Genomic DNA, 55,749 nt, shown 5'->3' with positions numbered 1-55,749 from the left:
GGCGGGATTTAGGATTACCCAGTCAGGATCTTTAATGCCGTTCCTATTGTCCATATGTTATGTCCATATTACGAGTCACCCGCTGCCATAATGCTTTGTTCTACTTCGGCGTGGGCCAGCCAGGAAAATCCGCGCACACCGCCCAGCTGCCACCGTGCACAACTCCTGCGTCCACCGACGAATATGAGCGGGCCCGGAAGCTACCATGACGAGAAAGGAGCCCCAGTCAGCGTTCTGCTGCATGAGGCTCCGTCACGTATTCAAGTTGTCAGTGAATTTCTCGCGTGGCGTTGGTCTGGCCAACGGAAACGATGTTGCCGTCGGACGCTCGTCGTCCGTTGTGGCGAACGGGGGAAGGCAGCTTCCAGCTCTTGTGATGCGTCCACTTCAACGTCTCCCACCAGCAACCGGACCAGTCGTCGCTGGTGAATTGGTACAACGAGACGATTTCGGCGTTGAATGTTGCCGGCGCCGGGCACTCAAGTCCGTGGATGAAGGTCTCAACCTCTTCGCGAAGGTCCTCACGGTTCCTGAGCTCGTGGGAAGCAAGCGAGATATGCGCGTGGAACGTCCCGGCAGAGAACGGATCGACCTTGAGTTCTTCGTACTGAATGGCCAATGGCCTTAGAGCGGCGTTGATTAATATGGCTAGGCCAAGCATCTCCCCACTGGTTTGTCCGTTTTGGCTGTTGTTGACGTCGTAGGTGATGGCGATGTTCCGTCTCGTGATACCTGCGTTCACCACTTCGAATTGTTCCGCGGCCCTAATGGCTGGTTCAACAGCCTCGATGACGCTCTCAGTCGGTGCCAAGATCGGAGTGATGCCAGCTAGGGTCACGTGTGGGGGAAACGCGTTCGCCGACACCATTCCGAATTGCTGCCGGACTGCTGAGGTGATCGTGGTTACTGCCAGACAGGTTTTCGGATCGGGCCGCAGGAACACACCGTAGAACGATGGCAAAGGGTTATGGGGCATCACTTCTGAACCTGCTTGAGGTAGTCGGAGATCGCCTTATTGGCATCCCCTTCAGCCGCCGAGATTGCATCCGACAATGGCTTTTGTCCTGAGAACGCGGCCTGCATCTGCGGAACGACTGCGTTTCGAATCGACGGAAGTGCGCCACTGAGGCAGCCCGCGGTGGCGGTCGTGGCCGGAGTCGCTTTGAACTGCGCGGCGATCGCGGCTGCGTCCGGGTGAGCCTGCAGGAATGCCTTATTCGTTTCCGTCTCCCCCACCTTGATGTTGACTGGGGCGAAGCCGGTTGCCTGGGAGAACTTCTCCTGGCTTGCTGCTGAGGACAGGAATGAAATCAGCTTCCATGAGGCTACCTGCTCTGCATCCGTGTGGCCCTTAGCATTCACCCAAAGGGCTGATCCTCCGATGACTGCACCTGATGAGTCGTTCGGTCCCGACGTGGGGTAGGGAAGAACTTCGTAGTCGAAGGCTGCCGACTTGCGGATGGTCCCGGCGGCGGCCGAGCTGTTGAAAAGCATCGCGGTCTTACCGCTGATGAACGCGTTACTGGCGTCGCCGCCCTTCAGCCCGGTGTCTAGGCCGACGCCTGTGGTGTAGAGGTCACTGACGGTCTTGATGGATTCTTCGGCGGAAGCCGGAATGTCCAACTTCTCGACACTGCTTCCCTTGCGTCCGTTATCCGGCGAGCAGTAAGCCGCACCTGACGCCGCTGTCAGCTGTTCAAACCACCACCCGTCAAAGGGCTGAACGAGTCCGCCGACACCGGGAACCTTGCTCTTGACTTCCTTAGCTGCCGCGGCCACACCGCTCAATGTCTTCAGTGAGGAGGTGTCGGTGATTCCGGCTTTCTTCAGTGCTTCCTTGTTGACGTACAGAAGCGGCATGGAGACGGCAAAAGGAACTGCCAGTTGTTCGCCGTTGCTGCTGTAGTAGTTTGCGCCTGCCGGGCTGATGTCCTTGAGATCAAGATCGTCGGGGTTGGCCTTGGCCAGTGCAGTGGCGCTGATGGTCTGCTGTACGTCGTTGAGGTATCCGGTGCTTGCGTCGTAGGCGAGGATGACGCTGGGTGTGCTGCCTTCGCTCGCGGCCGCCCGGTACTTTGCCAGGGCGTCTGTGTTGGTGCCTTGGTAGCTGGCGTTGACCTTGATCTTGCCGCTGTTGGTTGTGTTAAATTCGTCGATCAGCTTCTGAAGCGTCTGGCCGGGGACGTCGCCAAGACTGTGCCAGAAGGAGATTTCGACTGTCTGTCCGGACGGCAATGCGGAAGGGCCGGGGGCCGAGGCTTGTTCCGCGGCCGAGGTGGTGGAACCGCCGGAGCAGCCGGCCACAGCAAGGACCGCGACAGTCGCGGCCGCTAGGCAGGGTGTGAGTTTCATAGCTGTTTCCTATCGTGTTAGCGAGAAGATCCAAGGCCGCGGAGCAGGAAACGGTTTCCTGCGATGACCAGAATCAGTGTGGGGATGAGGACCAGGACGGTGCCGGCGGCGATGACCGAGGGGGAAGTGCTTTCGCTCGATACGAGTTGGGCGATGCCGACTTGGATGGTGCGGTTGGCTGGTGTGTCAGTAATGAGGAGCGGCCAGAAGTAGCCGTTCCAGGCAGCGAGGGCGCTCCACATTGCCGCTGTGGTGACTTGGGGCCGTGTCATAGGCAGAACTACGCGGGCAAGCGTGCGCAAGTCTCCGCAGCCGTCGAGCTTGGCTGCTTCCCAGACCTCTCTGGGAACTGTAAGGAACGCTTGCCGGAGCAGAAATACGGGGTACCCGGCGGCAAGGAATGGCACGGCAATGCCTAGGATGGTGTCCCTCAAACCCAAGGAAGTCACCAGCTGGTAATTGGGAATGATGAGGCTCTCGCCGGGAACGGCCAAGGTCGCCACGATCAGGACGAAGGCGACGCCCTTGCCTCTCCACGATGGAAAGACGAGCGCATAAGCGGCAAGTGCCGATGTGACCAGCTGCATGCCGGCTTGGAGCACTGTAACCATCACGCTCACGACGTACTGGCTTTCAAAGGGAACGACACGAAGCGCTTGGGCGAAATTATCAAAAGTGAAGTGCCCCGGCCCCGGAATGATCCAGCCCCTGGCGATGTCAGAGGTTGGAAGAACGGAGGACGCGAGGGTGACGTAGACGGGGAAGGCGATCACGATTGCGACGACCGCCAGCCATAGGATCAAGCCCCAGCGGACGTTCTTTGCTGGACGACGGACCCGGACAGCGGTGCTGTTAATGAGGCCGGAACGCAGTTGGGTGGTGCTCATGAGGTGACTCTTCTATTGATGATGGCGTACTGAACGGCGCTAATCGCAGCAACCAGCACCAGAAGCAGTAGCGCGAACGTGGACGCCCGGCCTACATCCGCCACGCCGCCGGCGAAGGCAAGCTCGTAGAGCTGGTAGACAAGGGTTTGCGTCGACCCTGCCGGCCCGCCTCGTGTTAGGACCTGCACCTGGGTAAAAATCTGTAGGCCGCTGATGGTCTGCGTGATGGTCAGGAACAACAGGGTCGGGCTGATGAGCGGCAGGATCACCGACCATGCCAGGCGGAATTCACCTGCACCATCAAGGCGAGCAGCTTCGAGAACCTCGATGGGCATGTTGCGGGTCGCCGCGACCAGGACAAGCACCGTGAATCCAAACTCATACCAGGCTGTTGTAGCGATGATGCTGGCAATGGCCCATGGTCCGGACTGAAGCCAGCCCGGACCCTGGATTCCGAAGCCGGCCAAAATGCTGTTGAGCGTGCCCACGGACGGGGCCAAGAGACCCGCAAAGCATGCAGACGCGGCAGCTGCCGAAAAAGCGAACGGCAGTGAGAAGACAACGGAGAAGAACTTTCCGCCCTTTGGCAGGCGGCTCAGCGGCAGAACCGCGAGAAGCCCACCTCCGATGGCGAGGGCGGCGCTGCCGACGGTAATCAACACGGTGGTAGCGAGGACACGGAACATGTCGGGTTCGGTGAACATCTCCACGTAGTAGTCGAATCCCACGTAGCGCGTCGGGTTTCCGAGCAAGTCGGTTCCGAAGAGGCTCAACTGAATCGTTTTGAAGATCGGGCTGTAGGAGAAGACGAGCAAAAGCACGAGAGCCGGGAGCACCATCAGGGGCGCGACTCCAGATCGAGATAATCGATATTTTGATCCCTTATAGGGAACGTTCCCATTCATGTTTCCATAGTACAGCTCCCAGCTGAAATGGAAAGTAACAGTTAGATAACGTGCCGGTTACTACGAGGCGAAGATCAAACCCTGCGGACAGTCTCCCCTGCCAGCAACGTTCCCTTGAGCGCAACGTGGCGTGGGCTGATTTGGTCCGACGCCTCATCCACCAGCTGGTCGATCGCCAGGCTGCCGATCTCTGCGATTGGCTGTCGGATTGTGGTGAGTCCCAGAAGTGGCGAGGCCGCGACTCCGATCCCGTCGTATCCGGATACAGAGACGCTGTGCAATCGGTCAATGGATTTCAAATGCTCCAGGACGGAGATCGCCCACCCGTCATTGGGAGCCATGATTGCGCTCACCTTCATTCGCAGCAACGTCCGTACCGCGTGCGGCAAACCCAATTTGCTTTCGATGTTCACCACGTGCGCGTTCAAACCGCGGGCCTGTAGGGCGGCAATCATGAGGTTCGACCTCACGTGAAGGGTCGGCGCGACATTGGACGGGATTAGAATGACACCGATCTCCCGGTGTCCCAGCTGCGCCATGTGGGATCCCAGCTGCTCCGTACCGTCCTCCTCGTCACAGAAGACACTTCCCAGTCGGTCGTCGTATTCCGGACGCCCTACCACCACAGTCGGCGACCTCTGGGCGAACGGCAGCAGATCCCCCGCCGGCAGGACGCTGCTGCAAATAAGGAGACCGTCTACTCGGAGGGAAAGAAGGGACTGAAGCGCCTGCTGTTCGGCAGAAAGATTGGCCCCGCCCCGCCCCGCCGTGAAGACCAACCGGATAGATCGCTCGTGCGCGCGGCTCTGCAGGGCGCCTTGGAGAGCTCCGTAAAAAGGGCTGCCCGGATCCCTAACAAGCACCCCGAATGTATTGGTCCGGTCGGCCCTGATCCGTGCCATGGCATTTACTACGTACCCCAGGTCGGACGCAGCTTTGAGCACCCGATCACGACTCTTACTACTCACGCTTCCCTCGCCGGACAAAACCCGCCCGACGACCGATTTTGATAGGCCTGCCCGCTCGGCCACATCAATGATGGTAGGGAGTCGCTTGGGAACTTCAGTCACTGTTGTGCCTCGTCATCGTCGTCATTAATAGGTCAAATCTATTCTAAATTGGGAACGGTCCCTATACAATCGGGGGAATGTTTTCCGGGCGGGAGCCAAACCTCCTGCAACTATAGGAGGCCCCATGCTTGAAGTTGAATGGATATCCCACAGCACGCTAACCGAAGTCGTCCTCTTGGCGATGGCATTCGTCTTGTCGGCGGTGATCGGGGTCGAGCGTCAGAGGCGGCTCAAGAGCGCAGGATTGAGGACCCATACGCTCGTCGGATTGGGGGCTGCGGTCTTCACGTTGGTCTCCGCTTATGGATTCAAGGCGATGATCGGCAACGACGTCATCCTTGACCCGTCCCGAATCGCCGCGCAGATCGTCTCCGGGATTGGGTTCCTGGGCGCCGGAGTCATCTTTGTGCGGCAGAACGCCGTCGCCGGCCTAACGACCGCTGCCTCGATCTGGGTAACCGCGGCCATCGGGATGGCCTGCGGCGCCGGGATGCCCATACTCGCAGCCGCCGCAACCGGACTACATCTGTGCGCCGTCGGTGTACTAGGCCTCGTAGCCAAGTATGTTCGACCGACACAGCAGGAGAAGGCGGTCGTCCTTCAATACACGGAAGGGTATGGCGCACTGAGGACAATTCTGGCCGCTTCAACCGACATGGGCTTCGAGGCACTGGTAACCGACACAAGGAAGGTAGAACGGCCAGGCTCCGAAACAAGGGTCCATGCCACACTGCGGTTTAGGAGCGCCAATGGCTCACCCGAAAGCCTGATGGAAAAGTTCGCGGATGTCCCAGGCGTCATATCCGCACGGGTCGAGGAGCGCTATGCTGACTGATCACCCACGAGAAAAAGATCCTCCGCGCAGCCAGGGGCTTTCCTTACCCGGACCGCAACCATCCGGACAGGCCAAGGGCTGGGTCCTGTTTGATGTCGGAGGTGTCCTCATCGAGAAACCCATGGATTTCGAAGAGATGGCCCGCATCGCCGGGACGCCCGGGGGCGAGGAGTTCCGGAACGTTTTTTCACGGCACAGGGATGTCTACGACGCCGGCGGACGGGCGCCCGAATTTTGGGCCTCCGTGGTGATCGACTTAGGGCAGTTCAGTCCAAGGCCCGAGACTATCGAGCGCCTCATTGCTACCGAATGCCGGCGGTGGGCTGCCCCTTCTGAGGACATAGTCACCTACATCAACCACCTGCAACACGCTGGCTACAAGTTAGCCATCTTGTCCAACGCTCCATTCGAGCTCGCCGGAGCGATGAGGACCTCCGAACTGGGTAAATCCTTCGATTCGATGACCTTCTCTTGTGAAATAGGAAGCTGCAAACCTCATCCGGAGGCACACAGGGCCGCGCTCAGCGCGCTGGGCGCCTGCCCGACAACAATCAAGTTCTTCGACGATCGCAAAGAAAATTGTTGAGGCAGCTGCCAAGCTTGCTCTGGACGCACACATTTGGCCAGGTACCGAGGGCTTGGTGTCGTTTCTACCCCACTAAGGTGTCGCACTCCCGCGCATGGTTGGTTCCTTTCAGGTGGGTGGGGCGCGGCCCGTGGTGAGTGGCCAGCTTCCTCTCCTCCGTTGTTTTGGCTGCTGGCGGAGCTAGGCTGGGTCCGGGCGCTCCGGGAGAAAAGACACCTCAGCTGGAGCTGAAGTGCGTAGGTGACGCGCTCCCAAGACATGACCGCCCACATGGACTTGAGCTTCTGCGGGGCCCGTCAACTGGAGACCCGGCCCCCCCTCTGCCGTGCTATGGGGGAACGGCAGCCTCCAGGAGTAGCGTGTCCTAAGCAATGCCGTTAATAAAGGCGGGCCGCCCAATGTGCTCAGGGGGAGTAACCATGGCGAAGAAAAAGAAGATGAAGAAAAGCTTGGCGTCATTGAAGGGATCAGCTCAGGAGAAGGTGGAGCGCTACACTTCCCGGACGCTCGGGTACGCCTTCAACACATATGACCACCAAGGTGATGTGGATGCCCCGCTTTCCCCTTCCGATGTGTTGATGGCAAACCTCCTGAGCCTGAAGCTCAGTGCCTCTGATGTCATCCCCCTATTCATGGACGGTAACGGTCCAGCGCAACAACTTCGGAAGGCCATCGACAAAGCGCTGGTTGACCTGCGCGACGCGGACTGTTTCGAGTCTTACGATGACGTATCTCGACTGGAACAGTCAGTGGAAAGCCTGGCAGCCGCCAACCTAGCCGCTTTGAAGGTCAAATGGTGGACTGCGATAACAGTTTCCAAAGTTCTCCATCGTCGCCGCCCGCACATCGTGCCTCTGATCGACTCCCGTGTTTATGACTTTTACGGCACCGAGTATCCAAGTGAGGTGCGTACAGCCCTCTGGGAAGACATCCGAGAGAACGCCGGCTGGCTGACGGATTTGGCCGCCACGAGGGTCACCCCGGATGGGCGGCCGCTCTCACTCCTCCGTCTGGCGGACATCCTGATTTGGACACCTGACCAACAGGAAGATTTAGGCGTCCTGCCTGCCCAGCTTTAGGCGGTACATGTTTTCAACTTCAGCTGCAGGGCAAGCAGCGCCGCTCGTGTCGGATGAGGATCACCATCGAAAGTTGAACAGCCGTTCTACCGGGCCCCAGAAGGGCTTGGTTATAGCAGCGAGTCACAAGCCGGGGCGTCGCTACGTTGTGCCGCCGGGAGTTGGAATACTCTGATTCGATGCTTCATCTTTTGGGAGAGCTAGCAAACTTGACCACAGCACTCGCTGATCTAGTCTCTCTGCCCGCGCCGACCCCACCGCCAACGGCGTCTACGCCGATCCCAACCTCCGTGCCTACGCCGATCCCAACCTACGTTCTGCCAGCTGGAGCGGCTACCGATGTTCCGTGGTGGGAGAAGTTTTTGACAGGTCCGCCAATGGCAGGTTTGTTTGCCCTGGGGGCTGCTGCCGTAGCTTATAGGGGCATTCTCAAGCAGGTTGCCAAGACAGCCGAGGCAAACCGACTGAGCAAAGACTCAAATGATCACACACGAACAGCCAATGCTGAGACCGCGCGAAAAAACTCCGAGGATCAATGGTGGTCGACCCTCAAATGGGCATATGAGGAGGCAAAATCATTTAAGACCTCTGCCGCTTCGACCGAGAACCTGGCTTTGGTTGGCATCCTGCAAAATCTGGGAGAGCTGGAAGACATCTCTGAATTTCAGCGTTCCAGCGCCGACAGAGTGATCGGGATATTCATAGATTCGCAGGATCGGCGTGTCCGCGAATCCGCGAGAGAGGCAAGTGCAAACGTCAGGGCCGCGATAAGTAACTCTGAAGCACGCGAGAGCTATGTGAAGGCTCTGGATGCCGTTCTAGTCAGCTTCGCGTCATCGGTTGGCGCACGGATTCAGGGCGGCGGATACCTCGCAGATATCGGCATGGACTGGCTACTCGAAACGTCATCAAGCGAGTTGATTGCCGTTGCTTGGAACTACCACCGCAACCCTTCGCCGCTCGCGGAAAGAGAGCTCATGTCCGAATACATGGAAATCCTCAAGTTGGGACACCGTGCGGGGGCGCAGCGGGCGGTAGCAAAATTGCTGGTGGTTACTAACCGTCCCCTGGACATTGACAAGTACGTCGTTCCCGATACGCTCCGACTCAGCTGCATCCAGTGGAACGAGGGAGACTCCTCTGATGTCGTCGTAAAGGCCTTACAGCAGCTAATGCACAGATAGCGGATACACAAACAGGTTGACCGAAAGCTAACGAGCAGCAAACGTTCTTCACTGGTGTCCTGCCTCCTTGGATGTGGGACAGCCTCGGGGGGACTCCTCGGCTGTTCGAGATCAATTTCGAAATCGCCTGCCCGAACTGTTCGACGTCTAGACCTGAGGTCCGGGCGTAAAGCCGAGCGATACGCGAGCTATCCCCCTTCCAACGGGCCTTCTTGAGGAGCTCGCCGAGGCGTGAGTCAGCTGGAAAACAATTCTTTCAGTCGACGCCTTGCTTCAAACGTCGCCTTCACCTGTCCGCTTCTTCCGGGACAACCATCAAGGCCTTAGTCCCACACGTCAGCCTGTCGTCCCGGCTGAAAAGAAGCCCTCCACGATGTCAGGTTTGCCGGCCGCAAAAGTCTTGGACGCTTCTATATTCGTCAAGTGACGGTCTGTACGGCGCGTCTGACGCAAACGGGAGTTATCGCTGATCGAAGACTAGTTTGTCAGTGATATGCCTAGACATTTCGGAAGAATCGATTTCGGGATGGTTGGCTGCCGCCCAGGCTGCAAGGGCGTGGCTATAGTTGAGGATCGGTCCACCCAGGTCGGGCACGCGCTCCGCTTCAGTGCGCAGTTTATTGATGGCAGCTCGCGCCTCCGGGTGGAGTTTCGGTTCGACGCGAGGGCTTGTCGGGACGGAAATGTACCGACGCCAAGCTTCGCTGTAGGCTCTCAGCACTTTGTTTAGTTCTTTGTCATCCATGGCCTCAATTATGGGATGGCACGAGGCAAGGGCGGGGCGCAAAATGCCGCACGGGAAAGAGAAACCGTTTCCGTTCAAACAGACCATGGGGAAAGTCCTGTCGGAAGCTCCTTGGGTTCTATTCGGCGCTCAGCCAGCGCTTCCACTTGTAGGGATATCCACCTGGCCGCCGGCCTATGGCGCGCATCGACTTTTTCCACCAGCGATGGGCGAAGTAGAAAACCGCGGTGATGAATGCGAGGAGTACGGCCAGAATGATCAGAGCTTGGTCCTTCACCGCCCGATATTCGTTGAACCCCGGTCCGGATGCTATTTTCCCCGAAACCAGGGGCCCTGTCACGTCCAGGAAGTATTGCAGCGTCGTCATGAATGGGGCCATCAGCAGAACGAGGGGCGGAAGCGCGATCGCGAAGTATTTGAGCCCTATTTTGTTGCACTGCTTGTCCCAAGCTTTCGCCTGTTCCTTCTGCCCTGCCGCAGCCGTCTCCGTCACTTGCTCCCCCAATTTGTGCCCTCTATTGTGCACAGCCTACTCCGGGTGACAATCGGACAAATGGGCCACCGGAAACCCTTGAGAACTTTGCTTAGCCGGCTGCGTAAGTCACAGCCCATGGGGTAGGTATTGTCAATTCATCCTGCCCTTCGATGCTGGCGTACCGCTTTGGGAATGCATCTGTCCGGAAGACCTGGTCGTGGTCGTAACTGAGAACGGCGTGGTACGAGTTGAGTACCCCGCGGACTACCGCGGTGGCCTCATGGCGTTCCCTGGCCCGGATACCAAGGGAGTGCGATGCGGCTTGCGGTGGCCACGCCCCCGAGAGCGCCCCCGAAAAGGCCAAAGACGGCGCTAATTATTACGCGGGCGTCCGAGGAGAACCAATCCACTGATATGCCCTTTCTGTGTCTCGATTCCAAGTTACGGCTCAAACACTAGCGGCTAGCTGTCCGTTCGGAGGACGATCAGTCTGTGCCTGTCAGGCACGAGGGACCGCAATGGCTCCGGGTGTCAGAAATCGATGTCCTACGGGCGCCAGAATTAGTTGACATACTCAGCGTTACTCAGACGCTGCTTTGAACCGTGTCTTCCCACGCCGCCATGCTGATGTCTACGCATGTTCCGGAGTATGACCAATAATGGGGGCCACAGGCCCGACAGACCGATTAACTACCTGGCTTGGGCGACGTTGGCAGCTTTCCTCGGCGCCTTCGCGGAACAGCTTGGCACGGCAGCAGCGGACCTGCTGCTTAGCCTCGCCGGTGTCGCAGTGACGGGACTTCCCTTGCCGCTCCTGTACTAAGCGGGTGTGTCAGGTGGTGCGGCGATCTCTGCGGGGTCGAGGTCTGGTCTCGGGCGCAGGAACCGCAAGGCATGGCGGAAGGACCGCCCGGACCCGGCTGTGTCGGCGGAGACTTCCACGACGATGGGTTCGACACGGGCGATGGGCCGAGAAGCAGTGAACCCGTCCGTGAGCAGATCCCGAAAGCGATCCGGTTAAAGTTTTACCCCGAAATGATCCGTTGACCAGCGAAAAGACTAGTTAGGCGACTCTTCCTCGGCTAGCGATTCCTCGGTCTCCCGGAGCTGATGGTCGAGGAACTCGGCGAGCTTGGATCCTTGGTTTCGGTGCCACTCTCGAACCATCAGCGTCCGGCATTGTGTCCTCGTCTCCTGGGGAATGTCGTCGTGGACAGGACAGTCGCGACTTGGGCTAGCGTCACGTAGAAAGATCGAGGCGCTTTGGGAATCCGACTGGCATCCTGCAATCGTGACCACCGTCCGCTACCACATACAGATTGCGGCGCGTGGAAAGCCTGCCATCCGGGACGAGCACAGAGCAGCCTTGCCACGTCCAGAGCGACGGACGCCCGAGGCGGGCCTGCGGAATCTGGCCGATATCATCGCCTTCCACGAAGCCGAGGGCAGACTTCCCGTCACCCACGGCAAATCAGCAAGGGAGCGGGCCCTGGGTGCCTGGTTGGTGCACCGACGGCTGCAAGCGGCACAAGGCACCCTCGCCTCCATCTACCGTGAGGCCCCTGGCGGTCATCCCCGGGTGGGATAAGCCCTCAACACGACAGGCCGACGACGAGGCACGCTGGCAGCAGCGGCTGGAGGAACTGCAAAACCTCCGGGCCGTCGGCGACGACTGGCCGAGACATCAGAAAACGGACGACAAGCACGAACGCACGCTGGGTGTGTGGCTGCACGGGCAGCGGATCGACTACCGTGCCGGCAGGGTGGACCCCGGTCAAGGAGAAGAAGGTGAATGTGGCCCTACCAGGGTGGCGGGACGGCCGCGGCAACAGGGGCGGTCGCCGCCAAGCCAGCTCAAAACCCTCGAACCCTAGTTCCGATCAGTTCTAAACCGGCAACCGGTTCTGCACGCTCGTACTGTCTACTCAACCCACGATCTGCCGATTGGCCATCGCCAAGTGCTCCTTCCGCGTGCCGACCGTTGGACCTCCAACGCCTTCTCATAGAAAGCAAGTCTCGTGGCAAAACGAGCGAGATTGTTCTGAGTCAGTGCAAAGTTCAATGCCAGAACGAGACCTATACCAGTCACTCCCCCGCCGATAGCTAGCGGATGGATAGGTAAAGCGACGATCTGATAGAAACCCGAAACGATCAGTGGATAGGCGACTAGGGCCGCACCAATATAGATGGCAACTAAAGCACCAAAGCTCCCTCCGCCAAGATGTGCGGCATCTCGGCGGAGCTGTCGCAGTTCTTCAAACTGGAGCTCGGGGTCAAGTTCGAGAAAGGCGGCCACTTCCGAGGGACAAACATGAGGATCGAGACGGAAAAATCGTCCCAGGCGATCGCTCCCCGTTGTTGGACCTTGTCTAGGTTTATATGAATGCATGGAGGAAGCCTATTGGCACGAAATTTCTAAAATGGACCAACACTGCAATAAGACAGTTAAAGTAGTCGTCGTTTTAGACAGACCCTCAGACCAAGTAGGTCCAACAGCCTGCCTAGAAATGTCGGTAGCAACTAGTACGTTACTGACATGAGTACATGGCCCAGAGATAACTACACCGGCCGCGGCGGCGGTCTTTCAACCAGCTCCGGAGGGGGGCTCTCCACGAGTTCCGGTGGGGGAGCGTCAACTAGCTCTGGCGGTGGCCTATCAACCAGCTCCGGAGGAGGCCTATCAACGAGCTCCGGAGGAGGGCTTTCCACAAGTTCCGGTGGGGGCATGTCAACAAGCTCCGGAGGAGGTCTGTCAACCAGCTCCGGAGGAGGTTTGTCTACGAGCCGAGAAGGAGGCTTATCAACGAGCCCTGGCGGCGGCCTTTATACAGGGCGTTGCGACGAGCCATATCGAAGCAATTGGCCGCCCGCGCCACAACTATTTGCCTTCCTGAGAAGTTCAGGCAGGGGACACATTGCCGACCTCCTCGAGAGATCAGGTTGGAAGTGAGATTTCCCTTCGTATGATCACCCCCAAGCAGTGCCGCGAACGAGAAGGGGCCTGATGGTGACAGCCAGACAGCGTCCTTGAGTAGCGGAACTGCGAGCCTCTGGAGATTGCATGCCGCGTATGTCCGTAAATGTCCGTGAGTTGAAACGGAAGTCGTTGTCGTCGCTTCGTACTGCCGTCGCAGCCTTTAACTCGCTAGACAATGACGGGCGTACTACGGCCGTTTTGCTCAACCTCCAGCACGCGTTTGAAATGCTGCTAAAGGCTTCGCTAGACTCCGCCAAAGTTACGGTATTCGACAAGCGCTCAGAAAAATCCATTTCATTTGAAGCGGCGATCAGGAAATGCCAAGAGACGCCAGGGATTAAAGTGTCCGACGGAGACGCCGGCACAATGCGGGTTATCGATGCTTGGCGGGACGCTGAACAGCATTGGTATGCAACGGTGGACGAGGGGCTGTTGTATCTGCACGTCCGCGCCTCCATCACCCTTTACGACGAACTGCTGTACAAGGTGTTCGGTGAACGGCTCGGCGACCATCTACCAGCCCGAGTGCTTCCCATTAGCGCGGAGCCTCCCCAAGACTTTCAGCTCCTGGTTGACCGTGAGTACGCTCGCATTGCTGAGCTGCTGCATCCGAATCGGCGGGGACGAGCGGAGGCACATTCTCGTATTAGAGCGCTACTGGCAATGGAGTCCCATACAGATCCGGATGCAGCCGAGATTCGGGAGGCTGACGTCCGCCGTGTTGAACGAGGGGTACGGTCAGGTAAGTCACGTTCTCAAGTTTTCCCGAAGCTCAGCACAGTAGGATCAAATGTCTCCGGGGAGGGCCTCACCGTTGAAGTAAAGCTCGTCAAGACCGGTGGTCTGCCTATGACCTATGTTGCCGCCGACAGTGATGTGGAACCCTCGGCTATCCGAACAGTTGATCTGGAGAAGAAGTTTTACATGGGGCCCTACGATCTGGCGGACAAATCCGGGATCGATCGGACGCGAGCCACAGCCGTTCGGCGCCACTTCAACTTGGACAGCAATGACGATGTGCATTCGCATCGCTTTGTTTTCGGTTCCACCAATCACATGCGCTATTCGGACAACGCCCTCAGGAAGATGAGGGAAGCCAAAGAATCTTTGGATCTAAGCGAGCTCTGGAATGCTCATCGCACTCCTCCCAAGAGTAAGAAGCCTCCACCCTGCACGCAGCCTGGCTGCTTGGCGCCCTGAAAGCGCCGCTGCCCTCATTCGAGGAAGCGTGCGTTTGCCGTGCGCTACGGAAGGAGAAGCAACCGGCTCACAATCCGAACGCGCTGCCGTTTGGCGCGGGCGTCTGTTCATATTGAAGGAAGTCTTTCGGTTTTAGCGTCGGGTTCAATGCAAACATCGTCTGCCTGCACAGGCTCTCGATCGCCGCCGTATCCGAGGGTTCGAAGAACGGAACCCTTTCTCCAAAATGCTGATGCATCTTATTTGGCAGCGGATAGCCCTCGCTGTCGTAAAGGCGTGAACCATCAGCCCAGGTGCTGTAGCCCGGATGGGCCCCAGTATCCGGCGTTTCAGCGGTAATGACGTCTGGCTCCAAAGACAGGACCATTGCACTTCTGCATCGATGAGAAACACCAGACGGATAGTCCGGATCGCGCTCAAGATGGCCCAAGGGCTTGACGCGGTACAGAGCGGCAGGACCATGGTTCATGAGCCGATGGCCGTGTTTGCCGGCCCATGCTGAGGGCTTCGGCGGCGTCTCCGCGGTTATCGACGGTCTTCCCGTCGATGCTGGCTTTGAAAGCATCTGCGCTGGTGTCCACGGTCCGGGCCGCGGCTGCCTGGATCAGGGGTAGGTCGGCGGTTGCTGCGTCGGCTGCTGATTGTTCGCCGCGTTTGGTATGGGCTACAGCGAACATGTTGCGGTTGTAGGCCCGGTCCAGGCGGCTGAGGCAGGCCAGTTCCTGGTCCGCGACGGCCTTTTCCAGTACCAGCGGGTTGCCGCTGGTGATGGCTTTGGCCTAGGCGAAGTTCAGGGTGTTGTCCCCGATGTCTTCGATTTCCCGGACGTCGAGGCGGCCGCGCATGATCTGGTTGATGAATCTGGACTTCTGTTCCGGTCCTTGCCACATGAAGGAATCGAAGGACTCCTTCGTGACGACCTGGGAGATGCGGACCTCAGAATTCTGGTTGCCCTGGCGCAGGATGCGGCCGGGGCGTTGCTCGACGTCCGAGGGCCGCCATGGGGCGTCCATGTCCGCCAGGTGCACGGCCCGCTTTTGGATGTTCGTGCCGACACCCAGCTTTGAGGTCGATCCCATCAGGACGGCGACCTGACCGGAACGGCCGGCGGCAAAGAGCCGTCCCTTCTCGTTTTCATTCTTAGCTTCGTGGAAGAACCGGACCATGTGCTCGGGTACGCCGCGGCGGCGGAGTTGGTCTTTGACTTCGCCGTAGACGTTCCACCGGTCAGACGGTGTGCCGAAGTCGCAGAAGACCAGCTGCAGGGCCCCGGGGACCGGGTCCGGGTACGCCGGTTTTCGGGTGGGTGTAGATGCGATCTTTGTGTACTTCGTAGACGCTGGCCAGTAGGTCTTTGGTGGCGCTGATCTTGGTGGACCCATGTTGGAACAGCGTGGGTCCACGAGCCGCGTGTCCAGGGCTGCCTTGCGGCCGTCTGAGGAGACTTCGAGCATGTTGTCTTCCTCGGAGTCCACGAGGCGTTGCTGGATGGCGACCACGCGCTTGCCGATGTCCTGGATGTATTCGCGCAGTTCGGGGCTAGGCTCCACAGCCCCGCATGTTCGGCTTGCGCACCCCTCCCCGTCCCGTAGTGCGAGGCCGGGACGGGCAGTTTCAGGTCCTCGGCGATTTTGACGTCCGCGACGGTGCGGAACGTCTTCAGCAGCTCGGGCACGTTCTGGAACTTGGCAACCGGCTCTTGAGTTGAACCGGTCCCGCCGACGGAGAGTTCCATTTTCTCAATGACCTTGGCCGAACGTGACGGCCCAGGTGTTGAAGCCCTGGATCCCGGTGCCCCGCAGCAGGCCCGGGCCCAGAAAGCGCTGCATGACGCACATCCATGATGGACTTGGCAATCGGCGTTGCCGCGGCTGAGGTGATCACGCGCTGGCTTTCGCGGTCGCCCAGGAACCGACCTTCATATGAAGGCTCGGAGCTCTGGGAGCTTTGGAGGTCGATTTGCGTCCGCGTCCGAAGGCCACTCCGACATCTGTTCATGCCAAGGGTCTGCACCAAAACCTGGCTGATCTAGGCTGATCTATGCAAAATTGCTAAGTTCATCAGACAACGAAAGAACCCCGCCCTTCCCTTGTAAAGACTGGGAGGCGGGGTTCTAGCTGGTGGCTCCGACCGGCGTCGATCCGGTGACCTTTCGATTTTCAGACGAAAGTTCTGCTTCGAGCCGCTGCTAGCAGCCCTACCAACGGGGAGCAGGAAGTCGAGCACCTAGGACCATCTTCTCCCAGTTGCCGCTCCAGGCGATCAAGGGGCCATCACCCGACCCGATCGAAGGATTAGGCTGCGGGAGGACGGTGAGGGCCGTACACGGCCGCTGAGGGCCTCACTATAGCCATACCAGCCCAGGTCCGTGCCAGGAGCAGCCATTTAACAGCCACTCCACAGAGAATATGGTGGTTTTCGGGAGAATCTAAGAGACGCTCCATGTAGATGAGTCGTCATCCAAAACAAAAAGGCCCCCGGAATCTCGGGGATTCCGGGGGCTTAGCCTGTAGCGGTGGGGAGGCTCGATCTCCCGACCTCACGATTATGAGTCGTGCGCTCTAACCAACTGAGCTACACCGCCACGAATGAGAAAAACCTGCACCAAGCCGGTCAAAACCGCCTTGACACAGGCCCTCATCCAGAGCCCCCCACCGGAATCGATCCGGTGACCTCGTTCTTACCAAGAACGCGCTCTACCACTGAGCTAGGGGGGCAACGAGTAAATACTCTACCGGAAGATTTCGCCACCAACAAATCGGCGGCCAGACGCCACCAGATGCACCAAAAAGCGCGTAAATCCGGGCCTGAAAGGCTCGCCAGGGAGCCAATGCCATGCCGCCGGGGCCTGCCCGCGAAACCGGTGTGACGAAGCGAACAGGCGGGGTCCGCCGTCGTGCGTTAAATGCCGATGGGCCGGCTCGAAAGCCGGCCCATCGTCGGTAAATGTCAGACTAGCTGACGCTTACCATTTGCCCTTGCGGTTGAAGTCGCGCTGTCCGCCTTCATTGCCGTGGCGGGGCTTGCGTGAGCCGTCGCCGTGGCCGCCGAAGCGGGAGTCGCTGGCCTGGCCGCGGGTGGAGCCGGTGTCGGCACCAACGGAACGCTCGCTGTAGGAACGGCCACCACGGTCAGCGGAGGACCGCTCGCCGTCGCTCTTGCGGAATTCCTTCTTGAACCCGCCGTTGCCCTTGAAGTTGCCTCCACGGTCGCCGCCACCGGAGTAACCGCCGCGGTCGCCGCCACGGTTGCCCTGGTAGCCGCCACGCTCGCCCCCGCCGGACGGCTTGCGGCCGTTGTCCAGCTCGAGGTGGATCAGCTCGCCGCCGATCCGGGTGCGGGACAGGGCGCGAAGCTGCTCGGGGCTGAGGTCGGCCGGGAGCTCCACGAGGGAGTGGTCAGAGCGGATGTCAATGCCGCCGATCTGGGCCGAGGAGATGCCGCCCTCGTTGGCAATGGCGCCCACGATCGAGCCCGGCATAACGCGCTGGCGGCGTCCGACGGCGATCCGGTAGGTGGCGTTGCCCTCGGTGAGCGTGCGGGTCGGGCCACGGGAGCCGAAGCCGTCCTTGGCACGTTCGCGCTTCTGGAACTCGGGAGCTGCAGGCAGTTCCTTGACCAGCAGCGGCTGCCCGCCCTGTGCCATGACGGCCAGTGCAGCAGCGATCTCCGACGCCGGAACGTTGTGCTCTTCCTCGTAGGAGGAGATGAGGTCGCGGAACGGGGCCACGTCCTCGGACGCGAGGGTCTCGGTGATGCGCTCGGCGAACTTGCCAAGGCGAAGGGTGTTCACGGTCTCCGCGGTGGGCAAGTGCATCTGCTCCACCGGCTGGCGCGTGGCCTTCTCGATGGAACGCAGCAGGTACTTCTCCCGCGGCGTCATGAACAGGATGGCATCGCCGGAACGGCCTGCACGACCGGTGCGGCCGATACGGTGGACGTAGGACTCGGTGTCGTGCGGGATGTCGTAGTTGACCACGTGGCTGATGCGCTCCACGTCAAGGCCACGGGCTGCGACGTCCGTTGCCACGAGGATGTCGATGCGGCCTTCCTTCAGGGCGTCGACGGTGCGTTCGCGCTGCTGCTGCGGGATGTCGCCGTTGATGGCGGCAGCCTGGAAGCCGCGGGACTTCAGCTTGTCAGCCAGGTCCTCGGTAGCCATCTTGGTGCGCACGAAGGCGATGACGCCGTCGAACTCTTCAACCTCAAGGATGCGGGTCAGGGCGTCGAGCTTGTGCGGGCCCATGACCTGCAGGTACCGCTGGCGGGTGTTGGCGCCGGTGGTGGTCTTGGACTTCACCGAGATCTCGGCCGGGTTGTTCAGGTACTGCTTGGACATGCGGCGGATCTGGCTCGGCATGGTGGCGGAGAACAGTGCAACCTGGCGGTCCGAAGGGGTCTGCTGGAAGATCTGCTCCACGTCTTCGGCGAAGCCCATGCGCAGCATTTCGTCGGCCTCGTCCAGCACAAGGTACTGGAGTTCGGACAGGTCCAGGGAACCCTTGGAGATGTGGTCGATCACGCGGCCGGGAGTACCGACAACCACCTGGGCACCGCGGCGCAGGCCGGCGAGCTGGGGGCCGTAGGCGGAGCCGCCGTAGACGGGGAGGACGGTGAAGTCGTCGATGTGCTTGGCGTACGAGGTGAAGGCCTCGGCAACCTGGAGCGCCAGCTCACGGGTGGGGGCCAGGACCAGGGCCTGGGTCTTGCGGGAGGGGCCATTGAGGTCGTGGAGTTCGGCCAGGCGGGACAGTGCCGGTACTGCGAATGCTGCAGTCTTACCGGTGCCCGTCTGGGCCAGGCCCACGACGTCGCGGCCTTCAAGCAGCAGCGGGATGGTGGCTGCCTGAATGGGGGAAGGCTTTTCGTAGCCGACATCCTGCAGGGCGGCCAGGACGCGGCCGTCGATGCCGAGATCGGCGAACTTGATGCCCTCTTCTTCCTCGTCCTCAGCCTTGGCGGCGGGCGCGGCGGGCGCTTCCTCGACCTGGGCTGCGGCGGGTGCTTCGACAGGCGCTTCGGCGGCGGGCGCCTCTGCGGCAGGCTCAGCGGCGGTTTCGACGGCGGGCTCGGCTGCGGGAACAGCGGGCTCGGTGAATTCGATGGTGGCGGTTTCGGCGGTCACGGCTTCTGCAGTGACGTCGTTCTGATTTTCGGGCATAGGGAAATTTCCTCATCCATAGGGGGCCAGGCGGCACTACCCGAGGTGAGCGGAGCCGCAGTACATGTGCCGTGGATGCCGGGCATTCGTTGACCGGCCGGTCACGTAGAAGTCCGGCGCTTTCGCAATCCCGTGGCAGGACTTCCCGCTGCATCTCTTGGCTGCTATCCCAGCAGTCTGTACAGCGTTTTCTTTAGCCGGCTCTCCCTATGAAAATGCCCGCTTCACATTCGCGGGCCCCAACACTTGCCAGTCCTGCCTCAAAAATTGGGCAGGAATAAGGGATTTCCGGAGTGGGGGATGTTTCAAGTGTAAGGCACAGATCCGCCCAGGACTAAATTAATGCCCGACGGCGGCGGTGAGCTTGCGCACATTGCCGCCGGTTTGGGCTGGGCTACCGGCCCAGCCGCCGCAGCAGCAGCTCGAATTTGTCGTGGTATTCGGGCTGGAGGCGGATCTCGCCGTCGGCGTCTGCGTCCCGCAGGGCCTCCATAACCTCAAGGTCCGGATCGCTGAACCAACGACCGATAGTGATGCCATGCTTCGGGACGTACAGACGGTGGATGTGGTCACCGGCCCGAATGGTGCCGGTCCGGATGACCCGCAAGTACGTGCCCACGCGGCCGGCGTCGGTGAAGCGCTTCACCCACTGTGGCTCCCCCATCCGGCGCTGGAACGCGGCGCAGGGGACCCTGGGCGAGGTGACCTCCAGCTCGACGTCCAGCCCAATTTTCCAACGTTCCCCAATGATTGCCCCGGTGGTTTCGATGCCGGAAACCCGGAGGTTCTCGCCGAACACCCCCGGCGGCAGGTCCCTCTGGAGCTCGTTAGCCCAGTAGTCAGCGTCCGACTGGGAGTAGGCGTAGACGGCCTGGTCTTCGCCGCCGTGGTGGATCCGGCTTGCCTGAACGTCACCGTGAATGCCCAGCTTGTGGACCTTGACAGGACCTTCCACCGGCCGCTTGTCTATGGCCGTGACTCCCACGCTGCCTTCATCGGGAAGGAGCTGGTGGACACGGCAGACTGCGAGCACTGATGCGGTTTCCATGGCTCCAGTGTAGGGTTCCCGGCACGCTGGCGCCGTTGGAACCGGCGATGGGCAGTTCTGTCCCGTTTCCTGCTCGCAGCCGGAGCGGGCAGAGACTACGCTGAATTCAGGTTTGAGATTCCGGCGCACAGGTGCGCCCACATTCAACATGGACTACCGAGGGGGGACGCCGTGGACCCGAATAAGGATCCGGAGCACGATCCACAGCAGGACCTGCCCGGCAACGGTTCGCAGGGCAGCACTGACACCGGCGGTACTGACAAGGGCAGCACTGACACGGGCGGCACCAACGCGGGCGGCAGCCACGCCGTCGGCGGTTCAACGCCGGCAGGCGCGCCAAAACCCCCGCCATGGCAGGTCCCCAAGCCCGAACTGCGTCCTGATCTCCTGAATGAACCCACCCCGATGGTGGACCCCTTCGCCAGGGACCGCGAGCGCCAGGAGCACGAGGCCGCGGCGCGCAAAAAGCGTTCCCAGCGGCGCACCGTGGTGGTGGGCCTGGGGGTCACTGCCCTCCTCGCCGGGACAATCACCGCCGTCGTAGCCAGCAACCAGGACGAACCGGAGTACGCGCAGGTCTGTTTCAACGACGAAACCGGCGAGCGCGTGGAGGACACCCAGTGCAACAGCTCTGCCGGACGCGGTGGCGGGCTCTATGCGTGGTACTTCTACTCCCGCGGCGCGAGCGTACCGGGTGTAGGGCAGAACCGTTCCTCGTACCCGAGCTACACCAGCACCATCCCCAGCGGTGCGAAAGCGTCCACGGGGTACAGCACCAAGGGTGGCACCGTCAGCAGGGGCGGCTTCGGCAGCAGCTCCAAGGGCGGAAGCACGGGGGGCTAGGCGTGAAGCGGTTGTTATCGGAGCCCAGGCCCGACTGGAAGCGGAAGATCGAAGAGCAGGGCCTGGTCTTCTCCACCACCACCATGCCCGACGGCCGGAAAATCGAATATTGGCATGAAGCCGCCTACTACGAATTCACCATGGACGAGGTGGAGGCCCTGGAGGTCACGGCCGAGGACATGCACAAGATGTGCCTGGAGGCTGCAAAGTTCCTGGCGACGGGCGCCATGGGCAACATCGGCATCGGTCCGCAGGCCTTGGAGCTCGCCGCTGAGTCGCTGCAGGCCGGGGACATGGACGTCTACGGCCGCTTCGACTTCATCTACGACGGCCAGGGCGGACCGGCCAAGATGCTGGAGTACAACGCCGACACCCCCACGGGCCTGATCGAGGCTGCCGTGGCGCAGTGGTTCTGGCTGCAGGATGTGTTCCCCGAGAAGGACCAGTGGAACGGGATTCACGAGGCACTGATCCGGCAGTGGAAGAAAATGCAGTACCGCACCGGGATGAGCACGCTCCACATCGCCCATTCAGAGGCCGAGGAATCCGGCGAGGACTGGATGACGGCCGCCTACATGCGGGACGTGGCCAGCCAGGCAGGCTGGACCACCATCGGAATCAACATGTCCGACATCGGCTGGGATCCCAACCTGAACCGTTTTGTGGACCTGGACAATTTCATGATCAGCACCATGTTCAAGCTCTACCCGTGGGAATTGATGATGAAGGAGCCGTTTGGGCACCGCCTGCTGCAGCGTGCGCACAACCCGCGCTGGGTTGAGCCGGCATGGAAGATGCTGCTCTCCAACAAGGCGCTGCTCGCCGCGCTCTGGCATTTGTACCCGGACCACCCCAACCTCCTGCCCGCCTACCTCAACGAGCCGGGGCCGTTGAAGGAATGGGTGGCCAAGCCGCTTCACGGGCGCGAAGGCGACAACATCAGGATCCATGCCCAGGGCATCAACCTGGAGCAGCCGGGCGGATATGGCCGCGAGGGCTGGTGCTACCAGCAGTTCCATCCACTGCCGGACTTCGACGGCAACCACCCCGTCCTGGGCCTCTGGGTGGTGGACGGCGAGTCCGTAGGGTGCGGGATCCGGGAATCGGATGGCCCCATCACCGATTACTTCTGCCGTTTTGTACCCAACACCATTGATGCCCCGGCTCCGCTTTCCGCGGCAGCCCAAAACAACAAGGCAGGTATCGCCCTATGAGCCCCCTGGCATTTCAGAGCCCGGTGACACCATGAGTACAGAAATAACGACGGCGGGCGGCGGCTCCGGCGGACCGTCCGGCGGTGCCGTTCCCGCCAAAGGCCTTCGGGCGGGCATCCTGGACCTTGGCGACTCGGTCATGCTTGGCCTCGCCTCCACGGCACCGGTGTATTCGCTGGCCGCAACGCTGGGCCTGATCGTGGCCGTCAACGGAAACTACACCCCACTGATCCTGCTCCTTGGCTTCATCCCCGTCCTGTTCATCGCCTATGCCTTCCGCGAATTGAACAGCGCCATGCCGGACTGCGGCACCACGTTCACCTGGTCCCGCCGGGCCTTTGGTCCTTGGGCGGGGTGGCTGGGTGGGTGGGGCGTTGCGCTGGCGGGCGTCGTGGTCCTGGCTAACCTGGCCCAGGTGGCCGGCCAGTACGTGTGGCTGCTCATCGGGGACGGCTCGCTGGCGGAAAACGATCTCGTGGTCACGGCTACGGGCGTGCTGTTCATTCTTTTCATGACCCTTGTGAACTACCGGGGCATCCGGCTGGGCGAGCACGTCCAGCGTGTCCTGACCTACGTGCAATATGTCTCGCTGGGCATCTTTGCGCTGGCGATCATCATCAGGATCGCGGGCGGCGCCCCCGAAGGCCAGGCGTTCGACATCGAGTGGTTCAATCCGGCCGGGGCTTTCGCCGATCCTGGCGCGGTGGTGCATGGCGCCCTCCTCGCCTTGTTCATCTACTGGGGCTGGGACACCTGCCTCGCCGTAAATGAGGAAACCGAAAACCCGTCCACCACGCCCGGACGCGGCGCCGTCATTTCGGCCTTTGTCCTGGTGGCCATCTATGTCTCGATGGCGCTGCTGGTGATGATGTACGCCACGGTGGGCACCGAGGGCATCGGGCTCGGCAACGAAGCGAACCAGGACGACGTCTTCCTCGCTATGAAAGACGTGGTCCTTGGTCCCTGGGGCTGGCTGATTGTGGTGGCCGTCCTGGCTTCTGTGCTGTCCTCCACCCAGACCACCATCCTGCCAACGGCCCGCGGCACCCTGTCCATGGGCGTGCATGGTGCACTGCCGCCGAAGTTTGGCGAAGTCCACCCGCGCAACCAGACTCCGGGGTTCTCCACCCAGGTGATGGGCGCCGCGGCCGTGGTGTACTACGTGGCCATGAGCTTCCTCAGCGAGAACCTGCTCTCCGATTCCATCAGTTCCATCAGCCTGTTCATCGCGTTCTACTATGCGCTTACCGGCTACGCGTGCTTCTGGTACTTCCGCGGAACGCTCCGCGGATCCGCCCGCAACCTCTGGTTCCGGGGCATCCTTCCCCTCATTGGGGCATTGATGCTCACGGCCGCCTTCTTCATTTCCGCCGTCCAGATGTGGGACCCGGCTTACGGCGACACCGAGATTCTAGGTGTGGGAGGGGCTTTCGTCAGCGGCGTTGTGCTCCTCGCCCTCGGCGTTGTGCTGGCCGTCGTCTGCCGGTTCCTGCCATCAACGCGCGGATACTTCATGGGCAAGCCCGCCCCTGCAGCCACCACTTCGAATCCGGCCTAGGGACCTGCGATGACCGAAGCCCCAGGTGTCCCCGACGAATTCCCGGAAGTTCCCGCCCCAACCGATCCCTCGGACGTCCTCGCTCTTGACTCGCTCCTGAGCGCGGAGGAACTGCAGGTCCGCCAGAGAATCCGCGACTTCACCGACCAGCGGATCAAACCAGACATCGCCCGCTGGTATGACAGCGCCGTTTTTCCGCTGGAGCTCGCTCCCGAACTCGGCGAGCTGGGCGTCCTGGGCATGCATCTGGAGGGCTATGGCTGCCCTGGACGGTCCGCCGTCGAATACGGCCTGGCCGCGATGGAGTTGGAGGCCGGGGACTCCGGGATCCGCACGTTTGTGTCGGTCCAGGGGTCCCTGGCGATGACGGCCATCCACAGGTGGGGTTCCGAGGACCAAAAACAGGAATGGCTCCCCCGGATGGCTGCCGGGGAGATAATCGGCTGCTTCGCCTTGACCGAACCCACCGCCGGCTCGGACCCTTCCTCTATGACCACGTTTGCCCGGCGCGACGGTTCCGGGGACGGGGCGGGCTGGGTGCTGGACGGCGCGAAGCGGTGGATTGGCCTGGCGTCGGTGGCCGGAGTGATGGTGGTGTGGGCCATGACGGACGACGGCGTCCACGGTTTCCTGGTGCCGGCGGGAACACCGGGGGTCAGCGCCATCCCGATCACGCAGAAGCTGTCCATGCGCGCCTCCATCCAGTGCGATGTGGTGTTCGACGACGTCAGGCTGGGTCCGGAGGCACTGCTCCCCGCTGCCCGGGGCCTGCGCGGACCGTTCACCTGTTTGAACGAGGCCCGGTACGGCATCGCCTGGGGCGCCATGGGCGCCGCCCGTGATTCCTATCAGGCTGCCCTGGCGTATTCGCAGGCGCGGCTCCAGTTCGGCAAGCCGCTGGCCGCGTACCAGCTAACGCAGGAGAAGCTGGTGAACATGCTGGTGGAGATCCAGAAGGGCACCCTGTTGGCCCTGCATCTTGGCCGGCTGAAGGACTCCGGGACCCTGAAACCGGAGCAGATTTCGCTGGGCAAGCTGAACAACGTCCGGGAAGCCCTGGCGATCGCCCGGGAAGCCCGCTCCATCCTGGGTGGCAACGGCATCACGCTGGACTATTCGCCGCTGCGCCATGCCGCCAATCTGGAGTCGGTCCGCACGTACGAGGGCACCGACGAGGTCCACACGCTCATCGTGGGCCAGCACATCACCGGCTTCGGCGCGTTCCGTTAAGCCCTCCCCACCCAACTAGGTAGCAGCAGATGCTGTTTTGAGCCCTCAAAACGACATCTGCTGCTACCTAGTTGGGAGGGGCCGGGCACCAAACGCCGGCAGGGCACCTACGCGGAGAAGCCGCCGTCGGACTTGATCAACTGGCCCGAGACCCAGCGGCCTGCCGGGGACAGCAGGAAGGCCACGGTGCCAGCGACGTCGGCCGGGGTGCCGAGGCGTCCGCCCGGCTGCTGGCGCGTCCCCATTTCCCTGATCTCGTCATTCATCCACCCGGTGTCAATGGGTCCGGGATTCAGGACGTTCGCCGAAATGCCCAGCGGCCCGAACTCCCGGGCCGCGGCGATCACGATCCGGTCCAGGGCGCCCTTCGAAGCGCCATAAGGCAGGTTGAAGGCCGTGTGGTCGCTGGTCAGCGCCACAATCGCGCCGCCGTCATCGGTAACCTGCCGGGCGAACGCGGCGATGAGCTGCCAATTGGCCCGGGTATTGACCGCGAAGTGGCGCTCGAATGCCTCCAGAGTGGTGTCCAGGATGCCGGAATCGACGGACTCGGCATGGCTCAGGACCATGGCCTGCAGCGGTCCGGCGAGCTGGTTGGCTTCGGCCATGAGCCGGTCCGGAGCGGCGGGATCCTGCAGGTCGGCCGGCACTGTGTGGACGCGGGCGCCGATCGCTTCCAGCTCGGCGGTGAGGCGCACGACGTCGTCGGGCTGGCTTCCCCACGGCATCCGGGCATCGTAGTCGTGCCAGTAGCTCAGGACCAGGTCCCAGCCATCGGCTGCCAGTTGCCGGGCGATGCCGGCGCCGATGCTGGCAAGCCTGCCTGCCCCGGTGACCAGTGCTGCTTTCCTGGCAGTGGATTCACGGGGCATGGACTCAAAGGGAGTGGATTCCATCTGACCAGCCTAGTAGCGGACGGCCGCCGGGGGCGCTGCGGGGGCAGGTTCGGCCACAGGCTCAGCGAGTGCTTCCAGCAAAGCCACGGCCGGAACTTGCGCCTGCGGCTCGGCGTGGGCCAGGGCGCCGAGGCGGAGGACCGCCAGCCAGCACAGCAGGACCGCTCCCGCGCAGAACACTCCGGTGCTGGAGGCCATGATCCACGGCCCCGGCGTCTGGATGTCAAGGTTCTCGGCGCCGAACGCCATCCCGATGGATTTCGGCGAGAAGAAGAACACCAGGACCGAGAGCAGCAACACCGATGTCATGCCCGCGCGCAGGCGACGGTAGCGCTCCGGGGTTTCCCGCAGCGTCCAGGCAAATGCGGGGAGGACGGCAGCGACCCAAACCCAGTGGTGGGACCAGGAGACAGGACTGATCAGGAGCATGGCCAAAGCGGTGGCGGACATGGCCACTACGCGGGCGCCCTGATCGGACGCGAGCTTGATGACTGCGGCGGCCAAAGCCACCACCAGCAGGCTCAGGAGCATCCAGGGAACCGTGACCGCGGACGCCGGGACACCGAAGTGCAACAGCGCCCCCTTGATGGAGAGGTTGTCCACGTAGCCGGCCCCGCCGATCCGGGACGTGTCCGGCAGGATCTCCAGCCAGAACTGCAGGGTCTCGGCGGGGCGGAGGAGCCAGCCGAGGAGCACGGTGGCCCCGAAGCCGGCGCCCATGTTGGCCAGGCCGCGCCAGTCCTTGCGCACCAGGTAGTAGAGCCCGAACACCAGGGGCGTCAGCTTGATGCCGGCCGCCACTCCTACCAGGAACCCGCTTCCCGGCATGCTCCGGTTCCAGCGGTGGTTCCGGGACAGCAGGTCCGCGGCCATAAGGCCCATCAGCAAGATGTTGACTTGGCCGAATGCCAGCGTCTCCCGCCAGGGGCCGAGGGTCAGCATCGCCAGGAGGACGGCTGCAGCGATCCAGCGGCTGCGTGGGGTTTCGAAGGTCCGGCGCCAGTCCGCCTTGGCGTTCCAATAGCGCACGGCGAGCAGCGACAGCCACGCGGCCACAGCCACACCGGCAGTGTTGAAGAGTTGGAGGGCGACAGGCTCGGGGAGCCGCGCAAGGAGGCTGAAGACGAGTGCGGCGAACGGTGGGTAAGTGAAGGGCAGCCTGGGGCCTCCGACCCATTCAACATTCGGACCGTACAGGTCTGAGGCAGCCCAGCCGGCGTCGTTCAGGATCTTGCCACCATGCCAGTACACGCTGAAATCGAGGCCTTGTTTGTTCCACCCGGCCAGCAGGAACCAGGCCAGCACCGCGATGACGACGGCGGGCAGCCACAGCGTGGCTGTCCGCCACAACGCCGGTCCTCCACGTCGCGGGCCGGGGGCCACTGACGGTCTTGCCGGGTTGACTGCCGATAAATGCAGGTCGCGCTGTGCCATCCGTTGTCCCCCAAGGTCGCTCTAGCTGCGGGCGGCCGCGTTCCACCGTCAGTTGCATCGTTGGAACGGCGGCTGGCCGTAGCTACATACTACATATGCATAGGGATGATTCCCGGCATGTGTCGGGATGGTGTTCAGGCAGCAGCTACAGGTACGGGCTCCCGCGCAGCTGCGTCCTTGCGGATCGTGGCGCTGATGACAGCCGCGATGGTGCACATGGCCGCGGCCCCGAACCAGGCGTACGTGTACTGGCCGGTGGCATCGCGGATGGCTCCGGCGCCCAGCGCGGCAGCTGCGGCGCCCAATTGGTGGGCGGCGAAAACCCAGCCGAACACCACGCTGCCGTCCGAGCCGAAGGTCTTGCGGCAAATGGCTGCCGTGGGCGGCACAGTGGCCACCCAATCCAGGCCATAGATCACCACAAACACGATCATGCTGGGCTGGACTGTGGCACTGAGGAGCAGCGGCAGGACCAGCAGGCCGATGCCGCGGAACTGGTAGTAGACGGCCAGCAGGATCCGGGGATTGAACCGGTCGGTCAGCCAACCCGAGGCGATGGTGCCCACGATGTCGAAGATCCCGACGACGGCAAGCAGCCCGGCGGCCGTGGTTTCTGGCATGCCGTGGTCGTGGGCGGATGGGATGAAGTGGGTGCCGATCAGGCCGTTCGTGGTGGCGCCGCAGATCGCAAAGCCCGCCACGAGCGCCCAGAACGTCCGGACCCGGCTGGCCCGCTTCAGGACCTGGAGTGCCCGGACTGCGGCGTTGCTGCTCCCGCTCTCCGGCCCGGCCGGGGTCAGCGATCCAGCCGGGGACAGGGCTGCCGATCCCTCCTCAGGCACCGTTTCGCCGTAGGGCAGCACGCCGACGTCGGCCGGTGAGTTCTTGAGGAACTTCAGCACCAGGGGAACCACCGCCAGCGCACCGGCCGCTATGAGCAGTGAGGCCTGCCGCCAGCCCGGATCCTGGGCCAGCATGGCTATGAAGGGGAGGAAGACCAGCTGGCCCGCTGCGCTTCCGGCGGTGAGGATGCCGATCACCAGGCCGCGGCTTTTGGCGAACCAGGTGTTGGCAATGGTGGCGGCAAAGACCAGCGCCATGGACCCCGTGCCGAGGCCGATGAGCAGCCCCCAGGTGAGCAGGATCTGCCAGGACTGGTTGACCAGCACCGTGAGCGCACTGCCGGCGCCGATCAGCACCAGGGCCGTGGCCGTGACCGCACGGATTCCGAACCGCTCCATGAGGGCGGCGGCAAAGGGAGCAGTGAGGCCGAACAGCACCAGGTTGATGCTGACCGCTGCCGAGAGCACGGTCGTGGACCAGCCGAACTCCTGCTGCAGCGGCACCATCAGGACCCCCGGAGCAGCCCGGAATCCGGCGGCGCCGACGAGGGCCAGGAAGGCGACGGCGGCCACGATCCATGCCGGGTGCAGCCGGCGACGGCGGGCCGTTTCGGTGGTGCTCATGCGGCTGCCCCGTTCTGTGTGGTGGCCTGCCCGGCCGCCGTGGCCAGCCGCACGGGAGCCCCGGAGCGGGTGAGGCCGTGCCAGCTGGTGTTGGCGGCGGTGAGCCGCTCGCCGCACCCGGTACACGTATCCGCCGAACTGGTCCGCTGCCCGCAGCCGGCGTGGATCACGAACATATGGGCTTGCTCGGAGGGTGCGGGCAGGTGCTTTTCCGCCCACATCACCACCGCATTCAGGACGGGGAGCGCGTCTTCACCTTTGGCTGTCAGGACGTACTCCTGGCGCGTGCGCCCGCCGCCGTCGTACGCCCTTTTACTGAGCAGGCCGGCCTCCACCAGGCCCGACAGGCGCTTGGTGAGCACGGAATCGGCCACCGCCAGGCGGGACTTCATGGAATCGAAGCGCCCGTTGCCGAAGAAGACTTCGCGGAGCACCAAAATGGACCAGGGGTCGCCCAGGATGTCCAGGCCCCGGGCAATGCTGCAGTTGCGCGCGGACCAGTCAGATCGGAGTGCCATAGAGGGCACCCTAGCTAACTTTCTTGAAGAAAGCCAGGCTTCCGCCGTGGCGGGCTGTACGCCACCGCCCAGTACGCCAACAGCGCCACGCCGCAGAGAACGCCGAGGCTAGTGACGGCCAACTGCAACTGGGTCTGCGGATCCTTGCCCCATTCGTTGGCACCAGCCATCATGGCAAGGTACTTGGGCGTGAGGTAGAACGCGACAGCCGAAAAACCCACCACGATCCAGCCGTACAGCCGCATTTTCCCGCTGCGGGATGGCACACGGTGCATCGCGAAAGCCATGGACGGCAGCGCCACGGCCATCCAGACCCAGTGGTGGGACCAGGAGACGGGGCTGATCAGGAGCATCAGCACGGCGGTGGCGGAGACGGCCACGAAGTTCTCGTCGGCAGCCACGGCCCATTTGATCACCAGGGCCGCCAACACGGCGAGACCCAGCGAGAGCACCAGCCAGAGCATGCTGGTGGAGCCGGAGTCGGGCAGGCCAACGTGGAGCAGGAGCCCTTTGACGGAGAGGTTGTCCAGGTATGCCGGCCCGCCGATCCGGCCGGTGTCCGGCAAGATCTTGGTCCAGAACGTCAATGAGGCGTTGGGCAGCACCGCCCAAGCAAAGGCGATGGAGCCGAAGAACCCGGCCGCCATCCAGCCGAGGGCCTTGAAGTCGCGCCGCACCAGGAAGTACAGGCCGAACGCCAAGGGCGTGAGTTTGATGCCGGCCGCGATGCCGATCAACAGCCCGGCGGGCCACCTCAGCTCCCCCGCCCGGTCTTTCCCGTACAGCGCGAAATCGGCGAGGATCAGCCCCATCAGGATGATGTTGATCTGGCCGAAATCGAAAGTGTCCCGCCATGGTCCCAGCAGGAGGATGGCCGCGGTACCCGCCAAAGCAACCGAACGGAACCGCCAGTCGGCGAAGGACGTGCGCCAACTGCGGAGCCCGAAGTAGTGCCGCGCCAGCCAGGCGGCCACGACCCCGGCCCCCACCAGCGCTGTCGTGCTGAACACCAGGCTGCTGGTGCCCATGGGCAGGAGCGCGAGCCCGGCGAACAGCAGCGCCGCGAACGGCGGGTAGGTGAACGGGAGGCCGTCACGGGGTGCGTAGAGCTCCTGGGCGCCGGACTCACCGGTCTGCAGCACGCGGCTGCCGCCGTAGTAGTACACCTCGAAGTCGTTCATCAGCGGAATGTACGCGGAATACAGCACCACCAGGGCCAGGACGACGGCGGCAGCACCGCCCGCCGTCGCAATCCAGCCGCGGGTGGTGCGGGATGCCAGTGCCGGGGAAGTTGCGGTCACCGGATGAACGTGAAGGCGTGCTCGAGGTCCGCGATGAGGTCCTCAAGGTCTTCGATGCCGCAGGACAGCCGGATCAGGTTGACGGGAACGGCCAGTTCGGTGCCCTTGACCGAGGCGTGCGTCATTTCTGAGGGGTAGTTCATCAGCGATTCGATGCCGCCCAGCGACTCGGCGAGGGTGAACACGGACGTGTTTTCCGCGACGGTGCGGGCCGCCGCCTCACCGCCCTTGAACTGCACGGACACCATGCCGCCGAACTTCTTCATCTGCTTCCTGGCCAGTTCGTGGCCGGGGTGCGAGGGCAGGCCCGGGTACAGGACGGCTTCCACCTCAGGGCGCTCCAGCAGCCATTCGGCCACGGCCTGGCCGTTGTCGCTGTGCCGGTCCATGCGCACGCCAAGCGTCTTCAGGCCACGGGTGGTGAGGAACGCATCCATCGGGCCGGACACCGCTCCTACGGCGAACTGGACAAAGCCGATCTTCTCCGCGAGTTCGGCGTCGTTGACCACAATGGCGCCGCCAACAACGTCAGAGTGGCCGCCGATGTACTTGGTGGTGGAGTGGACCACCACGTCCGCACCCAGGGCGAGCGGGGTCTGCAGGTAGGGGGACGCGAAGGTGTTGTCCACTACCAGGAGGGCACCGGCGTCGTGCGCCACCTTGGCGAGTGCCTCGATGTCCGTGATCTTCATCAACGGATTGGAGGGGGTTTCGACCCAGACGAAGCGGGTCTTGTTGGCCGCCACTGCTTTGCTGACCGAGTCCAGATCTGCCATGTCCACGGGCGTGTTGCCAATGCCCCAGTCGCCGAGCACGCCGCTGATGAGCCGGTACGTCCCGCCGTACGCGTCGTTGCCCAGCACAATGTGGTCCCCGGGCCGGGTCAAGGCGCGGATCAGGGAGTCCTCCGCCGCCAGGCCGGAACTGAAAGAGAACGCGTGGCTGCCGCCCTCGAGCGCGGCAAGCTGTTCCTGCAGGGCGTCGCGGGTGGGGTTCCCGCCGCGGCCGTACTCGTAGCCGTCGCGGAGCCCGCCGATGCCATCCTGCGCATAGGTGGAGCTGAAGTGCAGCGGAGGGACGACGGCGCCGGTGCGGGGCTCGAAGGCCTGGCCGGCGTGCACGGCGCGGGTGTTGAAGCCCTGGTTTTCAGAAACAGGCATGATGCTCCTTTGGAGTTAGTTGCTGAGGTACGCGAGGAGGTCGTGCCGGGTCAGGATGCCCACCGGCGCCCCGACGAACGTCACCATCACCGTGTCCACATCGGACAGCAGCGCGCGGGCCGCAGAGATGGTTTCCAGCGAGCCGATGATGGGAAGTTTCGGGCCCATGTGTTCGGAGATTTTGTCCGTCAGCTTTGCCTCGCCGCGGAACAGCTTGGAGGTCAGGGTCCGTTCGTCCACGGCGCCCAGGACTTCGCCCATCACCACGGGAGGCTCCTGGGAGAGGACCGGGATGTGGCTGACGCCGAACTCGTTCATGATGGTGATGACGTCGCGGACGGTCTCGTTCGGGTGGATGTGCACCAGGTCCGGAAGTTCACCGGTCTTGGACTTGATCACCTCGCCCACCGACGCTTCCTCGCCGCCGGAGAGGAAGCCGTAGGACCGCATCCACTGGTCGTTGAAGATCTTGGCGAGGTAGCCGCGGCCGGAGTCGGGCAGGATGACCACCACAACGGCGCTTTCCGGAAGGTCCCTGGCGGTCTTCAGCGCAGCCACCACGGCCATCCCTGACGAGCCGCCCACCAGCAGGCCTTCCTCACGGGCCAGCCTGCGCGTCATGGCGAAGGAGTCGGCGTCGCTCACGGCGATGACCTCATCCGGCACGGACTTGTCATAGTTCGCCGGCCACATGTCCTCACCCACGCCCTCAACGAAGTACGGCCGCCCTGTCCCGCCGGAGTAGACCGAACCTTCGGGGTCCGCCCCGATGATCCTGACCCGGCCGCCGTCGGACTCCGCGCGGTCCGCAGAGACCTCCTTGAGGTACCGTCCGGTGCCGGTGATGGTGCCGCCGGTGCCGGCGCCGATCACGCAGTGCGTGACCTTTCCGTCGGTGTCCTGCCAGATCTCCGGGCCGGTGGTCTCATAGTGGCTGCCGGGGGCCGCCGGGTTGGAGAACTGGTCCGGCTTGTAGGCGCCAGGGGTCTCCGCGACGATCCTGTCCGAGACGCTGTAATAGCTCTGCGGGCTGTCAGGGGCGACGGCGGTGGGGGTCACTACCACCTCGGCGCCGTAGGCCTGAAGGACGGCCCGTTTGTCCTCGCCCACCTTGTCCGGCACCACAAAAATGCACTTGTAGCCCTTTTGCTGGGCAACCAGGGCCAGGCCCACCCCTGTATTGCCGGACGTCGGTTCTACAATCGTCCCGCCGGGGAGCAGTTTACCTTCCCGCTCGGCCTCCTCGATCATCTTGGCCGCGATGCGGTCCTTGATGGATCCGCCGGGGTTCAGGTACTCCAGCTTGACCAGGACTGTGGCTTGGATGCCGTCAGTGACGTGGTTGAGCTTGATGAGGGGGGTCTTGCCGATGAGGTCCAGGATGGACTGGGCGTACTTCATAGGTACAAAGTTACCGTCTCCCGTGACGGGCCCTTGCTCCGCGGTCAGCTCCCTGCCGAGGAATCTGTCTGCCAAAGGCCCATGATGTTGCCTTCGGTGTCCTTGAAGTAGGCGTAATAACCCATTCCGGGAACGGCGTCCTTGGCCTGGATCACCGAACCACCGGCGGATTCGACCTGTGCCAGTGCGGCGTCAACGTCTTCCACATCGATGGTAAGGACGGGCGTCCTGAGGTTGTCCGTGCGAGGGAACAGGGCTCCGTTGATGGCCCCGGGCGCGCTTGGCATGCCTGTCTGTTCGTCCGACGGCGTGGTGATGGCGATGGTGTAATCCATCTCCTGCATGGGGGTCAGGTTCCAACCGAACGCGCTTTGGTAGAAGGTGTTGGCGCGTTCCTTGTCATCGGTCGGGATCTCGAAATGCACAACTCCAGCCATTGCATGCTCCTTTGGATGCCAGGGGAAGGCGCGGACGCTCCGCGCCACACGATGGAGTTTAGTCCCGGCATCAGTGGCCCGTAAGGGGGCTCCGGAACCGGCATTGTCAGCCAGCCGTGGGACGATGAAACCATGACCATCGCAGATGCCCCCGCCCGGCTGGCCGCCGCCGCGGACGCTTCCCTGCGGTGGCATCCGGACAGGCCATACAGCCTGCTGCAGACGCTCGGCATCCTCCTTCGCGGCACCGGGGATCCGTCGTTTTCCTCCCGGCCCGACGGGTTCTGGACGGCGTTTACGACGCCGGACGGCCCGGTCACGCTGCGTCTCACCACTGCGGCGGACGGCGCTGTCGATGCCTTGGCATGGGGGCCGGGTTCTGCGGCCGGACTCGCCGGGGTGCCCCGCCTCCTGGGCTCCGGGGATGACTGGTCGGCCTTTGACGAGCCTGCCTTCCATGCATCGCTCCCCCGGATGGTCCGCGAGGCCCGCCGTCGGAACCTTACTGTCCGGCTGCCCTCCACCGGCCGGATGATCGATGCCCTGGTGCCCACCATCCTTGAACAGAAGGTCACCGTCATAGAGGCCCGCCGCGGCTACCGGTACCTGATGTACCGCTTCGGGTCGGCGGCACCGGCTGCCGGAATGGCCGCGCCGGAAGGGCTTCGTGTCCAGCCCACCGCGGAACAGTGGCTGCGCATCCCGTCCTGGGAGTGGCACAAGGCCGGCGTTGGACCACAGCGTTCCGCAACCGTGATGCGTGCGCTGCGCTCCGCCGTCGCACTTGAACGGCTTGCAGCGCTACCGGCCACGGAAGCGGCGGCAAAGATGCAGGTCATACCCGGCATCGGGGTCTGGACCGCGGCCGAGGTGGTGCAGCGGACCCACGGCTGCCCGGACTCGATCGCCGTGGGCGACTACCACCTCGCCGCCTTCGTGGGCGCCGCGCTCACCGGCCGCCGGACCGATGATGCGGGCATGCTGGCGCTGCTTGAGCCGTGGAAGGGGCACCGCCAGCGGGTGGTGAGGATGATCGGGCTGAGCGGCTTCCGCAAACCCACGTTCGGGCCGCGGATGACCATCCAGGACCACCGCGGGCACTGAGCCTTTTTTCCGTGGACTCCCGCGGGCCCTTGGGTATAGCGTGGCGCCATGGAGCCCGCACCAGAGCCCTGGAATCCCGCATTCTCTGGAGTCACCCATGATCCACACTGACAAACTGACGAAGACTTTCACCGTCAAAAAGGAGACCGTGGAAGCCGTCAAGGGCGTCGACATCGATGTTGCGCCCGGCGAACTCGTCGCGTTCCTCGGCCCGAACGGCGCCGGCAAGTCCACTACCCTGCGGATGCTGACCACACTGCTGCGGCCCACGTCCGGGACGGCAACCGTGGCAGGGGTGGACGTCGCCGAGGACCCTGCCGGAGTGCGGTCCAGGATTGGTTACATCGGCCAGGGCAACGGCGGTGGCCACAGCTTCCGGGTGATCGACGAAATGGTGATGCAGGGCCGCTTCTACGGCATGAACACCACAGACGCCAACGCCCGGGCGCAGGAACTGCTGAAGTCCCTGGACCTCACCGACCTCGCCAAGCGCACGGTCATCAAGCTGTCCGGCGGCCAGCGGCGGCGGATGGACGTGGCGCTGGGCCTGATGCATTCGCCGAGGCTGCTCTTCCTGGACGAACCGTCCACCGGTATGGATCCGCAGAACCGGGCCAACCTGTGGGAGCACATCATGCGGATGCGCGCCGAACACGGCACCACCATCGTCCTGACCACGCACTACATGGACGAAGCCGATTTGATGTCCGAGCGCGTGATCGTGATCGACCACGGCCGGATCATCGCCGATGACACGGCGGCCCGGCTCAAGGCCAACCTCGCCGGTGACCTGCTGGCTGTGGAAGTGGCGGCGGAATCGGCTCCCGGAGTGCGGGGGTTGCTGGGCCGGGCCGCTGCGGGCGGGGAGGTCAATGAAAACACGTACGACGGCGTTGTCCGCTTCCGCCTCCGGCTCACCGAAGGCGCGCGGCTGGCGCCTGCGTTGCTGAAGGAGATGAACGACGCCGGCGCTCCCGCCCAGTCGCTGGAGCTGAAGCCGCCGACGCTGGATGACGTGTTCCTGGAACTGACCGGCCGCAACCTGCGGGAAGGAGCCAACCGCTGATGAGTGTGCAAACCACTCCGGAAGTCCTGAGGAAGCCCAGCCTCAGCCAGGTTCTGAGGGATACGAAGTACGTATTCTGGCGCGAGATGCTGCTGCCGCTGCGGGACCCGTTCTCGCTGATCTTTTCGCTGATCCAGCCGCTCGTGTTCCTGGGCCTTTTCGGCCCGCTGCTCGGCGCTGCCGTCGGCGCGCCGGCGTTCGGCGGGCAGTCCACCCTTCAGTGGTTCCTGCCCGGGGTGGTGGTGATGATTGCCCTGTTCGGCACATCCATGACCGGTTCGAACCTGCAGTACGAGCTCATGACAGGTTCGTACGAGCGGATCCTGGCAACACCGCTGTCCCGTTCCTCGCTGATGATCGGGCGTGCCCTGAAAGAGTGGGCGCCGCTGGTGGTGCAGGGGCTGCTCATCGCCCTGGTCTGCATTCCCTTCGGCTTCGTCTTCTACCCGCTGCATGTGCTGGCAGGACTGGTCATCCTGGGGATCTTCGGCATCGGGCTCGGCGCGCTCTCCTACGCCTTGGCGCTCGTGTCCCAGAACAAGGAGTGGATCTTCTGGGGCGTGCAGCAGACGTTGCTGTTCCCGCTGATGATCCTCTCCGGCATCATGCTGCCCATTGAGGCCGGACCGGGGTGGATGCAGACTGCGAGCCTGTTCAACCCGCTGACCTACCTGGTCAACGCTGAGCGGGAGCTGTTCGCCGGCAACGTCGGGACCGACACCCTCCTGGGCTTGCTCGCCGCATCGCTGACGGCCGCCGTCGGGCTGGTGGTTGGTGTCCGGGCCATCAACCGCAACATCAGCTGAGCGGGTGGTTCTGTCCGTCTTCTTCGGCCGATGCCTCGTTGCCGTTGCGCTGGAGGAAGGCGAGCACTGCTGCCACGCGGCGGTGCACGCCAGTTGCAGGAAGGCGCAGCTTGGTAAAGATCGAATTGACATGCTTCTCGACCGTGGAGGAGGACAGGTACAGCGACTGTTCGATGCCCGCGTTTGTCCTGCCTTGTGCCATCTCCCGCAGGACGTCCAGTTCCCGGGGCGACAGGTCCGAAAGCGGGTTGGCTGCACCGGCGCTGCGGCGGCGCACCAGCGTATCGACGATCTGCGGATCGATGACCGAACCACCAGCCCGTACTTCGCGGAGCGCGTGCACGAGGTCCTCCAGGTCGCCGATGCGGTCCTTGAGCAAGTAGCCGAGGCCTGCCGAACCGTCGGCGAACAGCGCGAGCGCGTAGCTCTGGTCGGCGTGCTGCGACAGGACCACCACGCCCGTCTCCGGGTGCGCGGCGCGTATGGCGCGGGCAGCCTCAATGCCCTCCATGTGATGGCCAGGCGGCATCCGGATGTCGGTGAGCACCGCATCAGGCGAGAACCGGCGCACAGCGTCGATCAGCTCCGTTGCGTTGCCCGTGCAGGCCACGACGTCTATTTCGCCGGAGTCCTCCAGCAAACGTCGCAGCCCCTCGCGGACGAGGTAGTTGTCCTCGGCGATGACCACCCGCAGCACATCCGCTTCATCCAACGTGGTGCTCCTCCCGCTCCACGGGGAGGTCAACCAGCACGGTGGTGCCCGACGGGTCGCGGCCCGAGACGTCCACCGTTCCCCGCAGCGCCGCCACGCGGTCACGGATATTGGCCAGGCCGCCGCGGGACCCGGGCGCGAGGGCGCCTATGCCGCAGCCGTTATCGGTGATCGCGATCCGCAGGTGCCCGTCCTTCCGGGCGAGGCCCACGGAGGCATGGCTCGCCTGCGCGTGCTTTGCGGTGTTGGCCAGCGCCTCCCGGACCACGTAGTACGCCGTCGTTTCCACTTCCTCAGGGAACCGCTCGGCACGGATGCCCTCGTCAGCGTCGACCGTCAGCGGGATGGGGAACCTGGCCGCACTGGACTCGATGGCCGCTACGAGACCGTTATCGCTCAAGACGGGCGGGTGGATGCCATGGGCGAGTTCGCGCAGGTCGGTGAGCGTCTCCCGGGCTTGGTCCTGGAGATCAGCGAGTTCGACGGCGGTAAGCTCACCGCGCTGCAACCGGTTCCGGGCGAGGCGAAGCCCGGCGATCTGTGCGACCACGTTCTGCTGGATCCCGTCGTGCAGGTCCCGTTCGAGGCGCTTGCGTTCGTCATCCTGCGCGGCGACGAGCCGCTCCCTCGACGCACTCAGCTCCTGAAGCTGCTCAGCGAGCTGGGCGCTCAGGCGCACGTTCGCCACTGACTCCGCAGCCTGGCCGGCGACCGTACGGAGCAAGGCCCGTTCGGCGTCGCTGTAGTCACCGCGCCGGCGCGGCCCAAGCTCGATCCGGCCCAGTGCCTCATTCGCCCGCTCAAGGTCGCAGGAGGCAACAGCTTCCCCCTTCACATCACCGGCCACACCCGTGGGCGATGCCACGAACCTGCCGTCAGGACCTGCGAGGAAAATGCGGACCCAGGATGCATCGAGGCCATCACGCACGGCCGCCGCCAGGCGGGCCATCAGCTCACCGGGCTCCACGGACTGCTCCAAGCGGGAACCGAGCTCGCTGAGCAGCATCAGCTGCCTGTCCCGATCCCCAAAGACAGAACGGTGGATCCACCGCTGCAACCATCCCCGGACCGGCAAGAGGCACACGGCGAGAACCGTTGTCAGGAGAGCGGCGCCGATAATAGTGAGGCGGTCGGCCAGCAGTACGGCCGGTGTTGCGACGCCGATCGCGTACAGGACCGTGATGAGCAGGCCGGAGGACCGGGCCGCGAGGCGCCCGCGGTCACCGGGGGCAATATCGAAGGCGCCATGGCGGAGGATGCCATGGATGGCCGCCAGCGGGACTGCGGTGAGCGAAGCGAACACGGCGGCCGTAACGATGGCGTTGGGCGGCCCGTGCAGCCACAGCCCGTAGCTGATGACCGTGGCGATCACCACCCAGGTCATGACCCGGGTGCGTGCCCGGACTTCCTTGTCCCCGAACACTGCCCGGCTCAGGAGCACGCCCACGCCCAGTGGCATCCACGGCCACTGGTAGATGGCCCAGTAGACCGCCGGCGCCGCCCAACCCAGCAAGGGCACCGCGAACGCGTTCGGTATGCCATCGCTGAGGTCCAGAAACTGCGGCACCAGTACCTGCGGGCTGGTGAACAAAGAGAGCGGCGCGGCCACCACGGGAACCCACAGGAGGCCGACGGCGATGCGTTGCCACCGATGCTCGGGCACCCCGGTCGGGAAGCTCGCGAACATGCTGACGAAGCCTGCCGCCGCCACCGCATCGGCGGTCAGGCCGACCAGGTTCACGAGCGGGAACCACGGCTGGCCGGTCAGCCCCGGATCCTGGACCGCGAACGTCTCGTACGCCGAGCCGACAGCCATGGCCGTGGCAGCGGCCGCGATGAACACGGCGGCCCGGGATGACGAAACGGTGAGCAGCCACATGCCGAAGACGAAGGTCGGCAGCACGCCAAGCAACGGCCAGCTGAGTCCGTGGTTCTCCGGTGCGACGAACCCGCGAATGATCACGACGTAGATGAGCGACGCCACTCCGACCGGAGCCAACGCTGCGAGCAATCCCCATCTTCGGAGCACAGTCCTATGATCCGCCTGTGTGGCCAATCCCGGGAGGGGGTACCCACCCGACTCCCATGGTGGCTGGCCTCCATCTACCCTGCGGCCACCCGCGTTCCGGGCACGTCGGCTGCGCGCCTACGGTGGGCTCGAGTGGATGCCGCGGAATGGCACCCGCACGAACAGGAGGACATCATGCGCAGGATTTACGCAGCCATCGCCTGGATCATCGCCGGCGGCGTTGTTGTGCAGGCAGCGTCGATCGCCTTCGCCCTCGGAGGCATCGGACGGTACGTCCAGGATGGTGGTGTCATCGACAAGGCCCTCGTCGAGAGCCGGCAGGCCACGTTCATCGGCGACCTCGGCTTCCCCATCCACGGCATCGTTGGCGGGATGGTCATACCGCTGGCCGCCGTCGCGCTGTTCATCGTGGCGTTCTTCGTGAAGGCCGACGGCGCACGGCTGCGTGGCGCACGCCTGTGGGCAGCCGTTGTGCTCGCCCTGGTGGGGCTGCAGATCACGCTTGGCTACTCCATCGTTGACATGCCTTACCTCGGCCTGGTCCACGGTGCGAACGCGCTGGCCGTGCTGCTCACCGCCTTCTACGCGGGGATGCGGGCCAGGCGCGCGGCGGCAGCCGGTGCTGAGGAACGCGCCTCCCATGCCATCGCGACCTGACCTCGTCCGGCGCCTTTCCGCCGGCGTTGCGGTGGCCGGTGCGCTTGGCCTCGGTGCGCTCGGGTGGAGCTCGACCCTGCTGGGCGAATACTCGGTGATCGATATGGGTGGCGGGCACGCCTCCCACATCCATGGCTCTGGTTCCGTCGCTGCCGACCCGGCCGGTGAGGTCAGCGTGACGGAGCTGATCGCGGACCCGCTCCGGCCACCTGACGTCCGCGTCGAGCTCGTCGCCCGCCGCCAGACAGTGGACATCCCCGGCGGACGTCCGGTGGAGGGATATACCGTGAACGGCACATCCCCGGGGCCTACGATCCGGGCCACGCAGGGTGATCTCGTCGAGGTGGTGTTGGTCAACGAGTCGGTCCGGGCAGGGGCCACCCTGCACTGGCACGGCGTGGACGTGCCGAACGCGGCTGACGGCGTTGCCGGGATCACGCAGGACGCTGTTCCTGTCGGCGGCCGCCATGTCTACCGTTTCACCGCGGACGACGCCGGCACGTATTGGTACCACTCGCACCAGGTCTCACATGAGCAGGTCGAGGGCGGGCTGCTGGGTGCGGTCGTCATCGAACCGGCCTTGCCAGCGGCCGACCCGCCGGCCAAGCAGTTCCAGGCCGACGCCGTCGCGCTGCTGCACGTCTACGGCGGCCAGCACACCCTCAACGGGCGCGTGCAGGACGAGCACGTGCCGGCCGAGCCCGGCAGTACCGTTAGGATCCGGGTCATCAACACCGACCAGGGAACTGCTGCTGTCTGGTCAGCCGCACCCTTCCGGGTCATCGCGACTGATGGGCACGAGGTCAACGGCGCCGCCGCCGTCGACGGACGAAAGGTACTGATTCCGGCAGGCGGCCGGGTGGACGTCGCCGTGCAGGCCCCCTATAACGGCGCTGCCCGCCTGCACGTCGGCGGGGCCCGGAGCGTCTCCATCGGCGATCCGGCCTCCGGAGATGCAGGCGCCGCGCCCCCTGCCCGGCAACCCTCCGAAACCCTGGACCTGCTGGAATACGGCGACCCTGCCCGGCCCGACTTCGATCCGCGCTCGCCGGACCGCACGTTCGACTACACGATCGGACGCCGCCTCGGCCTGATCGACGGCCGGCCCGGAAACTTCTGGACAATCAACGGGGAGCTCTTCCCGGACGTGCCGATGTTCCACGTGCGCGAGGATGACGTCGTCGTCATGCGGATCGCCAATGAGTCGGGCGAGGTGCATCCGATGCACCTGCACGGCCACCATGTCCTGGTGCTCTCACGCGACGGCAAGCCGGCGGCGGGAAGCCCTTGGTGGGTCGATTCGCTCGATGTCCACCCCGGCGAGGCGTATGAGATTGCCTTCGTTGCCGACAACCCTGGTATTTGGAGCGACCACTGCCATACGCTTCCCCACGCCGTCGACGGCCTCGTTGCCCACGTGATGTACGACGGGGTCACGACGCCGTTCACCATCAACGGCGGTGCCGGCAACCAGCCCGAGTAGCAGGCCGCAGCACAAACCGGTAAATGCGGGGCAATCAAGGCCCGGTCAGGCGGAGTCCAGGCGGGCGGCGTAGGCTGCGGCTTCAGCACGGTTGCGTAGGCCCAGTTTCTCCAGCACGTTGCTCACGTGGTGTGCCACGGTCTTGCTGCTGATGAACAGCTGCCCTGCGATTTCAGGGTTGGAATAGCCCTCTACCAGCAGGCGCAGGATCTCCTGCTCCCGGCGGGTGAGGATGCCTGCCTCGCGGGGAACGGACCGGCCCCCGGCACCCCAGGACCGCAGGAGGGCCGCAGCCACGTCTGCATCATGGGATGCTCCCAGCTTGTCCAGCGCTGACAGGGCAGAGCGGGCTTCAGAGACTGCGAGCGCGGGCTGGCCTTGGGCCAATGCCCGCGCAAGCTCCAGCCTGGTGCGTGCCGCCTCCAGCGGAAGCTCGAGCCGCCCGAACCAGGTGAGGGCGTCCTCAAAGTAGACCGTTGCGGTCTCCTGCCGGCCTTCGGCGGCGGCCACCCGCCCCTTTGCCAGCGCGGCATGGGCGGACAGCAATCGCACTTCCCCTGCGCCGCCGTCGAGCGTGGCGAGGTATTCGGCCGCCGCAGCGGCAGCAGCGGGATTTCCGGCTGCCAGGTGTGCTTCCACCAGGAGGCCGCGTGCGCCCGCCGTCTCCAGTGACGTCCGCTGCCCGCCCGCGTGCAGCGGCGGAGCCACGGCGTCGCTGTTGATGCTTTCCGACCGAAGCCACCGCTCTGCCAGGGCCACGGCCACCGCCGGTTCGTTGTTTCGGAGGGCCAGGCCCGCCGCCACAAGGCTGGCCTCGACCGGGGTACCGATGCCCTCAATCAATGCCCGGGACTCGTCGAAGCGTCCCTGGCGCAGGCGAAGCTCGGCAAGGCTCGCGATGGCCTGGTGGAACATGCCGGGGAAAACGCCCCTTGTGCCTGCGGCGGCACGCCGCAATTCCTCGTCTGCTTCGGCCCAGTGGCCCGTCAGCAGGAGAACGCGCCCGTGGACCAGCCGGCACTGGGCATAAAGGTAGGGGCATCCGTACGCCCTCATGTAGTCATCTGCAGCCTGCGACCACTGGGTTGCCCGCCCGAGGTCGCTCAGAAGGTCACAGACCGTCAGCATCGAACAGCTCGCCATAACCACGGTGTAGAACGTGGTCCCATCGCCGCCCAAAGCGCTGGCCATTGCCTCATCCACGCACCGCAACCCGGCCTGGACTTCGCCGCCCTTGACCAGGAGGACTCCGCGCTCGGCAAGGGCGCAGACTGCGAGGTCCGGGTCGCCCAGCTCTTGCGAGGTGGCCAGCGCCCGCTCGATCAGGTCCCGGCATGAGTGCACATCCGTGGCGAGGAGGGCCGCACAATAATCGACCCAGGCCTGGGTCAGTCCGTCGTCCGGGTCGGCCATGCTTTCGGCGCGGGCGAGCCAGCCCCGCGCCGCTGCCTCATTGCCCAGGGACATCCCGTAGACGAGGCACAGCCACACTGCGGAGTCGATCGCCTCCGGCATGTTGCCGGCGCGGCGGCTGGCGGCATAGGCGCGCTCACGGCAGCGGACGCTTTCACCAACTTCGCCGAGGAAAAACAGGGCGTCACCCAGGCCCGCCAGCGCGCCTGCCGATCCGGTGCCCACAAGCGCTTCCTCAAACGCGGCCCGGGCCTGCGCCCACTGCCCCGCTTCCAGCGCCTCGTGGCCTCTCGCTGTGATTTCCTCCAGCGTCACGCTTCAATTACAGCACTTCGGCATGGGCCACAAAATGGGTCAGCTGACCGATCCCCGCTGCCCCCAATCGGGGGAGCCTGAAGGTGTCCCGGAAAACGGACAACAGGAACGAATCTAGGAGCAAACGATGAACACAAGCCCATTGACCAGTGCATTTACCACGGCGGTGGATGCAGTTAACGCCCACGATGCGAAGGCCTTCGCCGCAACCTACGCCGCGGACGCGGTGGTTCACGACCCGCTCTATCCGCAGCCGTTGAAGGGGCGGGACGCCATCGAGCAGGACATGGTGGAACTCTTGCGGGCCTTCCCGGACGCACGAGTCACGGTGGGTCCCCTTCTCCAGGACGGCGAGACGGTAGCGGGCGAGTACACCTTGCGCGGGACGCACCTTGGCCCGCTGGCTTCCCCCGAGGGGGAGATTCCCGCTACCGGAAGTTCCATCGACAACAGCGGGGCTGTCTTCTCGAAGTTCAACGCTGACGGAGAAGTTATCGAGGAACGCCGCTACTACGACGCTGCCGGTCTGCTCGCGCAGATCGAGCCAGCCGCGGCAACCTGAGCCTAGCCCGCCTGTCAGAGCCCCAGCCTGGCCACAGCCTCCTCGCGCATTTCCACTTTGCGGACTTTCCCGGAGACCGTCATGGGGAAGCTTTCGCGGACGTCCACGTAGCGGGGGACCTTGTAGTGGGCCAGCTTCCCCCGGCAGAAATCGGCCACGGCGGCCGCATCGAGCCGCTCGGCGCCGGGCTTCAGGATGATGCAGGCCATCAGTTCCTCGCCGTACTTGGCGTCCGGCACCCCGATGACCTGCACGTCCTGGATGGAGGGGTGGCTGTAGAGGAACTCCTCGATCTCGCGCGGGTAGATGTTTTCGCCGCCGCGGATCACCATGTCCTTGATCCGGCCCTCGATCACCACGTAGCCGTCGTCGTCCATCCGGGCGAGGTCGCCGGTGTGCATCCAGCCGTCGGCGTCGATGGCTTCCGCTGTCTTGTCCGGCTGGTTCCAATATCCCTGCATCACCGCATAGCCGCGGGTGCACAGTTCGCCGATCCTTCCCCGTTCCAGCACGTCGCCGGAGCCGGGGTCGATGATCTGGCTTTCCAGCCTGGGCATGGTGCGGCCCACGGTCTCGGTGCGCTGCTGGAGGGTGTCACCGTTCCGGGTCATGGTGGACACCGGCGAGGTCTCGGTCATGCCGTAGCAGATGGCCACGTCCACCATGTGCATCTCGGAGATCACCCGGTTCATCACGTCGATGGGGCACACTGATCCCGCCATGACGCCCGTGCGAAGGGTGGCGAGGTCGTAGGAAGCGAAGTCCGGAAGCGCCAGTTCGGCAATGAACATGGTGGGCACGCCGTAGAGCGATGTCCCGCCAAAGTCCTGTACCGCCTCCAGCGCCGCCGCGGGGCTGAAGCCGCGGCCGGGAATGATGGTGGCCGCGCCATGGCTGAGCGCAGCGAGGTTGCCGATCACCATGCCGAAGCAGTGGTAGAACGGCACCGGAATCACTACCCGGTCATGTTCGGTGTAACCCAGCAGCTCCCCGATGGAGTAGCCGTTGTTCAGGATGTTGTGGTGCGTCAGGGTGGCGCCCTTGGGGAAGCCCGTGGTCCCGGAGGTGTATTGCAGGTTGACGGGGTCGTGCGGGTCCAGTTCTGCCATCCGCGCCCTCAGGGCGGAATGCCCGACGACGTCCGCCCGCTTGAGCAGCTCGCCGTACGTCAGCTCTGCGTCGCTTTGGGGGATGCCGGCGTCGAGCCCGTCCACGCCCGGATCCGGCAGGAAGACCAGCTCCCGCAGGTCCGGGCAGGCGGCCAGGGCCTGGCGGGCCATCCCCACATAGTCGCTGGTCCGGTCCGACGGCGCCGCGACCAGCATGCGCATGCCGTTCTGTTTCACCACGAACTCCAGCTCGTGGCTGCGGTAGGCGGGGTTGACGTTCACCAGGATCGCGCCGGACTTCGCCGTAGCGTACTGCAGCAGGGTCCACTCGGCGCAGTTCGGACTCCAGATGCCCACCCGGTCTCCCTTGGCAATGCCCAAGGCGAGGAGCGCACGCGCGAGGCGGTCGACGTCGTCGTTCATCTTGGTGTAGCTCCACCGCCGGGCGTCGGCTCCGGGAACAGCCGCGGCCTCTATCAGCGCGTCGTGGAAGGGAAACTGGGCCACCACCCGCTCAAAGTTCGTGCCGATGGTCTCCTCGAGCAGCGGGACGTCAGTGTCCCCGGCTGTATAAGCGCGCATGCTGGCACGCTACCAACTGGCCCCCGGCATTGAAAGCACATGGGAAGCGCAACAGGCTGGTGTCTGCGCGTAAACAGGAACGGCCGGCAGCCTGCGGCCCGGTATTGTGAAATCCATGAGTGCACCCATCGACCTGCAGGCAACGTTCATCCCCAACGAGGGCGAGTTCTTCCGTGTGAAGCTCGCCCTGGAAATCGCCATCGACGAGGTGGTGAATGAGCCCGGCTGCATCCGTTACGAGCTGACCGAGGCCACCGAAGAGAAGCTGGTCCTGACGGAGCAGTGGGCGTCCGAAGAGGATTTGGAGAAGCACTCCAAGGGCACCGCTGTCCAGGACCTGAACGAATCCCTGAGCGCCCTGCTGGCCGAGCCCGTGAAGCTGGAACGCCTGTAGCCTCCCGCCACTTAAGCATCGACTGCTCCGTAAGGGCCCCTTTGGACGTTCTAAAGGGCGAGGGCCCACACCGGCAGGGTTCCCTGGCCGAGCTTGCGAGGCTGGGGGGCCGGTGGGGATCAGTCGATGCGTTTTAAGGGCTAGGAGTTGTCCTTGGCCTCGCCGGCCGCGGCCTCTGCCTTCGAGCGCGCCACGTGGGCGTGCACCTCGTCCATGTCCAGGGCCTTGACGGCGTCAACCACCTGCTCCAGCTGCTGGGCGTTCAGGGCGCCGGGCTGCGAGAAGACCAGGACTTTTTCGCGGAACGCCATCAGCGTGGGGATGGACGTGATTCCGGCCTCGGCAGCGAGCTGCTGCTCGGCCTCGGTGTCCACCTTCGTGAACAGGACGTCGGAGTGCTTCTCCGACACGGCGCTGTACGTGGGCCCGAACTGCTTGCAGGGACCGCACCATTCAGCCCAGAAGTCGACCAGGACAATGTCATTGCCTTCGATGGTCGATGCGAACTGTTCACCTGTGATGTCAACGGTAGCCATGGTTTCAACGGTACGCGAGCAGGCCACGGAATGTCGCGGCGTGGGGGCCCTGTTCGCTTCGCGCGTCATTGGGAATAACTGCGGCACCCCATATACAGGGCGGGCCGCCAAGCCTACCCTTGGGGTGATCAGCCGCTCAACGCCGCACACGGGAGGGTGCATGCCGCACGCCATCTCCACGAAGTCCCTCACCAAGAAATTCGGCCGCCGGGAGGTGCTCCACGGCGTGGACTTCGCGGTCGAGGCCGGCTCGGTGTTCGGTGTCATCGGCCCCAACGGTGCGGGCAAAACCACTACCATGCGCTGCCTGCTGGACATCATCCGACCCACTTCCGGGGAGGTCCGGGTCCTCGGGAAGGACCCGCGGGCGGCCGGTCCCGAACTCCGCCGGCGGATCGGCTACCTTCCGGGAGAGCTGTTCCTCGAGGGCCGGGTCACCGGCCGGAAACTCCTGGCCCATTATCAGGCCATCAGCGGCCCGGTAGCAACGGGCCGGATCGATGCGCTGGCTGAACGGCTGGGGTTGGACCTGGACCGCCACACGCGCAAGCTGTCCAAAGGCAACAAGCAAAAACTGGGCCTGGTCCAGGCATTTATGCACGATCCGGAACTGCTGGTCCTTGACGAGCCCACCAGCGGCCTGGATCCGCTGATCCAGCAGGAGTTCCATGCCATGGTGCGGGAAGCGCAGCACAATGGCCAGACCATTTTCCTTAGCTCCCACGTCCTGAGCGAAGTACAGCAGACGGCGGATACGGTTGCCATCCTGCGGGACGGCCGGATCATCGCTGTTGAGTCGGTGAGCGGACTTCGGGCAGGTGCCGTGCGGCACGTCCGGCTTTCCGCTCACGGAATTAACGCCCACGACGCCGGCACGCTGCTGGGTGCGGTGCCCGGCGTCGGACGCGTGGAGGTGCTTGAGGCCGGCAGCACCGTCACCGTGTCAGCCACGCTGGAAGGTGACATCCAGCCCTTGGTCCAGGTGCTCGCGTCCCTGCAGCTGACCGACCTTGTCCTGGAGGAGCCTGATCTGGAGGAATCGGTACTGAAGATGTATTCAAGCCAGCAGGAGGCAGCAACGTGAGCACCAAGCTTCCGCTGTTCCGCCGGGCTTTTTTTGATTCCTGGCGCTCCACCCTCGCGTGGGGAGCCGGGCTGTCCGGCGCCACGTTCCTGTACCTGCCGCTGTACCCGTCCATCGGCGGGAGTGCGCAAATGCAGGACATGATCGATGCCCTCCCGGCCGAGATGACCAAGGCGCTGAACTACGACCAGATCGCCACCGGCCCCGGCTATACCCAGGCCACGCTCTTCGGCCTGATCGGGTTCCTCCTGATGACCATCGCCTCCGTGGGATGGGGTGCCGCCGCGGTGGGTGGTGACGAGGAGTCCGGCCAGCTGGAGTTGACGCTCGCCCACGGCGTGACCCGGGTCCAGGTGGTGCTTGAACGCGCGCTCTCCCTGGTCCTGCGTGTGGTGCTGCTCGCGGCCCTGGTCTTTGTGCTGGTCCGGCTGCTGAATGACCCGGCCAAGCTGGACATTCTTCCGGAGAACCTGTTCGGCGCGGCGGTGCTGTTCGCCGGCCTGGCGCTCCTGAGCGGAACCGCGGCGCTTTGCGCGGGAGCGGTGACCGGCCGCCGGACGTACGGGCTCGCCGCCGGTGCCGCGGTGGGGGTGCTGGGGTATGTTTTCAACGCCGTCGGCCGGCAGAGCGATGATGTGCAATGGTTGCTGAATTTGAGCCCTTACCACTGGGCGTATGGAAATTCCCCTGTGGCCAACGGTGCGGACTGGGCCGCGGCGGGGTGGCTGTGGACTATCTCGGCGGCCCTGGTGGCGCTGGCTGCCTTCGCGGTGGAAAGGCGCGACGTCGGCGCGTAGCCGGGTGCCGCCGTCGGCCCTTTTTGTTCGCTTGGCCTGAGGTCAGGCCCTGGCTTCCCAGAGATGCGGGGCAGGTGTCCGGCTGCCCGGCAGTGCGTTGGCCTCACGCCACTCGTGAATCCATTCGGGCAGAATGCAGTCCGCCGGGGGCTGGCCGAACTCCCGCAGGATCTCTTCCTGGCTAACGGGTTTGCCGTTGCTGACCAGGCGGGTGGCGATGTAGGCACGGGCGTAAATCTCGCCGTCGGCCACCATGCGCTGCTCAAAGTAGATGGCTTTGGCATCCAGGCCGATAATCTTCGTTTCGATGGTGTACTGCTGCCACAGCTGCAGGGACTTCCGGAAGGCGATGGTCTCCCCCGCTGCCACCGGGTTCCAGCCGCGCCGGCGCATCCTCTTCCAGATGCCGCTGCGGACCATGAGGTCGAACCGGCCCAGGTCCATGAGGGAGAAATACATGCCGTTGTTGACGTGCATGGCGATGTCGATGTCGGTGGGCAGGACGCGCAGCGGTAAGGACGAGGTGTCCCAGATGGTGAGCGCGGAGCGGCGGGCGGACGTGAACAGCATCAGGAGGGTACGAAGAAGCAGGTGCATCCCCCAATGTTACCCGTCAGTAACTTGAGGGGCCAGCCTGACTTTCAAGAGCTCCCGCGTAGGATGTGGCGCATGACGCAACAACGCTACCGGGACCTCGCCGAGTGGCCGCTGATGGGAACTGCACTGGTGTTCCTGGCCGCCTATGCGTGGCAGGTGATCGGCCGCGTCGATGGAAGCGCCGCCGAGTGGCTGGAGGCCGTCCTGTGGCTGACCTGGGGGATCTTCGCCCTCGACTACGCAGCCAACCTGTGGCTCGCCAAGGACCGGCGTCGCTGGTTCCTCTGGAACCTGCACGAACTCCTGATAGTTGCCCTGCCCTTCTTCCGTCCGCTCAGGCTGCTCCGGCTGGTGACGCTGCTGTCGGTACTGCACCGGACCGTCGGTGAAACCCTCCGTGGCCGCGTTGTCACGTATGTGGCCGGCTCAGCGGCCCTGCTCGTCTTTGTGGGTGCCTTGGCAGTGCTGGATGTTGAACAGTCCGCTCCAGATGCCAAGATCCTGACCTTCGGCGACGCCGTCTGGTGGGCCATCACCACTATCACCACTGTGGGATACGGCGACATGTATCCCGTGACTCCGATCGGCCGGATGGTTGCCGCGGCGCTCATGATGAGCGGCATCGCCGTGCTCGGCGTGGTCACCGCTTCCATCGCCTCCTGGCTTGTCCAGCGCGTTGAGGAATCCACCGAAGCCGCCGCGGAGTCGGCGGAGGAACCCGTCCGGGCCGAGCTGGCCGACCTGGTGGAGGAGATCGCATCGCTGCGGCGCGAGGTCGCCGAACTGAGGGACCGGCGCACGCCCTGATGTTCGCGTAGCCGCGGCGAGTACTACTGAGTAGAAAAAACGCCCGCCACTGGCTTTGTTGCGAAAAATTCGAGTAACCCCTACTGGTGCCGCCTGGCGCAACGGCTTCCTAGACTCGGAATTCCTAGGGCCGAATACGTTGCTGGCGCATCCTCCGAGCTGGGGTGGATGATGCCGCTTCATGGTGGAGCTCCCGTATCTTCTGGGTATGCGGGCGGCTCCCATCACGCGCATCCCTGCGCGGCGCCGGTTACTGACCGGAACCGCATAGCGCATCACACCTCGATCCGTCCTCCAAGGGGAACCGGCGGCATCCACCGCTGCTTTTCCTTGACTGGGCCGACCTGCGATGGGCCACCCATGCATCAGTTGACCGCAAAACCTTCCGAACCTCCCAGCCGGAACTTCGAAACAGACGTCCCCCGGGCAGAACTGACCCAGACCCGCAATCCTGTCAGCAACCGGCTCTGGGCAGGCATGGCCGCCGCTGCCGTGGTCTCCGCCGTTGGCGTTGGATCCTTGGCAGGGCCCCTCCGCACTGCAGAGGTTCCGCTTCCACCGGAGGTAAGCACGACGGCGGTCGCACCGGCCGAGGGTCATGCACCGGTCCCGGCTCCCCCGGCGCCTGCTCCGGCGCCTGCTCCCTCGGGCGACTCCAACCGCTACACCGTTGTTCCCGGCGACACTGTGGGTGGGATCGCCGCACGGTATGGCGTGGACCTGAATGCGATGCTGGCCGCCAACGGGCTGGGTGCCTACAGCATCATCGTCCCCGGCCAGTCCTTGGTGCTGACCGGTCCCGCCGTCGCCGCCCCAACGACTCCGGGCCAGGCCGCGCCTGCGGTCCGGACGATCTATGTAGCGGGCGCTGGCGGACAGGCAATGGTGGACGCCTGCATCGGCCCCATCCACTTCACCCCCAACGATGGCTACTCGCTGTTCATCACCGAACATGACTTCTGCGGCGGCTGGGCGCGCTTCTCCGGCATCGCCGTGGGCGAAACCATCAGCATCCCGGGCTACGGAACCTACACGGCCACCGCCCGTGGGCAGGTTCCCAACCCCGGCACCACCAACGACGTCAAGGCCGTTTTCGGTGGTTTCCCCAGGGCTATCCTGCAGACCTGTATCCCGGGAACCAGCCAGATGCTCCTGATCGCGCTGAACTGACTTTCCAAAGCTTGTCCGTGGTTCCTAACCTTCAAGGCGGGGAACCGCGGACAAGGCCATGACGGCCCACAAAGTAACGCCACGGAGAGGACTCCGTGGCGTTCTGCTTCAGTTGCTGACTACACCTGCATTCGGCTGCGTTCCGAAATGTGTTCCACCAGCTCGCCCACACGCTGCTCGGAGTAGTTGCGGGCGATGTCGCCCTGGCTGATGATGCCCACCAACTTGTGGTCGGCGATGACCGGGAGACGCCGGACCTGGTGCCTCTCCATCAGTTCGATAGCGGCGTCGACATTCGCATCGGCGTCAACCCAGTAAGGCTTGCCGGTAGCGAGGTCCTTGGCCATCATTTCGCGGGGATCGCGGCCGGCGGCGATGCATTTGAGCACGATGTCACGATCGGTGATCATGCCCTTCAACTTTCCGTCGTCACCGCAGATCGGCAACGAGCCACAGTCCAGATCCTGCATCATCCGGGCAGCATCCGTGAGGGACTGGGTCTCCTTAATACACTTTGCATCTGTAGTCATGAATTCACGTACAGCACTCATTGGTACTCCTTCATCGATTGATGCATCGACGCAGGGCATCGGGTTCATGCGCCGATGCTGCCAGCCTACGCCGGAGCCATAAAGCTGTCGACGGCCCAGATTTCCCCTTTGCGTGGTCAATTCCCCCTGTAACGCAGGGGGGAAAAGACCACGAGGAGGGGAATACCCCGCAGCAGGGCAGGACAGGCGGCCCGGGGTCGCTTCAGACACGAAAAAGCCTCCGGAACCTGATGGTTCCGGAGGCTTTCCTTGGGTGGCAGATGAGGGATTCGAACCCCCGTAGGCGTTGCCAGCTGATTTACAGTCAGCCCCCTTTGGCCGCTCGGGTAATCTGCCGAACTTCAAAAGAAGATCACCCCCGGCTGCAGTGTTCGGAACGTCCGTTTCCGGGCCGTTCCGCTTCCAGTAACCGCGGGCAAGACAACTTTACAGAACTTCTGCCGAAGAATCGAATCGAGCCCCCGGCCCTGGGGAACGCGCGCGAAAAACCCCGAAACGGCGGGGAAAATCGGCCCGAATCAGGCCTCGCCGAGAATGCGTCCGGCGAGCCGGGCCTCGAACTTCACGGCCTGCTCCTCGGTGATCTGGTTCAGTTCGACCGCACGCAGCAGGTCCTCACTGACGCCGTCCATGCGGGCAGAAGCATCCGCCACGGGGCTGAAGATGATGGAGGCCGCCACGGCGGCGGCCGCGACGGAGGTGGCTGCGGTAGCCACGGCTCCGGCGGCTGCAGTGGTGGTTCGGTTGACGTAACGGACGGCTTTGCGGTGCATGGTCTTTCCCTTCGCGCTCTTTCCAACAACTCCAACTCTCTGGCGCGGGGCTTCGTTCCCGCCCGGTGTCCGCTGAGAGGGAACTGTGAAAAGCGGCAACGACCAACAGGGGCATCCGTATTAGGCTGGAATGCAGACATCAGGCGCCTCCCGGGCGCAACCAGCCGCACTACCGGCACAACACCACCAGCACAAGGAGAATCATGGCAGGCGAGTCAACGTTCGACGTCGTAAGCAAAGTGGACAAGCAGGAAGTGGCCAACGCCATGAACCAGGCCCAGAAGGAACTGGCCCAGCGCTACGACTTCAAGGGCGTCGGCGCCGAGGTCGACTTCAGCGGCGAGAAGATCCTGATGAAGGCGAACTCGGAGGAACGCGTCCTGGCCGTCCTGGACGTGCTCCAGTCCAAGCTGATCCGCCGCGGCATCTCGCTGAAGTCCCTGGACACGGGTGAGCCCTACGCGTCCGGCAAGGAGTTCCGCCTGGAGGCCTCCATCAAGGAAGGCATCGCGCAGGACCTGGCCAAAAAGATCAACAAGCTCATCCGCGACGAAGCGCCCAAGGGGGTCAAGTCCCAGATCCAGGGCGACGAACTCCGCGTCACGTCCAAGTCACGCGATGACCTGCAGGCCACTATGGCGCTGCTGAAGGACTTTGACGAGGCGGACCTGCAGTTCGTCAACTTCCGTAGCTGATTTTCGGCCTCGCCAGGAGGGCGCCGGCGCGCGGAAAGCACGACGGCGGCATCCAGCTTTGCTGATCAACCCCGGGTCAGCGCCGGCCCGCCATCCGTTCGAGCCGGGCAATCCGGTCCTTCATGGGCGGGTGCGTGGCGAACAGTTTGGTCATCGCCCCGCCGCGGAACGGGTTGGCAATCATCAGGTGCGAGGTGTTGACGAGCTTCTGGTCCTGCGGCAGTGGCGCGATCCGCACGCCCTGCTCAATCCGGCCCAGGGCTGAGGCGAGCGCCAGCGGATCGCCGGTCAGCTGCGCACCGTCCTCGTCGGCGTCGTACTCCCTGGTCCGGGAGATGGCCAGCTGGATCAGGGACGCCGCAAACGGCGCCAACAGGGCCATGGCCAGCATGGCCAGCGGATTGGAGTTGCGCCTGTCACCGCCGAAGAACAACAGCATCTGGCCCACCGAGGTGATCACGCCGGCGACGGCGGCAGCCACCGAGGAGGTGAGGATGTCGCGGTTGTACACGTGCATGAGCTCGTGCCCCAGGACGGCGCGGAGCTCCCTTGCGTCCAACAGCTGGAGGATGCCTTCGGTGACACAAACGGCGGCGTTGCGCGGATTGCGCCCCGTCGCGAAGGCATTCGGGTTCATCGTGGGCGAGACATAGATGCGTGGCATCGGCTGGTTGGCGCGGACTGACAGCTCGCGGACGATCTGGTACAGCTGCGGCGCCTGGGTTTCGGCGACCGGGTAGGCCTGCATGGAGCGTATGGCGATCTTGTCGCTGTTCCAGTAGCCATAGGCCGTGGTGGCCACGCCGACAAGTGCCATGATCCAGATGGGCGCCGAGCTGCGCATGTTGAGGCCGATCAGGGCGCCCAGTCCCAGCAGGACTGCCCAGAGGACGCCGAAGAGCGCCGCAGTTTTCAGGCCGTTGTAATGCTTGTGCACGTCCACTCCTCCACGTCTGCCCGGCACGCCTTCAGGGGACCGGGCAGCAGGACCCGGCCCTCAGTCAGAATTTTAGTACCGTGTGGGCCAGTCGAGGTGCGGGTCCCCACCGAAGCCACCTGCAAACCTGGTCACGCCTGCGTGTCGTGTTGTGCCATCGGCTTGGTATCCTCAGGCGGGGGAAGGAGTTGGCGCATGAATCTATCCAGGCGGCTGCTTTTTGCATCGGCGTTCTGGGAGGTGGCCCGTCCGCGGACCGCGCTGAATGCCGGCCACCTCCTGATCCGGCTCACGAATCCAGCCGTTGCCTTCGATCTCCGCTCCGCCGCCGACTGGCTTTGGTGCCACAACGCTGCCCGGCAGGCGCTCGTCGAGGTCCTCGGCGCCGGTCGCTGCACCGTGGTTTTCGCCCACCAGTGGCACGCCATCGGCGCGGCAATCGGCGAACCGGAAGTCGAATCCTCCACGCCCACGTTCCACCTGTTCGGCCGCTGGGCCACTGAGCCGGTCACCCCGGGCGAACAGCTCCGCCTCCCCGCGCAGCGCCGGGTACCGGCGGCAGCCGAGGAACTCCAGGAGTACGACGGCGGCCTCCGCACTGCGCTGCGCCGTTTGGCTATGGAGCGCCAGGCTGATCCGAGATGGCAGGTCGAGACAACGTTGCCCGGCGACACTGCCGCGAACTCCCATCTCGGGGAACTCGTGGTGGCGCCACCCCGGCTTAAGGCCGGCGCGCACCACACTGTGTTGTCCACGGCGTTGGCGCCGTCGTCGGGCGAACCGGGGCTCAGGCCCGGACACTTGCTGGCGCTGGCCGCGTCACTCCAAAGCATGACGGAGCGCCCCGGCGTGAGCGGGTTGAGCTGTGTGGTTCCGGAGCCTGGCGATGGGCCATTGGAGGTCCACGCCATGGGACGTTCGGCTGGGGAATCAGTCAATCCGATGCAGGAGTTCCTGGCTCTTCCGGAGGTTAGCCAAGCCTTATTGTGATGAACTCATAATAAGTGCTTCAATAGAGGCATGACGGAACACTTTGGCGGCCACGAAGCCTGGGCTGCTGCCCTGCGCGCCCACGGCCGCCGGGTGACCAAGCAGCGGCTGGCGGTGCTGGCCGCCGTCGAGCATCACCCCCACTCCCCCGCGGAGAGCATCCTCGCCGCCGCGCGCAAGGAGCTCCCGGAGCTCACTGCGCAGTCCGTCTACGTGGTCCTGGGCGACCTCACTGACCTGCACATGCTGCGCCGCTTTGAGCCGCCGCACTCCCCCGCACTGTACGAGACCCGCGTGGGCGATAACCACCACCACGCGATCTGCATCAGCTGCGGGCGCGTCGAGGACGTAGAGTGCGCCGTCGGGCATGCGCCTTGCCTTACCCCGCATTGGGATAAGGACGCCAAGCCCATGACCATCCAGATCGCCGATGTCATGTACCAGGGCATCTGCCAGGACTGCCAGCAGTCCCAACAACTTCCTTCTGAACGTCCCTCGCAAGTAATAGAGAAATAGGAGAATAATGACTGCCATTTCAACCACCCAGTCAGGTGCGCCGGTTACGTCCGACGCGCATTCGAAGTCAGTTGGTGCCGACGGTGCCATCATCCTGACTGA

Annotated in this window: 54 protein-coding genes and 3 tRNA genes; 25 read left to right on the top strand and 32 right to left on the bottom strand. The window is 63.9% G+C overall.

Annotated elements, in window-relative coordinates:
- Positions 1–268: 268 nt before the first annotated feature.
- The 5 genes from V9L18_RS08755 to V9L18_RS08735 all read right to left on the bottom strand — a co-directional run bounded on the left by V9L18_RS08755 (position 269) and on the right by V9L18_RS08735 (position 5,175).
- Positions 269–979, bottom strand: coding sequence for a heme utilization protein (locus V9L18_RS08755; protein ID WP_337346809.1), 711 nt, complete (start codon positions 977–979; stop codon positions 269–271).
- Positions 976–2,352, bottom strand: a complete 1,377-nt coding sequence (locus tag V9L18_RS08750; protein WP_337346808.1) for an ABC transporter substrate-binding protein — start codon at positions 2,350–2,352, stop codon at positions 976–978. Before V9L18_RS08750 ends, V9L18_RS08755 begins: the two co-directional genes overlap by 4 nt.
- Positions 2,353–2,369: 17 nt before the next feature.
- On the bottom strand, positions 2,370–3,239 hold the full coding sequence (locus V9L18_RS08745) for a carbohydrate ABC transporter permease (RefSeq protein ID WP_337346807.1): 870 nt from the start codon (positions 3,237–3,239) through the stop codon (positions 2,370–2,372).
- Positions 3,236–4,078, bottom strand: coding sequence for a carbohydrate ABC transporter permease (locus V9L18_RS08740; protein ID WP_337346806.1), 843 nt, complete (start codon positions 4,076–4,078; stop codon positions 3,236–3,238). Before V9L18_RS08740 ends, V9L18_RS08745 begins: the two co-directional genes overlap by 4 nt.
- A 140-nt stretch (positions 4,079–4,218) precedes the next feature.
- Positions 4,219–5,175 (bottom strand): LacI family DNA-binding transcriptional regulator, encoded by a 957-nt coding sequence (locus V9L18_RS08735; protein ID WP_337346805.1) that lies wholly within the window; start codon positions 5,173–5,175, stop codon positions 4,219–4,221.
- 163 nt (positions 5,176–5,338) lie between these two features.
- Here V9L18_RS08735 and V9L18_RS08730 point away from each other — a divergent pair, with 163 nt between their 5' ends.
- The 4 genes from V9L18_RS08730 (at position 5,339) to V9L18_RS08715 (ending at position 8,898) form a co-directional block, all read left to right on the top strand.
- Entirely contained in the window at positions 5,339–6,049 is a 711-nt protein-coding gene (locus V9L18_RS08730) for an MgtC/SapB family protein (protein ID WP_337346804.1), read from the top strand.
- Positions 6,039–6,635, top strand: coding sequence for an HAD family hydrolase (locus V9L18_RS08725; RefSeq protein ID WP_337346803.1), 597 nt, complete (start codon positions 6,039–6,041; stop codon positions 6,633–6,635). Before V9L18_RS08730 ends, V9L18_RS08725 begins: the two co-directional genes overlap by 11 nt.
- A gap of 419 nt (positions 6,636–7,054) precedes the next feature.
- Positions 7,055–7,714, top strand: coding sequence for a DUF6308 family protein (locus V9L18_RS08720; RefSeq protein ID WP_337346802.1), 660 nt, complete (start codon positions 7,055–7,057; stop codon positions 7,712–7,714).
- 209 nt (positions 7,715–7,923) lie between these two features.
- Entirely contained in the window at positions 7,924–8,898 is a 975-nt protein-coding gene (locus V9L18_RS08715; RefSeq protein WP_337346801.1) for a hypothetical protein, read from the top strand.
- Positions 8,899–9,358: 460 nt separating this feature from the next.
- On the opposite strand, the gene V9L18_RS08710 is transcribed toward V9L18_RS08715, so the two are convergent.
- Entirely contained in the window at positions 9,359–9,643 is a 285-nt protein-coding gene (locus V9L18_RS08710; RefSeq protein ID WP_337346800.1) for a hypothetical protein, read from the bottom strand.
- 118 nt (positions 9,644–9,761) lie between these two features.
- Positions 9,762–10,136 (bottom strand): hypothetical protein, encoded by a 375-nt coding sequence (locus tag V9L18_RS08705; RefSeq protein WP_337346799.1) that lies wholly within the window; start codon positions 10,134–10,136, stop codon positions 9,762–9,764.
- Between the two features lie 631 nt (positions 10,137–10,767).
- Between V9L18_RS08705 and V9L18_RS08700 the strand changes: the two genes are divergently transcribed.
- The 3 genes from V9L18_RS08700 to V9L18_RS08690 all read left to right on the top strand — a co-directional run bounded on the left by V9L18_RS08700 (position 10,768) and on the right by V9L18_RS08690 (position 14,295).
- Positions 10,768–10,941, top strand: coding sequence for a hypothetical protein (locus V9L18_RS08700; protein WP_337346798.1), 174 nt, complete (start codon positions 10,768–10,770; stop codon positions 10,939–10,941).
- A 468-nt stretch (positions 10,942–11,409) separates the two neighbouring features.
- Positions 11,410–11,706: a hypothetical protein gene (locus V9L18_RS08695; RefSeq protein WP_337346797.1), complete on the top strand. Its 297-nt coding sequence runs from the start codon at positions 11,410–11,412 to the stop codon at positions 11,704–11,706.
- Between the two features lie 1,473 nt (positions 11,707–13,179).
- Positions 13,180–14,295 carry a hypothetical protein gene (locus V9L18_RS08690; RefSeq protein ID WP_337346796.1) on the top strand — a complete coding sequence of 372 codons (1,116 nt, stop codon included), beginning with the start codon at positions 13,180–13,182 and terminating at the stop codon, positions 14,293–14,295.
- Between the two features lie 67 nt (positions 14,296–14,362).
- Here V9L18_RS08690 and V9L18_RS08685 read toward each other — a convergent pair whose 3' ends face one another.
- The 7 genes from V9L18_RS08685 to V9L18_RS08655 form a co-directional block, all read right to left on the bottom strand.
- Positions 14,363–14,662: a hypothetical protein gene (locus V9L18_RS08685; protein ID WP_337346795.1), complete on the bottom strand. Its 300-nt coding sequence runs from the start codon at positions 14,660–14,662 to the stop codon at positions 14,363–14,365.
- Between the two features lie 49 nt (positions 14,663–14,711).
- Complete coding sequence (locus V9L18_RS08680; RefSeq protein WP_337346794.1) at positions 14,712–14,972, bottom strand: hypothetical protein; 261 nt, start codon at positions 14,970–14,972, stop codon at positions 14,712–14,714.
- A 102-nt stretch (positions 14,973–15,074) separates the two neighbouring features.
- A complete protein-coding gene (locus V9L18_RS08675; protein ID WP_337346793.1) occupies positions 15,075–15,845 on the bottom strand; it encodes a helicase C-terminal domain-containing protein in 771 nt (256 codons plus the stop codon).
- Between the two features lie 960 nt (positions 15,846–16,805).
- Positions 16,806–16,879, bottom strand: a tRNA-Met gene (locus V9L18_RS08670).
- 61 nt (positions 16,880–16,940) lie between these two features.
- A tRNA-Thr gene (locus tag V9L18_RS08665) sits at positions 16,941–17,012 on the bottom strand.
- 248 nt (positions 17,013–17,260) lie between these two features.
- Positions 17,261–19,456, bottom strand: a complete 2,196-nt coding sequence (locus tag V9L18_RS08660) for a DEAD/DEAH box helicase (protein ID WP_337346792.1) — start codon at positions 19,454–19,456, stop codon at positions 17,261–17,263.
- Between the two features lie 394 nt (positions 19,457–19,850).
- Complete coding sequence (locus V9L18_RS08655; RefSeq protein ID WP_337346791.1) at positions 19,851–20,504, bottom strand: MOSC domain-containing protein; 654 nt, start codon at positions 20,502–20,504, stop codon at positions 19,851–19,853.
- A gap of 171 nt (positions 20,505–20,675) precedes the next feature.
- On the opposite strand from V9L18_RS08655, the gene V9L18_RS08650 reads away from it, so the two are divergent.
- The 4 genes from V9L18_RS08650 to V9L18_RS08635 are packed head-to-tail and all read left to right on the top strand — an operon-like array spanning position 20,676 to position 25,349.
- Complete coding sequence (locus V9L18_RS08650) at positions 20,676–21,347, top strand: Tat pathway signal protein (RefSeq protein ID WP_337346790.1); 672 nt, start codon at positions 20,676–20,678, stop codon at positions 21,345–21,347.
- Between the two features lie 2 nt (positions 21,348–21,349).
- A complete protein-coding gene (locus V9L18_RS08645; RefSeq protein WP_337346789.1) occupies positions 21,350–22,561 on the top strand; it encodes a glutathionylspermidine synthase family protein in 1,212 nt (403 codons plus the stop codon).
- A 31-nt stretch (positions 22,562–22,592) separates the two neighbouring features.
- Positions 22,593–24,119 carry an APC family permease gene (locus V9L18_RS08640; RefSeq protein ID WP_337346788.1) on the top strand — a complete coding sequence of 509 codons (1,527 nt, stop codon included), beginning with the start codon at positions 22,593–22,595 and terminating at the stop codon, positions 24,117–24,119.
- A gap of 9 nt (positions 24,120–24,128) precedes the next feature.
- Positions 24,129–25,349 carry an acyl-CoA dehydrogenase family protein gene (locus tag V9L18_RS08635; RefSeq protein ID WP_337346787.1) on the top strand — a complete coding sequence of 407 codons (1,221 nt, stop codon included), beginning with the start codon at positions 24,129–24,131 and terminating at the stop codon, positions 25,347–25,349.
- Positions 25,350–25,456: 107 nt separating this feature from the next.
- On the opposite strand, the gene V9L18_RS08630 is transcribed toward V9L18_RS08635, so the two are convergent.
- From V9L18_RS08630 to V9L18_RS08595, 8 genes are all read right to left on the bottom strand, one after another.
- A complete protein-coding gene (locus tag V9L18_RS08630; RefSeq protein WP_337346786.1) occupies positions 25,457–26,245 on the bottom strand; it encodes an SDR family oxidoreductase in 789 nt (262 codons plus the stop codon).
- Positions 26,246–26,254: 9 nt separating this feature from the next.
- On the bottom strand, positions 26,255–27,679 hold the full coding sequence (locus tag V9L18_RS08625) for a glycosyltransferase 87 family protein (protein ID WP_337346785.1): 1,425 nt from the start codon (positions 27,677–27,679) through the stop codon (positions 26,255–26,257).
- A 134-nt stretch (positions 27,680–27,813) separates the two neighbouring features.
- Positions 27,814–29,145 carry an MFS transporter gene (locus V9L18_RS08620; RefSeq protein ID WP_337346784.1) on the bottom strand — a complete coding sequence of 444 codons (1,332 nt, stop codon included), beginning with the start codon at positions 29,143–29,145 and terminating at the stop codon, positions 27,814–27,816.
- On the bottom strand, positions 29,142–29,663 hold the full coding sequence (locus tag V9L18_RS08615; RefSeq protein WP_337346783.1) for a winged helix-turn-helix transcriptional regulator: 522 nt from the start codon (positions 29,661–29,663) through the stop codon (positions 29,142–29,144). Before V9L18_RS08615 ends, V9L18_RS08620 begins: the two co-directional genes overlap by 4 nt.
- A gap of 14 nt (positions 29,664–29,677) precedes the next feature.
- Positions 29,678–30,964 carry a glycosyltransferase 87 family protein gene (locus V9L18_RS08610; RefSeq protein ID WP_337346782.1) on the bottom strand — a complete coding sequence of 429 codons (1,287 nt, stop codon included), beginning with the start codon at positions 30,962–30,964 and terminating at the stop codon, positions 29,678–29,680.
- Positions 30,961–32,124, bottom strand: coding sequence for a cystathionine gamma-synthase (locus V9L18_RS08605; protein ID WP_337346781.1), 1,164 nt, complete (start codon positions 32,122–32,124; stop codon positions 30,961–30,963). The genes V9L18_RS08610 and V9L18_RS08605 overlap by 4 nt, the downstream gene beginning before the upstream one ends.
- 15 nt (positions 32,125–32,139) lie before the next feature.
- Entirely contained in the window at positions 32,140–33,525 is a 1,386-nt protein-coding gene (locus V9L18_RS08600) for a cystathionine beta-synthase (protein ID WP_337346780.1), read from the bottom strand.
- A gap of 44 nt (positions 33,526–33,569) precedes the next feature.
- On the bottom strand, positions 33,570–33,962 hold the full coding sequence (locus V9L18_RS08595) for a VOC family protein (RefSeq protein WP_337346779.1): 393 nt from the start codon (positions 33,960–33,962) through the stop codon (positions 33,570–33,572).
- A gap of 132 nt (positions 33,963–34,094) precedes the next feature.
- Here V9L18_RS08595 and V9L18_RS08590 point away from each other — a divergent pair, with 132 nt between their 5' ends.
- From V9L18_RS08590 to V9L18_RS08580, 3 genes are all read left to right on the top strand, one after another.
- The gene (locus V9L18_RS08590; protein ID WP_337346778.1) at positions 34,095–35,066 is read left to right on the top strand and encodes a DNA-3-methyladenine glycosylase family protein; all 972 of its coding nucleotides are present in this window, start codon (positions 34,095–34,097) and stop codon (positions 35,064–35,066) included.
- A gap of 97 nt (positions 35,067–35,163) precedes the next feature.
- Positions 35,164–36,132 (top strand): ATP-binding cassette domain-containing protein, encoded by a 969-nt coding sequence (locus tag V9L18_RS08585; RefSeq protein ID WP_337346777.1) that lies wholly within the window; start codon positions 35,164–35,166, stop codon positions 36,130–36,132.
- Positions 36,132–36,938: an ABC transporter permease gene (locus tag V9L18_RS08580; RefSeq protein WP_337346776.1), complete on the top strand. Its 807-nt coding sequence runs from the start codon at positions 36,132–36,134 to the stop codon at positions 36,936–36,938. Before V9L18_RS08585 ends, V9L18_RS08580 begins: the two co-directional genes overlap by 1 nt.
- Here V9L18_RS08580 and V9L18_RS08575 read toward each other — a convergent pair.
- The gene (locus V9L18_RS08575; protein ID WP_337346775.1) at positions 36,931–37,650 is read right to left on the bottom strand and encodes a response regulator transcription factor; all 720 of its coding nucleotides are present in this window, start codon (positions 37,648–37,650) and stop codon (positions 36,931–36,933) included. The two genes, V9L18_RS08580 and V9L18_RS08575, sit on opposite strands and share 8 nt — an antisense overlap.
- Positions 37,643–39,661 carry a sensor histidine kinase gene (locus V9L18_RS08570; RefSeq protein WP_337346774.1) on the bottom strand — a complete coding sequence of 673 codons (2,019 nt, stop codon included), beginning with the start codon at positions 39,659–39,661 and terminating at the stop codon, positions 37,643–37,645. Before V9L18_RS08570 ends, V9L18_RS08575 begins: the two co-directional genes overlap by 8 nt.
- Before the next feature lie 192 nt (positions 39,662–39,853).
- Between V9L18_RS08570 and V9L18_RS08565 the strand changes: the two genes are divergently transcribed.
- Entirely contained in the window at positions 39,854–40,336 is a 483-nt protein-coding gene (locus tag V9L18_RS08565) for a hypothetical protein (RefSeq protein WP_337346773.1), read from the top strand.
- Positions 40,320–41,819: a multicopper oxidase family protein gene (locus V9L18_RS08560; RefSeq protein WP_337346772.1), complete on the top strand. Its 1,500-nt coding sequence runs from the start codon at positions 40,320–40,322 to the stop codon at positions 41,817–41,819. The genes V9L18_RS08565 and V9L18_RS08560 overlap by 17 nt, the downstream gene beginning before the upstream one ends.
- Positions 41,820–41,864: 45 nt before the next feature.
- On the opposite strand, the gene V9L18_RS08555 is transcribed toward V9L18_RS08560, so the two are convergent.
- A complete protein-coding gene (locus tag V9L18_RS08555) occupies positions 41,865–43,547 on the bottom strand; it encodes a helix-turn-helix transcriptional regulator (RefSeq protein WP_337346771.1) in 1,683 nt (560 codons plus the stop codon).
- A 127-nt stretch (positions 43,548–43,674) separates the two neighbouring features.
- On the opposite strand from V9L18_RS08555, the gene V9L18_RS08550 reads away from it, so the two are divergent.
- Positions 43,675–44,109, top strand: a complete 435-nt coding sequence (locus V9L18_RS08550; RefSeq protein WP_337346770.1) for an ester cyclase — start codon at positions 43,675–43,677, stop codon at positions 44,107–44,109.
- A gap of 14 nt (positions 44,110–44,123) precedes the next feature.
- On the opposite strand, the gene V9L18_RS08545 is transcribed toward V9L18_RS08550, so the two are convergent.
- A complete protein-coding gene (locus tag V9L18_RS08545) occupies positions 44,124–45,800 on the bottom strand; it encodes an AMP-binding protein (protein WP_337346769.1) in 1,677 nt (558 codons plus the stop codon).
- 115 nt (positions 45,801–45,915) lie between these two features.
- Between V9L18_RS08545 and V9L18_RS08540 the strand changes: the two genes are divergently transcribed.
- Positions 45,916–46,194 carry a putative quinol monooxygenase gene (locus tag V9L18_RS08540; protein ID WP_337346768.1) on the top strand — a complete coding sequence of 93 codons (279 nt, stop codon included), beginning with the start codon at positions 45,916–45,918 and terminating at the stop codon, positions 46,192–46,194.
- 140 nt (positions 46,195–46,334) lie between these two features.
- Here V9L18_RS08540 and trxA read toward each other — a convergent pair whose 3' ends face one another.
- Complete coding sequence (trxA, locus tag V9L18_RS08535) at positions 46,335–46,730, bottom strand: thioredoxin (protein WP_337346767.1); 396 nt, start codon at positions 46,728–46,730, stop codon at positions 46,335–46,337.
- 160 nt (positions 46,731–46,890) lie between these two features.
- Between trxA and V9L18_RS08530 the strand changes: the two genes are divergently transcribed.
- Positions 46,891–47,814, top strand: coding sequence for an ABC transporter ATP-binding protein (locus tag V9L18_RS08530; protein ID WP_337346766.1), 924 nt, complete (start codon positions 46,891–46,893; stop codon positions 47,812–47,814).
- A complete protein-coding gene (locus tag V9L18_RS08525) occupies positions 47,811–48,611 on the top strand; it encodes an ABC transporter permease subunit (RefSeq protein WP_337346765.1) in 801 nt (266 codons plus the stop codon). The genes V9L18_RS08530 and V9L18_RS08525 overlap by 4 nt, the downstream gene beginning before the upstream one ends.
- A gap of 42 nt (positions 48,612–48,653) precedes the next feature.
- Here V9L18_RS08525 and V9L18_RS08520 read toward each other — a convergent pair whose 3' ends face one another.
- Complete coding sequence (locus tag V9L18_RS08520) at positions 48,654–49,208, bottom strand: acyl-CoA thioesterase (RefSeq protein WP_337346764.1); 555 nt, start codon at positions 49,206–49,208, stop codon at positions 48,654–48,656.
- Between the two features lie 72 nt (positions 49,209–49,280).
- On the opposite strand from V9L18_RS08520, the gene V9L18_RS08515 reads away from it, so the two are divergent.
- Both V9L18_RS08515 and V9L18_RS08510 read left to right on the top strand, forming a co-directional pair.
- Entirely contained in the window at positions 49,281–50,015 is a 735-nt protein-coding gene (locus V9L18_RS08515) for a potassium channel family protein (RefSeq protein ID WP_337346763.1), read from the top strand.
- A 360-nt stretch (positions 50,016–50,375) separates the two neighbouring features.
- Positions 50,376–51,185 (top strand): LysM peptidoglycan-binding domain-containing protein, encoded by an 810-nt coding sequence (locus tag V9L18_RS08510; protein ID WP_337346762.1) that lies wholly within the window; start codon positions 50,376–50,378, stop codon positions 51,183–51,185.
- 119 nt (positions 51,186–51,304) lie between these two features.
- On the opposite strand, the gene V9L18_RS08505 is transcribed toward V9L18_RS08510, so the two are convergent.
- The 3 genes from V9L18_RS08505 to V9L18_RS08495 all read right to left on the bottom strand — a co-directional run bounded on the left by V9L18_RS08505 (position 51,305) and on the right by V9L18_RS08495 (position 52,509).
- Entirely contained in the window at positions 51,305–51,736 is a 432-nt protein-coding gene (locus V9L18_RS08505) for a CBS domain-containing protein (protein WP_337346761.1), read from the bottom strand.
- A gap of 254 nt (positions 51,737–51,990) precedes the next feature.
- Positions 51,991–52,072 (bottom strand) — tRNA-Tyr (locus V9L18_RS08500).
- A gap of 182 nt (positions 52,073–52,254) precedes the next feature.
- The gene (locus V9L18_RS08495; RefSeq protein WP_337346760.1) at positions 52,255–52,509 is read right to left on the bottom strand and encodes a hypothetical protein; all 255 of its coding nucleotides are present in this window, start codon (positions 52,507–52,509) and stop codon (positions 52,255–52,257) included.
- A gap of 203 nt (positions 52,510–52,712) precedes the next feature.
- Between V9L18_RS08495 and V9L18_RS08490 the strand changes: the two genes are divergently transcribed.
- Positions 52,713–53,204, top strand: a complete 492-nt coding sequence (locus tag V9L18_RS08490; RefSeq protein ID WP_337346759.1) for a YajQ family cyclic di-GMP-binding protein — start codon at positions 52,713–52,715, stop codon at positions 53,202–53,204.
- 76 nt (positions 53,205–53,280) lie between these two features.
- Here V9L18_RS08490 and htpX read toward each other — a convergent pair whose 3' ends face one another.
- Positions 53,281–54,141: a zinc metalloprotease HtpX gene (htpX, locus tag V9L18_RS08485; protein WP_337346758.1), complete on the bottom strand. Its 861-nt coding sequence runs from the start codon at positions 54,139–54,141 to the stop codon at positions 53,281–53,283.
- 195 nt (positions 54,142–54,336) lie between these two features.
- Between htpX and V9L18_RS08480 the strand changes: the two genes are divergently transcribed.
- A complete protein-coding gene (locus tag V9L18_RS08480; RefSeq protein WP_337346757.1) occupies positions 54,337–55,131 on the top strand; it encodes a hypothetical protein in 795 nt (264 codons plus the stop codon).
- A gap of 30 nt (positions 55,132–55,161) precedes the next feature.
- Complete coding sequence (locus V9L18_RS08475; RefSeq protein WP_337346756.1) at positions 55,162–55,647, top strand: Fur family transcriptional regulator; 486 nt, start codon at positions 55,162–55,164, stop codon at positions 55,645–55,647.
- Positions 55,648–55,749 lie beyond the last annotated feature (102 nt).

Source organism: Pseudarthrobacter sp. CCNWLW217 (assembly GCF_037203985.1).
Taxonomy (GTDB): domain Bacteria; phylum Actinomycetota; class Actinomycetes; order Actinomycetales; family Micrococcaceae; genus Arthrobacter.
Note: the sequence above shows the minus strand (reverse complement) of the source record. Positions and strands in the feature narration are given on the sequence as shown.

What these genes read in the sequence shown, in the direction of transcription:
- V9L18_RS08660 (WP_337346792.1), bottom strand. Translation starts at nt 19,456, where the DNA reads ATGCCCGAAAATCAGAACGACGTCACTGCAGAAGCCGTGACCGCCGAA.
- V9L18_RS08630 (WP_337346786.1), bottom strand. Translation starts at nt 26,245, where the DNA reads ATGGAATCCACTCCCTTTGAGTCCATGCCCCGTGAATCCACTGCCAGG.
- V9L18_RS08550 (WP_337346770.1), top strand. Translation starts at nt 43,675, where the DNA reads ATGAACACAAGCCCATTGACCAGTGCATTTACCACGGCGGTGGATGCA.
- V9L18_RS08620 (WP_337346784.1), bottom strand. Translation starts at nt 29,145, where the DNA reads ATGAGCACCACCGAAACGGCCCGCCGTCGCCGGCTGCACCCGGCATGG.
- V9L18_RS08740 (WP_337346806.1), bottom strand. Translation starts at nt 4,078, where the DNA reads ATGGTGCTCCCGGCTCTCGTGCTTTTGCTCGTCTTCTCCTACAGCCCG.
- V9L18_RS08510 (WP_337346762.1), top strand. Translation starts at nt 50,376, where the DNA reads ATGCATCAGTTGACCGCAAAACCTTCCGAACCTCCCAGCCGGAACTTC.
- V9L18_RS08700 (WP_337346798.1), top strand. Translation starts at nt 10,768, where the DNA reads ATGACCAATAATGGGGGCCACAGGCCCGACAGACCGATTAACTACCTG.
- V9L18_RS08635 (WP_337346787.1), top strand. Translation starts at nt 24,129, where the DNA reads ATGACCGAAGCCCCAGGTGTCCCCGACGAATTCCCGGAAGTTCCCGCC.
- V9L18_RS08730 (WP_337346804.1), top strand. Translation starts at nt 5,339, where the DNA reads ATGCTTGAAGTTGAATGGATATCCCACAGCACGCTAACCGAAGTCGTC.
- V9L18_RS08615 (WP_337346783.1), bottom strand. Translation starts at nt 29,663, where the DNA reads ATGGCACTCCGATCTGACTGGTCCGCGCGCAACTGCAGCATTGCCCGG.
- V9L18_RS08600 (WP_337346780.1), bottom strand. Translation starts at nt 33,525, where the DNA reads ATGAAGTACGCCCAGTCCATCCTGGACCTCATCGGCAAGACCCCCCTC.
- V9L18_RS08745 (WP_337346807.1), bottom strand. Translation starts at nt 3,239, where the DNA reads ATGAGCACCACCCAACTGCGTTCCGGCCTCATTAACAGCACCGCTGTC.
- V9L18_RS08685 (WP_337346795.1), bottom strand. Translation starts at nt 14,662, where the DNA reads ATGGTCCTGTCTTTGGAGCCAGACGTCATTACCGCTGAAACGCCGGAT.
- V9L18_RS08725 (WP_337346803.1), top strand. Translation starts at nt 6,039, where the DNA reads ATGCTGACTGATCACCCACGAGAAAAAGATCCTCCGCGCAGCCAGGGG.
- V9L18_RS08490 (WP_337346759.1), top strand. Translation starts at nt 52,713, where the DNA reads ATGGCAGGCGAGTCAACGTTCGACGTCGTAAGCAAAGTGGACAAGCAG.
- V9L18_RS08625 (WP_337346785.1), bottom strand. Translation starts at nt 27,679, where the DNA reads ATGGCACAGCGCGACCTGCATTTATCGGCAGTCAACCCGGCAAGACCG.
- V9L18_RS08480 (WP_337346757.1), top strand. Translation starts at nt 54,337, where the DNA reads ATGAATCTATCCAGGCGGCTGCTTTTTGCATCGGCGTTCTGGGAGGTG.
- V9L18_RS08515 (WP_337346763.1), top strand. Translation starts at nt 49,281, where the DNA reads ATGACGCAACAACGCTACCGGGACCTCGCCGAGTGGCCGCTGATGGGA.
- V9L18_RS08640 (WP_337346788.1), top strand. Translation starts at nt 22,593, where the DNA reads ATGAGTACAGAAATAACGACGGCGGGCGGCGGCTCCGGCGGACCGTCC.
- V9L18_RS08655 (WP_337346791.1), bottom strand. Translation starts at nt 20,504, where the DNA reads ATGGAAACCGCATCAGTGCTCGCAGTCTGCCGTGTCCACCAGCTCCTT.
- V9L18_RS08605 (WP_337346781.1), bottom strand. Translation starts at nt 32,124, where the DNA reads ATGCCTGTTTCTGAAAACCAGGGCTTCAACACCCGCGCCGTGCACGCC.
- V9L18_RS08580 (WP_337346776.1), top strand. Translation starts at nt 36,132, where the DNA reads ATGAGTGTGCAAACCACTCCGGAAGTCCTGAGGAAGCCCAGCCTCAGC.
- V9L18_RS08565 (WP_337346773.1), top strand. Translation starts at nt 39,854, where the DNA reads ATGCGCAGGATTTACGCAGCCATCGCCTGGATCATCGCCGGCGGCGTT.
- V9L18_RS08540 (WP_337346768.1), top strand. Translation starts at nt 45,916, where the DNA reads ATGAGTGCACCCATCGACCTGCAGGCAACGTTCATCCCCAACGAGGGC.
- V9L18_RS08690 (WP_337346796.1), top strand. Translation starts at nt 13,180, where the DNA reads ATGCCGCGTATGTCCGTAAATGTCCGTGAGTTGAAACGGAAGTCGTTG.
- V9L18_RS08710 (WP_337346800.1), bottom strand. Translation starts at nt 9,643, where the DNA reads ATGGATGACAAAGAACTAAACAAAGTGCTGAGAGCCTACAGCGAAGCT.
- V9L18_RS08680 (WP_337346794.1), bottom strand. Translation starts at nt 14,972, where the DNA reads ATGTTCGCTGTAGCCCATACCAAACGCGGCGAACAATCAGCAGCCGAC.
- V9L18_RS08520 (WP_337346764.1), bottom strand. Translation starts at nt 49,208, where the DNA reads ATGCACCTGCTTCTTCGTACCCTCCTGATGCTGTTCACGTCCGCCCGC.
- V9L18_RS08585 (WP_337346777.1), top strand. Translation starts at nt 35,164, where the DNA reads ATGATCCACACTGACAAACTGACGAAGACTTTCACCGTCAAAAAGGAG.
- V9L18_RS08530 (WP_337346766.1), top strand. Translation starts at nt 46,891, where the DNA reads ATGCCGCACGCCATCTCCACGAAGTCCCTCACCAAGAAATTCGGCCGC.
- V9L18_RS08560 (WP_337346772.1), top strand. Translation starts at nt 40,320, where the DNA reads ATGCCATCGCGACCTGACCTCGTCCGGCGCCTTTCCGCCGGCGTTGCG.
- V9L18_RS08750 (WP_337346808.1), bottom strand. Translation starts at nt 2,352, where the DNA reads ATGAAACTCACACCCTGCCTAGCGGCCGCGACTGTCGCGGTCCTTGCT.
- V9L18_RS08495 (WP_337346760.1), bottom strand. Translation starts at nt 52,509, where the DNA reads ATGCACCGCAAAGCCGTCCGTTACGTCAACCGAACCACCACTGCAGCC.
- V9L18_RS08595 (WP_337346779.1), bottom strand. Translation starts at nt 33,962, where the DNA reads ATGGCTGGAGTTGTGCATTTCGAGATCCCGACCGATGACAAGGAACGC.
- V9L18_RS08590 (WP_337346778.1), top strand. Translation starts at nt 34,095, where the DNA reads ATGACCATCGCAGATGCCCCCGCCCGGCTGGCCGCCGCCGCGGACGCT.
- V9L18_RS08505 (WP_337346761.1), bottom strand. Translation starts at nt 51,736, where the DNA reads ATGAGTGCTGTACGTGAATTCATGACTACAGATGCAAAGTGTATTAAG.
- V9L18_RS08475 (WP_337346756.1), top strand. Translation starts at nt 55,162, where the DNA reads ATGACGGAACACTTTGGCGGCCACGAAGCCTGGGCTGCTGCCCTGCGC.
- trxA (WP_337346767.1), bottom strand. Translation starts at nt 46,730, where the DNA reads ATGGCTACCGTTGACATCACAGGTGAACAGTTCGCATCGACCATCGAA.
- V9L18_RS08720 (WP_337346802.1), top strand. Translation starts at nt 7,055, where the DNA reads ATGGCGAAGAAAAAGAAGATGAAGAAAAGCTTGGCGTCATTGAAGGGA.
- V9L18_RS08545 (WP_337346769.1), bottom strand. Translation starts at nt 45,800, where the DNA reads ATGCGCGCTTATACAGCCGGGGACACTGACGTCCCGCTGCTCGAGGAG.